Source organism: Mycolicibacter minnesotensis, assembly GCF_010731755.1.
Lineage (GTDB): Bacteria > Actinomycetota > Actinomycetes > Mycobacteriales > Mycobacteriaceae > Mycobacterium > Mycobacterium minnesotense.
In genome coordinates, this window is sequence record NZ_AP022589.1 from 2,228,662 (window position 1) to 2,285,526 (window position 56,865).

A 56,865-nucleotide genomic window follows, 5' to 3' on the forward strand; every position below is an offset into this window, starting at 1 on the left:
GGCCGGGGCGGAAGCGGATCAGCGGCCGGGGACGGTTGGGGCGCTGGCCAGGGTGGCTCCGGGGGCACCGGCGGAGCGGGCGGCTTCCTGTTCAGCAACGGCGGCCGCGGTGGCGCCGGAGGCTTGGGCGGCAACGGCATGGCGGGCTCGGCCGGCACCGCGGGCAGCGCGGGAGGGTCGGGGTCGGATGCCGGTACTGGTGGTGTCGGGGGTACTGGTGGCCGCGGTGGACTCTTGTTCGGTTCCGGCGGTTCCGGCGGCTCCGGCGGCGCGGGTGGCGTTGGCGGCGCTGGCGGCGTCGGCTACACCGCAGCTGCAACCGCATACGGCATCAATGGAGGCAACGGCGGCGATGGTGGCCATGGCGGTACCGGTGGTGTCGGCGGAGGCGCCGGGCAAGCCGGGCTGTTCGGGGGAGCCGGTAGCAGCGGTGTCGGCGGGCAGGGTGGGGCCGGCGGCAACGCCGGCGTAGCTGGTGACGGCACAGCAGGTCGTGCTGGCGATGTAAGCAACCGCGATGGCGGCGACGGTGGCCGCGGCGGCAACGCTGGACTAGCCGGTCAGGGCGGGCTTGGCGCAGGCGGTAGCGCCAACGGAACTACCGGATTAGCGGCCACCGGTGGGGGCAATGGCGGAGCTGGCGGCGCTGGTGCCGCCGCAACCACGGCCGGGCAAACCGGCGGTGCCGGCGGCCGCGGAGGGGACGCCGGTGCGACTGGCATTGGTGGGCGCGGCGGTGACGGCGGCGCTGGATTCGCCGGCAAAGCGGGCAGCGCTGGCGCACCCACCGGGTCTTCGGGCAGCAATGGCGGGGCTGGCGGGGCCGGTGGCGCGGGCGGCTCGGTGTCGGGCAATGGCGGTGCCGGCGGCAATGGTGGCGCCGGCGGTGCCGGCGGTAGTGGGGTCAACGGCGTCAACGGTGCGGTGGGCAGTTTCGCCGGTGGTGGCACTGGTGCCGGTGGTGACGGCACCGCCGGCGGTAGCGGTGGCAATGGCGGCAATGGTGGTGCCGGTGGCGTGGGTGGTACCGCTACCGCTGGCACCGCTGGAGCCAATGGCGCTGGTGGTGTCGGTGGTGCGGGCGGAAACGCAGGGGTGGCGGGTAACGGCGGAAACGGCGCCGATGGCACCGCCGCGCATGTCCACGGTGGTGCCGGTGGGCGTGGTGGTGACAGTGCGGGAGTGGGGTCTGGTGGGCAAGGCGGCTTGGGTGGTGATGGTTCCACCCGGGCTGCCGGGGGCAATGCCGGAACGATAAGCGGCGGTAACGGCGGTAGCGGCGGCAAGGGGTACACCGCCACGATTGCCGGTGCCACGGGCGGTAACGGCGGTAACGGCGGTGGGGCTGGCAGCCACGGCACGGGCGGCGCGGGCGGCGCGGGCGGCAATGGCGGCGCCGGGACGGCCGGGACTGCCGGCACCTCCACCCAGATCAACGGCGGAACCGGCACCGATGGTGGACGCGGTGGCAACGGCGGTAGCGGCGGCAAAGGTGGTGCGCTGAGCGGAAGCGGCGGTGTCGGTGGTGCCGGTGGGTCCGGCGGAACTGGCGGGACCGGCGGAACCGGCTACAACAACAACGGCGGTAGCGGTGGAGTCGGCGGCACCGGCGGTAAAGGCGGCGACGCCGGAAGCGGAGGAACCGGTGGTGCTGCGGTAGCAGCCACGGCCACGGGCGGGGTCGGCGGAGCAGCCGGTAACGGTGGGGTCGGCGGTACCGGCGGCACGGGTGGTCAGAACCCAGTGGGTGATTCGGGCGGCAACTCGGTCAACGGGGTCCTCGAGCGCGCCTTCGGAAACGTCGGTGGTACTGGCGGGACCGGCGGCGCGGCCGGCCACATCGGCGCCGGCGGCCTCAACGGGGCCGGCGGCCATGCGGCCAGCGGAGCACGCGGTGTCGGCGGTGATGGCGGTGTGGGCGGTGCTGGTGCCGCGGGCCTGAACGGCGCCGGAGGTATCGGCGGCACCGGTGGAACAGGTGGCATGGGTACCGATGGCGGGAATGCCGGCGCGGGCGGCCGCGGCGGTAACGGCGGCACGGGTTCTGCCTTCGGCATGAATGTGACCGGAGGCAGCGGCGGTGCCGGTGGCGCAGGCGGTGCTGGTGGCCAGAACGGGCCGGGCTACGGCGGCGGAGGCGGCGGAGGCGGCGGTGCCGCGGAATCCGACTGGGGCAAGGCGACCGGAGGCGCCGGGGGTAGTGGCGGCGCCGGGTCGGGGACTGCCGCTGGCGGCCATGGCGGGGTGGGCGGCCGCGCATCCGTAGCCGCGGCCGACGGCACTGCCACTGGCGGTGCCGGGGGCCGCGGGGGCGATGGGACAGCGTCGGGGACCGGCGGCGCGGGTGGCTCGGGAGCCGAGGCGAGAAGCAGCGGATCCGGGCGCGGAACCGTGATCGGTGGCGCCGGGGGCAATGCCATCGGGACCGGCAACGGCGGAGTAGGGGGTACTGCCTATCAAACCAACACCACCACCAGCAACGTTGGAACGATCGTCACCGGTGGCCGTGGCGGCGACGGAATCGACGGTGGAATTGGCGGTGCCGGCGGTTATGTGTACATGACGTACACCAACAGCACCAACAGCACGTTCACCGGCGGCGACGGCGGCAGCGGTTCTGGCGGCAGCGTCGGCGGTGAGGGCGGCGATGTCTACTACAACGGCTCGAGCAGCAGATATGGCGAGGTCACCAACAGCACTTTCCTCGGTGGTGCGGGCGGTGATGGTGGTCGAATCGGTGCCAATGGCGGAATTGGTGGTAACGGTGGACACGGCGGAAGCGTCAACCCGTTCACCGCTCCAGGTGGAACAAGTGTCGTCGTTGATCGCGCGAGCGCGACCGGTGGCGCGGGCGGCGATGGTGGTGCTGGCGGCAACGGAGCCAGAGGCGGCTGGGGCGGTGCTGGTGGCGGGGCCCCGGTCCTGCGAGGTTCAACGGGTGCGGTCGGGGTCGGCGGTGCGGGCGGTGCCGGTGGTGCTGGGGGCAACGGCGCGGTCGGCGGCAACGGCGGCGACGGTGGGTACGGTGTCGCCGCTGTTCGACAGGCAGGGATCGGTGGTGCCGGCGGCGCTGGTGGCGCCGGCGGTGCGAGTGGACCCGCCGGCGATGGTCGCGGTGGCAACGGTGGTGGCGGCGGCGATGGCGGGATGACCAATGTCGGTGGGACCGGTGGAAACGGCAGCAATGGCAACGCCGGTAAATCCGACGGCACACGTGGAACTGATGGGTTCCGTGGCCCCAGCCGGCCATAGCTGACCCAGCTGGCGCGTCTGCCGCCTCACTTCCGCGACGGTGTTGTGCATTGGCGCGCGCACGGTCGACGCCGGGTTATTCCTTGATGCCGTATTCGTCGAACCAGTGGGCCAACTTGCCGCGCCGGCTGACCGCCCGCAGCCGGCGTTCAGCCGACAGTCGAGTCTCGCTTGTGGTGACGATGAGCAGTTCGTCGCCCACGGTGATGCGCGTGTCGGGCTGCGGGACGAAGGTGTCGCCCTTGCGGATGATCAAGGTGATGACGCTCGGGTCGGGCAGCCGCAGCTCCAGTACCGAGACATTGTGCAGTTTTGACCCCGGCTGCACCGTCATGGTCAGCAGCTCGGCCTCCAAGACGTCGAGCGGTGCCGCCTCCACCTGGATCTCGCGGGTGGTGTCCCGCGGGATGAGCCCCAGCCAGTGCGCGAACAGGCCCAGGCTGGGCCCCTGCACCACGGTGTAGACCACCACCAGGATGAACACGATGTTGAGCAGGCGATAGCTGTCCGGTACACCGTCGACGATCGGGAACGTCGCGAGCACGATGGGGACCGCGCCGCGCAAGCCGGCCCAGGACAGGAAGATCTGTTCACGCCACGGCACCTTGAACCAGATCAACGACGCCACCACCGACAAGGGCCGGCTCAGCAGCAGCAGCACCGCGCCGATGATCAGCGCGGGCACCAACTCCCCCGACAACTGGCTGGGGCTCACCAAGAGCCCGAGCAACACGAACAGCCCGATCTGGGCCAACCAGCCCAGCCCCTCGGCGAACGAGCGGATGGCCGCGCGGTGCGGCAGGCCGGAGTTCGCCAGCACGACGCCGGACAGATAGGCGGCGATGAAACCGCTGGAGTGCGCCGACGCGGCCGCGGCGAACGCCACCATGCCCAGACCGAAGGTCGCCAGCGGATACAGGCCGGATGCCGGCAGCGCGGCACGACGCAGCATCATCGCCCCGAGCAGTCCGGCGATCAATCCGATCGCCGATCCAGCCACCAGCTCGTAGACCACCGCGCCGATGGCGTGGGCCGGGTCGATCACCAGCGGTGTCGTGCTCAACATCAGCACCACGATTGCCGCCGGTGCATCGTTGAAGCCGGATTCGGCTTCCAGCAGGCCGGCCACCCGCCGTGGCAGCGGCAGCACCCGCAGGATCGAGAACACCGCTGCGGCGTCGGTGGGTGATACGACGGCGCCGAGCAGGAAGGCCAGCTGCCAACTGATACCCAACAGCAGGTGCGCGGCCACCGCGATCACCGCCATGCTGACCCCGACACCGACGGTGGCCAGTACGGCCGCCGGCGCCAGCACCGGGCGGATGTTGGCGAAGCGCGTCGTCAGACCACCTTCGACCAGGATCACCGCCAACGCGGTGGTGCCCAAATCGCTGGCCAACTGGACATCAGAGAAGTCCAGGCCCAGGCCGTCATTGCCGATCACCACCCCGACCAGGAGGAACAGCAGCAGGCTGGGCAGCCCGACCCGATCGGCCGCACGGGTGGCGATGATGCTGGCCAGCAGTACCAAGCCGCCGATGAGCAGAGCCAGGTAGAGCTGTTCCAGGCTCATCTGACCCCCGTTCGGGCTGTTGGTAGCGGTGGTACCCGCGCATGTGATTCGCTCAGAGTCGGCGGGTTCGTGTTATCTGTCAGTAAATCAGTAGTGCTGTCACGACCGTGTTACGCCCGCAACGGCCGGGCCAGCCCGGGGACTAGGGGAGCAATCATGCGCATCGGGATCGCTGGCGCCGGCGCGGTGGGGCGATCGGTCGCACGAGAACTGATCGGCGACGGCCACCGAGTGCTGCTGATCGAACGCAACCCGGCGCATTACCAACCCCGCACCGTCCCGGACGCCGAGTGGCTGCTCGCCGACTCCTGCGAGTTGAGCGCGTTGCGCGAATGCGGCATCGAGATCTGTGACGTCGTGATCGCCGCAACCGGCGACGACAAGGCCAACCTGGCCACCGCGCTGCTGGCCAAGGCGGAGTTCGGGGTGGCCCGGGTGGTCGCCCGGGTCAACAACGCCCGCAATGAGCCACTGTTCACCGAGGAGTGGGGTATCGACGTGGCGGTCTCCACCCCGCGGGCGATGGTCGCCGCGGTGGAAGGGGCCATCGACGTCGGGCACCTGGTGCCGTTGATGGGCCTGCGGCGCGGGCACGCCAGCCTGACGAAACTGACCCTGCCCGATGACAATCCGCTGATCGGCCGTCAGGTCTGCGACATCGTGTTGCCCGAGGGAGCCGCGCTCGTCGCTGTGCAGCGCGGTGAACAGGTGATCCTGCCCCGCACCACCGACACGCTGCAGGCCGGTGACGAGATGCTGTTCGTGGCGGCCAGCGGTATGGACGACGAGGTGCGGGCGGTGGTGCACGGCGCACCCAGCGTCAGAAGGTCTTCCTGACACCGTTTTGGCGCGGTGGGCAACCATGAATGCTGCGTACAGCCAACGCGATGACGCCGGGAGCCTGGCCAGTGGCGCAGGAGTCATGGCCACAGTGCTGGCAGCGGCCCGGGCAGCTGCGGCGTCACGCGGGCTGATCAACGACCCCTTCGCGGCACCCCTGGTCCACAAGGTGGGCTTGGAGTTCTGCAAGCGGGTTGCCGACGGCGACCTGGACATCAGTCGGCTCGGAAAAGATGGCGGGTTTCCGCGCTTCGCGGAGTTCTCCGCGGCGCGCACCCGGTACTTCGACACGTTTCTCACCGATGCGGCGCGCGACGGCATCCGGCAGGCGGTCATTCTGGGCTCAGGCCTGGACACCCGCGCCTATCGGCTGTGGTGGCCCCCCGAGACCACCGTCTACGAGGTCGATCACCCGCATGTCGTGGACTTCAAGACCACCACCATGCGGTCCTGGGGCAGCGCGCCCAGCGTGAACCGGCGCGCAGTCGGCGTCGACATGCGCGACGACTGGACCGCTGCCCTGCGGCGGGTGGGCTTCGTCGCGGCCGCACCCACCGTGTGGATCATCGAGGGTTTGCTGGTCTGGTACGTCCCCTGCGATGCCCAGAACCGCCTGCTCGACGGGGTCACTGCCCTCAGCGCGCCGGGCAGCCGCATGGCCGCCGACCATGCGGTGCCCCCCAGCAAACCGCAGGCCGTGCACCACGAATCCCTCGTCGAGCGGTGGCGCCAACGCGGCTTGAGCCTCACCGGTTCCGGTCCGTTCTATTCCGGAGAACACACCGATGTCGTCCGGTATCTGACTGAAAGCGGTTGGACCGCAGCTCAGTCCGGAATCGCCGAACTGTTCGCGGCAGCGCGACTGCCCCGGCTGTCCGAGCGCGAGCTCGACGGTGCGCCGGCGGCCATCCGTTACGTCGCGGCCACCCGGATCTGATCGCCCGGCGTCAGCCCGCCATGAATTCGGCGTAGGCCGAAGCCAGCTCCGGTGGAAGACCCGTGGTGTTGCATTGCCGCTGCGTCTCGCCGATGGGTGCCAGGATTCCGCGCAGCTCGTAGTACTCCTGCGGGTGGGCGGTGAAGTAGCTGCGCACGTCGGTGGACGCTTGCGGCCTGGGCGCGTTGAAGGCCTGATTGACCACGGCATTGGCACCCGGATGCGCGTCCAGATACTGCCGCGCCGAACCTGTCACGGCGTTCACGGTGCCCGATACCGCGGCCGGGCTGCAGTCCGGTGCCGCCGACGCCGACGGGGCGACGACCAGGGCGGCGGTCGCCCCCAGAAGTCCCGCGCCGAAGCCGACTCGGTGAATCACGTTGCGGGCATGTGCTTTCGACATGGAATTTCCTTCCGGGATAGGGAATGCTCTTCCGATTTGCAACCCAACGTACGCCCGACCCAGATGGCCGTCGGGTAGCTCAATCAGGCACAGGGGCCGCGGTGGTGACCGCATCTGAACTGGCCGCGCGAATAAGCGGCGAATGCTCCACAAGTGCGGAGTCAATCCCTAAGGCGGGTCCTTAAAAGCCGTGTTCGGCCCTTAGGCGATCGTGACCTTAATGTTTGCCTGCACGTTCGATCGCCGCCTCAGCGGCCTCCCTGATCGGCCCGTGCCAGACCTCGCCGTGGCCGGGAGCCAGGATCTCGGTCTCCAGGAGCGCCAGCGCGCTGAGGCTCCGGACACTGTCCTGCTGGCTGTAGCTGAACAGCTCCGGCAGCAGCTGCGGTCCGGAGTGTGTCAGGACGGGATGACCGGTGATCAGTGCGTCACCACTGGCCAGAACGCCGTCCACCAGATACGAGCAGTGGCCGCGAGTGTGGCCGGGAGTGGGGATGGCGAGCGGCTGGCCGGGCAGTCCCGCGGCGATCTCCCCGGTAAGCGCTTGCGTCGAGGGGATGCCCTCACGGTTCAGGCCGCCGCTGCGCACCACGTGCGCGGTCCACAGTGCCCAGCTGGGGCGCCACAGCCGCGGGGCCAGCGCCAGCGGCGAGACCTGCTCCAGGTACTCGCGCTTGGCGTGGCCGACCTCGTCGGCGTGGCAGTACACCGGGGTGCCGTGCGCCTTGGCCAGCCAGATCGCCGCACCGAAATGGTCGACGTGGGCGTGGGTGAGCAGCACCGCCCGCACATCGGCCGGGTGGTAGCCCAGCGCCCCCAGCGACGCCAGTACATCGGTGCGGTCACCGGGATAGCCGGCGTCGATCAGCATCACGCCGGTGTCGTCGGTGACCAGTAGCCAGTTGACGGCCTCGCCGCGGGCCAAGTAAACGCGCTCAGTCACTGGAACGAGCTCCACGAGCTTCTCACCCATGCCCGTGAGTTTAGAAAGGTGACGGGAGAGTAGAAAAGGTGGAATGGCGGAACTAAAACTCGGGTACAAGGCATCGGCGGAGCAGTTCGGACCACGGGAGCTGGTGGAGCTCGGCGTCGCGGCCGAAGCGCACGGCATGGACAGCGCCACAGTCAGTGACCACTTCCAGCCCTGGCGCCACGAAGGTGGGCACGCCCCATTCTCGCTGGCCTGGATGACCGCGGTCGGTGAACGTACGAGCAAGATCGCACTTGGTACCTCCGTGCTGACCCCGACGTTCCGGTACAACCCCGCCGTGATCGCGCAGGCCTTCGCGACCATGAGCTGCCTGTACCCGCAGCGCATCTTCCTGGGCGTCGGCACCGGCGAGGCGTTGAACGAGATCGCCACGGGCTTCACCGGCGAGTGGCCCGAGTTCAAGGAGCGGTTCGGGAGGCTGCGTGAGTCGGTGCGGCTGATGCGCGAACTGTGGCGCGGTGACCGGGTCGACTTTGACGGTGACTACTACAAGCTCAAGGGCGCCTCGATCTACGACGTCCCGGAGTCGGGAGTGCCGGTCTACATCGCCGCCGGCGGGCCGGCGGTGGCCAAGTATGCGGGGCGCGTGGGGGACGGCTTCATCTGTACGTCCGGTAAGGGCGAGGAGCTCTACACCGAAAAGCTGATGCCGGCGGTGCTAGAGGGTGCAGCCATCGCGGAGCGAGACGCCGACTCGATCGACAAGATGATCGAGATCAAGATCTCCTACGATCCCGATCCCGAACTGGCGTTGAACAACACCCGATTCTGGGCGCCGCTGTCCTTGAGCGCCGAGCAGAAGCACTCCATCGACGACCCGATCGAGATGGAGAAGGCCGCTGACGCGCTGCCCATCGAGCAGATCGCCAAGCGCTGGATCGTCGCCTCTGATCCGGACGAGGCCGTCGAAAAGGTCGGCGAGTACGTCAACTGGGGTCTCAACCACCTGGTGTTCCACGCTCCGGGCCATGACCAGCGCCGTTTCCTGGAGCTGTTCAAGGCCGACCTGGAGCCGCGGTTGCGCCGGCTGGGCTGAGTGATCTCAGGGGCGGGTCAGGAGTAACCGCAACCGGGGTCGGGCGCGTCCTGCATCAGCGGGGCAGCGATCGGCAGGAGGTACACGGCCTGCATCACCACCGGTGTCGGCCCCAGGTTTCGGCCGATGTGGACGTGCGCGGGCCCACCGGGCTCGGTGATCTGATCCCCGGGCCCGTAGACGCCGTCGAGGCTGCAGTCCGCGCGATTGTGCGTCAGGGTGCCGGCACGCACGACTCCGAACACGGTGCCGTCGTGCCAATGCCAGCCGGTGCTGCCGCCCGGCTCGATGGTGATCTCGCGCAGGAGATAGTCGCGGCCTTCGATCGTGGTCTGCGACAGGGTCACCCCGCTGATCCCGTCGCTCGGCGTGGCGACGGCGAGCGGCGCTGCGGTCGGCGTCAGGACCGCCAGGCACACCGATATCGCCGCAGCGCGACGAAGCCAGCTGGTTATGGTCATCGGACTAGAACGTGCTCATGGGGCGCACGGCGTTGGCCATGTCGACCAAGCGGTAGCGGTGCTCCTGGGTGGGTGCCAGCCGCGCCAGGGCCCGCAGCGCCATCTCCACCCCGAGCCGCAGTCCGTGCTCGGTGAACGGGAATCCGAGGATGTGGTTCGTGCTGGCCTTGTGTTCGGTCAGCCAGTCCATCGCCGCGCCCAGCACCAGTGCCCGGATCTGCAACACCCGTGGTTCGGTCTCCGGCAACGCCTCGACCCGGCGTGCGGCATCGCGGATCTGGGCCTCGGTGATCTCGTTGGAAGAACGTCCAGACAGCAGGGTCACTGCGCTGGTCAGCCGGGCAGTGGTGAAATGCCTTGAGGTGGCAGGCACTTCGTCCAGGGTGCGAACCGCCGCGGTCCGGTCTCCCTCTACCGAGAGTGCGCGGGCCAGGCCGAAGGCCGCCGAGATCACGCTGTCGTCGGTGCGCCACACCGACTCGTAGAAGCCACGTTCGTCGTCCGTGCCGGCCAGCTCCGCGGTGGCGGCCAGTGCCATCTTGGGTGCCAGCTCGCCCGGGAACATGTCGAGTACTTCGGTGAAGTCCTTGCGGGCGGCGTCGTAGTCGCCGTTGAGCAGCTCGGCGACCCCGCGGAACCAGACCAGGCGCCAGCGCCACCCCACCTGCTCGGCCAGTTCGTCGAGCTTGCTGGTGGCCTTGGTGACATTGCCGAGATCGAGCAGTGCGCGCACTTCCATTAACGGCAGCCCGATGGACTCCGACAGGTCGATCCCCTCGGACTCCAGCGCACTGTGCCGCACGGCGCGTAGCGAATCCAGCGTCTGCACCGGTTCGCTGAGCTCCATCGACGACAGCAACGGTGCCGCGACATCACCCGGATCGATCAGCGGAACCTGCAGGGCGGTGACGATCTCGCGTGCGGTGAGGTTCTGGGAATGCACGTGCCCGTCGAGGTAGACGTCGGTATGCGCGACCAGCAAATGCTCACCGAAGGTGGATCGCGAACGGGTGAACACCGTGGACAGGCCGGGCCGCGGCGTGCCGGTGTCACGCGCAACCACTTCTCGCAGCACACCCATCAGCTGCGCGGACATCTCTTCGGCCGAGGTGAACCGACGGCGCGGGTCGGGGTCGATCGCCCTGCGCAGCAGCCTGCGGTAGGAGTCGTACTTCTTCAAGACCGGGTCGTCGTCGGGCAGTCCCTCGACGTAGCGACCGTCGCGGGTGCGCAGTTTGAGGGTGAGCGCGGCTAGGGTCCGGCCCACGGTGTAGATATCGGTGGCCACCGTGGGTCCGGTGCGAACGATGTCGGGGGCCTGAAAGCCCGGGGTGCCGTAGAGGTAGCCGAAGGAGTTGATTCGTGCCACCGCGCCCAGGTCGATCAGCTTCAGCTGTTCCTCGGTCAGCACGATGTTTTCCGGCTTGAGGTCGTTGTAGACCAGGCCCAACGAATGTAAATACCCCAGTGCCGGAAGGATTTCCAGCATGTAGGCGATGGCCTGCGACACCGGCAGCCGGGTGCCACGGTTCTGCTTGAGGGACTGGCCGCCGACGTACTCCATCACGATGTAGCCGACCGGGTCGCCGTGCGAGTCCGGATGCTGGACGAAGTTGAAGATCTTGACGATCGACGGGTGCGTCACCTCGGCGAGGAACTGACGCTCGGCCATCGCGATGGCCTGGGCCTCGGCGTCACCGGAATGCACCAGTCCCTTGAGCACCACCGGGCGCTCGTTGACGTTGTGGTCGACGGCCAGGTACACCCAGCCGAGGCCGCCGTGGGCCACGCAGCCCTTGATCTCGTACTGCCCGGCCACCATGTCGCCGGGTTTCAGTTGCGGCAGGAAGGAATACGGGCTTCCGCAGTGCGGGCACCAACCTTCCGAGTCGCCCTTGGCGTCCCCGGTGGATCGACCCACCGGTCGCCCACAGTTCCAGCAGAAGCGCTTGGACTCGGCGACCTCAGGGTTGTCCATGAGCGCGGCGAGGGGGTCGATCTCGGGAACGCGGGGGATCTCCACCAGGCCGCCGCCCAAGCGCCGCCGCGGAGCGACGGTGCGCACCACCGTTGTCTCGTGGGATTCGGTCGTTCCCGGGGAGTTCGAGCCCTCCCGGGGGCGGAAGATCGCTTGGGTCGACATCGGCCGCCGAACCGAAGACGATTCGGCCAGTACGTCTGCGCGCTGGGTGGCCGGCCCCTCGTCCTCCACCTCGGTCGCGAGCTGGTCCACTGCGTCGTCCTGGCCGGCCATCAGTCCGAATACCTCGGAGTGGGCGGCAGCGGCGCCGGGCCCAGCACGGTCAACCACTTGCGGTACAGGGTGTTCCAGGTGCCATCGCGGCGGATGCGCTCCAGGGTGCCGTTGACGAAACGCACCAGCCCGGTGTTGTTCAGGTTGATCCCGATGCCGTAGGGCTCCTCGTCCATACTCGGCCCGACGATGTGCAGATACGGGTCCTGGGACATGAGACCGGCCAGGATCGAGTCGTCGGTGCTGACCGCATCCACCTGGCGCTGTTGCAGCGCCACCAGGCAGTCGGCCCAGTTCACCACCGAGACGATGATCGGCGCCGGGGAGATGTTGCGAATGCGCCGCAGCGACGTGGTGCCCTGTGCCACACAGACCCGTTTGCCGGATAGGTCCGCGGCCCGGCGGATCGCGGAGTCTCGGGGCACCAACAGGCGCTGATTGGCCACCAGGTACACCGTCGAGAAGTTCACCAGCTCACGCCTGCCGCAGGTGATGCTCATGGTCTTGACGACGATGTCGACTTCGGATTTCTCCAGGGCCGCAATACGTTCGGCCGATGCCAGGATTCGGTATTCGACTTGCGAGGGGGTGCCGAAGATATCGCGGGCCACTTCGCCGGCGATATCGACGTCGAAGCCGGTGATCTCACCGGTGATCGGATCGCGGAAGCTGAACAGGTTGCTACCGATATCCAGGCCGACGATCAACCGGCCGCGGTGGCGGATCTTGGCGACAGCCGCGTCGGCCTCGGCCTTGGTGTGGAAAGGACGCAGGCTGGCGGTGGCGTCGCAGTCGTCGGTACTCGGTTCGGGCGGTCGTGGTGCCTCGGGGGCAAGCTCCTGCATGCCGGCGGGGGTGGGCGGCGGCAGTGTCGGCATGGCTGTCGCTGTCACGAACTCGTTGCGGCCGCATCCGGTCAGCCCGGACAGCACCAGTGCCGCACTCAGCGCGCACACCAGCATCCGGGGCCAACGGTGGATCATCATCTGTACTCGTTCAGTCGGGGCCACAACCCGAGCGCGACCGCGATCGCGGCACTCATGCTGAGCACCGCGCCCCCTACCGGGGCCACCGACAGTACCCGGCGGGCATTGAGCACGTCGCTACGCAGCTGATTGCGGCTGTGCTGCAGTGCTTTGTCCAGGGCCGCGTCCAGCTGATCGAATGCGGGAGTCGAGTCGTCGCCGCTTCCGCCCAAGGCCACCTGGGTGGCAGCGCGGTAGTTGCCTACGCTGATATAGGCATTCATCCGGTCATTGGCTTGCCGCCACCGGCTGAGCAGCTGCCCGGCGTTGGCCAGGTCCGCCTTGTCCACCGCATCGCCGCGCTCCAGATAGCCGTCCAGCTGCTCCTGCATGGTGTCGATGCGCTGGTAGAAAGTCTGCTTGCGGGTCTCCTCGTCACCTCGCCGGATCAACGACAGCGTCTCGTCGGCGCGCGCCTGCTGTGCGGTGATCGCCAGGTTGGTGATCGCTTTGAGCGACTCGGCGCCGGTGTCTTTGGCGTTGCGACTGCCCGCGGTGGAGATCACCAGCACCGTGCCGACCCAGATGATCATCAGCAGAATCGCCAGACCACCGGCCACCAGTCCGAAGTTGATCCTGCGGCGTGTGTTGCGGGTCAGCCAGCGGTGGGCGAACGCTCCGAACAGCACGGTGGTCGCCACCACCAGGATCACCGGAGCCGGCACCCGTGTCGACGCCGTGGTCTGGATGTCCACCGTCGCCGATGTGGCCTGATAGAGGCGCTGGGCGTCGGGGAGGATGGTGTGCTGCATCAGCTCGGAGGCTTCCGAGAGGTAGGACGAACCGACTGGATCGCCGGAGCGATTGTTGGTCCGGGCCGTCTCGATCAGGCCGGTGTAGACGGCCAGCTCCGCGTTGATCCGCCCCAATAACTGCAGTAGCGGTTCGTCGTCCAGACCGCCAGAAGCCCGGGTCACTGCGACCGCGGCGTCGGTGATGGCCTGCTCGTAGCGCTGGCGCACCGCGCGCGGCTCACCTTGGGCGATGAATGCAGTAGCTGCCGCGGCGTCGGCCACCGACAGCCGGGTGTAGAGCTGCCCGGCGGCGTAGGCCAGCGGTTCGGTGTGGTTGAGCACCGTCGTCAGCGTGTTCTGCCGGTTGTTGATCGTGGTGGCGGTGGCGAACGCGCTGATACCGCCCAGCGCAGCGAGGATGAGGCCGATGGCCAGGATTCGGCCCGGTGTGGTGGTGAAGAACCACCAGCGGGATCGGGCCGGTTCGGTCGGCGACCGTGAACCCGCCGGCTCGGTTGACGGATGCGCCAACTCAACGGTCACGTCTCTTCAGACTCCATCTCTGCGGCTGCTCGCGGCACCAACGATACTAAAGGGATTCTAAGAGCCTGGGTGGCGTCTGCGGGCCCACTCGGCGCGGTTGTTTCCGAAAACGACGCCTGAAGTCGCCAGAACCGAGACCTTGCCAGTCCCGATACGCTTCCAAGCGTGCGTGGTGACGGCGATGGGTGGGCGTTCTCCGATACCGGCGCCCGATTCTGGGGCCGGCACGGCGCGGCGGGCCTGCTGCTGCGAGCACCGCGCCCCGACGGGTCGCCCACCGTCCTGCTGCAGCATCGCGCCTGGTGGAGCCACCAGGGTGGCACCTGGGCGTTGCCCGGTGGTGCCCGTGACAGCCACGAGTCCGCCGAAGAGGCCGCCATCCGCGAGGCGCAAGAGGAGGCCGGCCTGCCCGCTGACCGGATCGTCGTGCGTGCCGCCGTCGTGACCGCGTCCGCAAGCGGTACCAGCTGGACCTACACCACGGTGGTGGCCGACGCCGACGAACTGCTCCCGGTGGTGCCCAACGGCGAGAGCACCGAACTGCGGTGGGTGGATGAATACGACGTCGCCGGGCTGCCGTTGCACCCGGGTTTCGCCGCCAGCTGGGACTTATTGCGCGGGCTGGAACTGCCCGGCTGAGGCCGGCGCCGCTACGCCCCGATCAGCCCGGCGCGCAGCGCCGCGGCCGCTGCCCGCGGATCCTCGGCGGCAGTGATCGCGCGTACCACCACCACCCGGCGTGCGCCGGCCCCCACCACCTGCGGCAATCGCTCGATGTCGATGCCGCCGATGGCGAACCACACCTTGGGGTCGGGTTGGTCGGCGGCGAACCGCACCAGCTCCAGGCCCGGTGCGGTCCGACCCGGCTTGGTCGGGGTGGGCCAGCACGGCCCGGTGCAGAAGTAGTCGACCGGCTCGGCCAGGGCAGCGCTGACCTGATCGCGATCGTGGGTCGAGCGGCCGATCAGCACGTCGGGCCCGATGACATCACGTGCCGCCGGCAGCGGCAGGTCGTCCTGCCCCAGGTGCAGCACGTCGGCGCCGGCGGCGCGGGCGATGTCGGCGCGGTCGTTGACCGCCAGCAGTGCCCCGTGCCGTCGCGCGGCGTCGGCCAGGATCTCCAGTGCCGCCAATTCACCGCGGGCCTCCAGCGGACCGAACCGCTGCTCGCCCGGCGAACCCTTGTCGCGCAGCTGGATGATGTCGACGCCTCCGGCCAGCGCAGCCTCGGCGAACTCGGACAGGTCACCGCGTTCGCGGCGGGCATCGGTGCACAGGTAGAGCCGGGCATCAGCGAGTCGGGCGAGACGGTCAGAGCGTTTGTGCACACCGCGACGCTAGCGGCTAGCTTGGTGTGTTGACACGCGAGCAGGTGGAAGGGAGCAGCGCATGCCCGGACCCTCGCTCGGTTCGCTGGCCGTGATCGGCGGCGGCGTGATCGGGCTGTCGGTGGCTCGGCAGGCCGCTCGGGCCGGGTGGACGGTGCGAGTCCACCGCACCACCCAGTACGGCGCCTCCTGGGTGGCCGGAGGAATGCTGGCCCCGCACAGTGAGGGATGGCCCGGCGAAGAGCGGCAGTTGCGACTGGGACTGCGTTCGCTGGAGTTGTGGCACGACTTCCTCGTTCGCCTGCCGGCCCAGGTTGTCACCGCGCGCGAATCGCTGGTGGTGGCCGCTGACCGGGCTGACGTCGCCGATCTGCGTACCGTCGCCGACTGGCTGTCCGCGCAGGGCCACCCGGTGATCTGGGAGTCCGCCGCTCGCGACATCGAACCCCTGCTGGCCGGCAATGTGCGGCACGGATTCCGGGCTCCCACCGAGCTGGCGGTCGACAACCGCGCGGTGGTCACCGCCCTGGTGGACTCCTGCGAGGAACTCGGCGTGACGTGGGCCCCGCCGGTGCGTGATCTCGCCGAGGTGGCCGCCGCCGACGCCGTGGTGATCGCCAACGGCATCGACGCCCCCGCACTCTGGCCCGGCCTGCCGATCCGGCCGGTCAAGGGGGAGGTGCTGCGGCTGCGCTGGCGCAAGGGCTGCCTGCCCCCACCGCAGCGGGTGATCCGAGCCCGCGTCCATGGCCGCGCGGTCTACCTGGTGCCGCGTCCCGACGGCGTGGTGGTGGGGGCGACCCAGTACGAGCACGGCCGCGACACCGCGCCGGCGGTCTCGGGGGTGCGCGACCTGCTCGACGACGCCTGCACGCTGGTTCCGGCACTGGGGGAGTATGAGCTGGCCGAATGTGCCGCGGGGCTGCGGCCGATGACGCCCGACAACCTGCCGCTGGTGCACCGTCTCGACGAACGTACCTTTGTCGCTGCCGGCCACGGTCGCAATGGGTTCCTACTGGCGCCGTGGACCGCCGAACGGGTTGTTTCCGAACTACTTCCGGTTGGAGTCCAGCAATGATCATCAATGTCAACCAGAAGCAGGTGGACGTGGCGGAAGCGACTACGGTCGCGACGCTGCTGGCATCGCTGGGTTATCCCGATCGCGGTATCGCAGTGGCGGTGGATCAAGCGCTACTGCCGAAATCGCTGTGGGAAACCCCGCTGTCCGAGGGAGCCTGTCTCGATGTCGTGACGGCGGTGCAAGGTGGTTGAGGACGCGAAGCTGACCATAGCGGGGCGGGAGTTCAGTTCCCGGCTCATCATGGGAACCGGTGGGGCGCAAAGCCTGACCGCGCTGGAAGAGGCGCTGGTGGCATCCGGTACCGAGCTCACCACAGTGGCCATGCGCCGGGTCGACGCCGAAGGTGGCACCGGCATGCTGGATCTGCTGAGCCGGTTGGGAATCACCCCGCTGCCCAACACGGCTGGTTGCCGCAGTGCCGCCGAAGCGGTACTGACCGCCCAGCTCGCGCGCGAGGCGCTCGGTACCGAATGGGTCAAGCTGGAGGTGATCGGCGACGAACGCACCCTGCTGCCCGATGGAATCGAATTAGTGCGTGCCGCTGAACGATTGGTCGATGACGGCTTTGTGGTGCTGCCCTACACCAACGACGACCCGGTGCTGGCCCGGCAGCTTGAGGACGTCGGATGCGCGGCCGTGATGCCGCTGGGTTCGCCGATCGGCACCGGCCTGGGCATCGCCAACCCGCACAGTATCGAGATGATCGTCGCCGCCGCCGGGGTTCCGGTGGTGCTCGACGCCGGGATCGGTACGGCCAGCGACGCCGCGTTGGCGATGGAATTGGGTTGCGACGCAGTGCTGCTGGCCACCGCGGTTACCCGCGCTGCCGACCCGCCGGCGATGGCGGCAGCTATGGCGGCCGCTGTCACTGCGGGGTATCTTGCGCGCCGCGCCGGGCGTATCCCCAAGCGGTTCTGGGCGCAAGCATCCAGCCCCGCCTTGTGATTTTCGGAGGTCGCCGATAGTGAATCGCTATGTCGCACTGGGAAGTTCCATGGCGGCCGGCCCCGGAATTCGGCCGCTGGCTGCGGGCGCTCCCCGGGTGGCGGGCCGCTCGGCGCGTAACTACCCGCGCCTGGTCGCCCACGCGCTGGGGCTCGATCTGGTCGACGTCACGTTCTCCGGTGCCACCACCGCCCATCTGCTGAGCGAGCGTCAACTCGGCGTGCCCCCACAGATCGAGACGCTCGACGGCTCGGAAACCCTGGTCACCATCACCATCGGTGGCAACGACGTCGGTTACGTGCCGTTGTTGATGGGCGCGACTCTGCCCGGGCTGTTCCGGCGGCTCCCGGCGGTCGCCGAGCTGCTCGATCCGGGCCTGCGCGAGCAGGCGCTGAGCGAAGTCGAACCTGCGCTGCAGGCGGTCGGCGCCGCGGTGCGGAGCCGATCACCGCGCGCTCGGGTGATATTCGTCGACTACCTGACCCTGCTGCCGCCGGCCGGCGAACGGGCCGGGCGATTGCCGGAGGACGTGGTGCACCTGGCTCGCCACGTCGCCGACGGGTTACAGCGGTGCACCGCGGCGGCGGCCGCCACCACCGGCTGTGAACTGGTCCGTGCCGGTGTGGCCAGTCGCGAGCACCACCCGTGGTCGGCGCAACCCTGGACGGTGGGCCCGGGGCTGCCGTTGCCCTGGCGGCCGTGGCCCTTTCATCCCAACGCCGCTGGTATGGCCGCGGTCGCCGGGTTGGTCGCCATGAGCTGCGGCGGCCGGGCCTGACCTCGTATCCGCTGCACACCTACTAACGTGGTCGCGGTGGAATACAAGTCGAAGTTGATCCCCGTCCTCGGCGTCGCGCTGGTCGGTGCGCTGTTCAGCGCCGGCTGCAGCCGCACCACGGAAAACGCCGAGCACGGAGTGGATCCGGCCGCGGTCGTGGAGTTCGCCAACAGCCTGCGCGACAAGGTCACCGTCGACGCCATGATGACCCACCTGCAGAAGTTGCAGGAGATTGCCGACGCCAACAACGGCACACGTGCTATCGGAACTCCGGGTTACGACGCCAGCGTCGAGTATGTTGCCGGCGCCTTGCGTGAGCACGGCTTCGACGTCGAGACCCCCGAGTTCATCGCCCGGGTGTTCAAGTCCGAGCCGGGATCGGTGCACCTCGGCGACAAGACTGTTGAGGCTCGGGCCCTGATGTACAGCCTCGGTACGGCGCCCGAGGGCATCACCGGTCCCCTGGTGGCCGCTCCCGCCGACGACAGCCCGGGCTGTAGCGCCGAAGACTATGACGGGCTGACGGTCAAGGACGCGGTGGTGCTGGTCGATCGCGGCACTTGTCCGTTCAAGGAGAAGATGGCCGTCGCCGTCGGGCTGGGTGCGGTGGCGCTGGTGGTCGCCGACAGTGTCGACGAGCCGAAGATGGGCGGCACCCTGGGCGAGCAGACCGACGTCACGGTTCCGGTGGTGAGCGTGACCAAGGCTGACGGTGCGATGCTGCGCGAGGGGCACGGGCCGCTCACGCTCAAGCTCGACGCCCACACCGATGACATCCCGTCCCGCAACATCATCGCCCAGACCAAGACCGGGGCGGCCGACAACGTGGTCATGATCGGCGCCCACTTGGACAGTGTCCCGGAGGGACCGGGCATCAACGACAACGGCTCCGGTGTCGCCGCAGTGCTGGAGACCGCCCTGCAGTTGGGGGAATCGCCGCAGGTGAACAACGCGGTGCGGTTCGGCTTCTGGGGTGCCGAGGAGCTTGGACTGATCGGTTCGCGCAAGTACGTCGAGTCCCTCGATGTCGAGCAACTCAAGAACATCGCCATGTATATGAACTTCGACATGCTCGGTTCGCCGAATCCGGGCTACTTCACCTATGACGGCGACCAATCCCTGCCGGCGGACAAGCGGGGCCAGCCGGTGGTGCCGGAGGGTTCGGCCGGTATCGAGCGGACCATGGTCGCCTACCTCAAGTCCGCCGGTAAAGAGGCACGTGACACCTCGTTCGACGGGCGGTCTGACTATGACGGCTTCACCCAGGCCGGCATCCCTTCTGGCGGGTTGTTCTCCGGCGCGGAGGTGAAGAAGTCGGACGAGGAGGCCAAGCTGTGGGGCGGTACCGCTGATGAGCCGTTCGACCCGAACTATCACCAAAAGGGCGACACCGTGGCAAACATCGATCGTGACGAGCTGGCGATCAACGGCGGCGGGGTGCCCTACTCCGTCGGGTTCTACGCCCAGGACCTCAGCGGCCGCAATGGAGTTCCGGTGCGAGACGACCGCACCCGTCACGTGCTCACCCAACCGTGATCCATCCGGCGGGAGCCCTGCTGGTCGCCGTCGGCGTGCTGGCCGGCTGCTCGCCGGAGCCTGCGGCACCTCCGCTGTCGAATCGGCTGGCCGGCCAGGTCACTGTCGCGGCGATGGTGACGCATCTGCAGCGGCTGCAGGAGATCGCCGACGCACACCAACGGAATCGGGCCGATGGGACGGCGGGGTTCGACGCCAGCGCCGACTACGTGGCCAACACCCTGCGAGACAGGGGCTTCGAGGTGCAGACTCCGGAGCTCACCCGGCTAGACACCCGCTCGCAGGGCAAGCCCACCCTGACCGTCGGTGGGGTGGGATACGGGGTGGATCAGGCGTCACTGCTGGTACGCACACCGGCCCGTGGCGTCACCGGCCCGGTTGTCCGGCCCACCCGGTCATCAGGCTGCGCGGCGGCTGACTATCCACCCACCGTGCCCCGCGGGGGCATCGCGGTGGTCAGCGATGCTGGTTGTTCGGTCGTGGTCAAGCAGAACGTCGCCGCCGAGCGCGGCGCAGCGGCTGTGGTGGTGGTGAGCCTGCCGAGCCGTAGTGGTGCCCCGGCGGGGCTGTTTCCGCCCGAGTACTACGACCAACTCACGATGCCGGTGGCGGTGGTCGGGCGCGACGGCGACAACGCGCTTCGCCGCACCACCGGGACGGTCCGGCTGGTGCTTGACGCCAACACCGTCAAAGTCACTTCCCGCAATGTCGTGGCGCAGACCAGAACCGGCTCCGAGCATGACGTGGTGATGGTCGGAGCGCACCTGGACAGCGCGCCGGGCGGGCCGGGAATCAACGACAACGGTTCCGGAGTGGCCGCGGTATTGGAGACCGCGCTGCAGTTGGGCCCCGAACCGGCGGTGACCAACGCGGTGCGGTTCGCGTTCTGGGGCGCTGAGGAACAACAGCTGGGCGGTTCCAGTGACTACGTCTTCGGGCTCGACCGCGACCAGCTCAACGACATCGCCCTGTACCTCAACTTCGATATGCTTGCCTCCCCGAATTCCGGGTTCTTCACCTACGACGGGGACCAGTCCGCACTGCCCAGCCGCGACATCGCCCCCGATGATGTCCCGGTGGGCTCGGCAGGCATCGAGCGCACGCTGGCCGGCTACCTCAATCTGGTGGGGGTGCGGCCCGCCGACATGCCGCTGAGCAGTAACACCGACTACAGCCCCTTCGTGGTGGCCGGGGTGCCCATCGGGGGCATCACCACCGGCGCGTCGCAGCTCAAGACCACCGCCCAGGCCCGGTTGTGGGGTGGCAAAGCCGGCGCGGCGTTCGACCCGAACTACCGTGGTCCCGGCGACACGGTCGAACACATCAGTCAGCATGCGCTGGCATTGACCGGAGCCGCGGTCGCGTTCACCGTGGCAAACTATGCACAGTCCATCGGCGGGCCCAACGGAGTGCCCGAACGCGACAGGCGTCACCGGGTGGCGCTGGGACCTTAGACGTTGACCGGCGAGGGGTTTGTATGCCCAGGCCGGTGTAGCCGGTTCACCCGGCTGTGTTAATAATGCTGTGCACGTGACAGAGCTGGCCTGAGTTGATCGGGGGGGGGTGGTGACCACGCTTGGTGCCACGAACGACCCAGGCGGACGCGCTGGTGCCCGCATAAAGAGGCGACCTAAGGACCGCAAGGCGCAGATCACCCGTGCCGCAGCGGAGACGTTCAGTTCTCAGGGCTACCACGCGACCAGCATGGAGGCTATTGCCTCCAAGGTCGGAATCTCTGCGCCGGCGCTGTACCGGCACTATCCCAGCAAGTACGAGATGTTCAAGGTCGTCGTCGGTTCGCTGGGCCAGCAATTGGTCGACTCCAGTTCGTTCGTCGACGAGCTGTCCGATGCCGACGTGCAACAGGACGCCTCGGCGGTGCTGGATCGGATCGTCGACGGTCTCATCACGTCGTCGATTCTCAACCGCGAGGCCAGCGGGTTGTTCCGTTGGCAGGCGCGTTACCTTGAGCCTGAGGACCACGCCCGGCTCATGATGCACATGGAGACGGTCGGTGCGCGCTTGAAGCGGCCGATCAGCGTCCTGCGTCCGGAACTGAACTCCTTGGAGCAGTGGACACTGACAGTGGCGCTGGTCAGCGTCGCCGGCAGCATCATCGGCCACCGCCTGCAGCTCCCCGACGATGAGATCAAGCCGTTGCTCATGACCGCGGCGCGCTCCGTGGCCTCGGCGCAACTTCCAGGTGCTGATGACATCGGCGTCACCCGGCCGACGGTGTGGCGGATATTCACCCCCGATGCCGGTCCCTATGAGGCACTGCTGAACGCAGCGGTCCTGCTGTTCGGCAAGCAGGGCTATGCCGAGACCGGCGTCACCGAGATCGCTGACGCCGTGGGCGTTCCGGCATCCGGGGTCTACCGCTACTTCTCCAGCAAGAGCGACATCCTGACGACGGGTCTGCAGCGCGCCGTGGACCGGATAGCCGGGGAGATGGCGGCGATCGCCGGTGTCTTCGCCGAGCCCGACGAGGCGCTGCGCCGGTTGATCGAGGCCTATGTGGCCACGGTGTTCGCCAACCCCGAGCTGGCGTCGGTCTATGACACGGAGCGGGTGAATCTGGCGCCCGCGGAGCGTGAACTGCTCCGCGACTCGGAGCGGGCCTTCATCGAGACCTGGGCTCGACCGCTGATAGACATTCGTCCGGGTCTGGATGCGATGCACGCGAAGTTCCTGGTGCACGCACTGGCCGCACTCGTGGACGACCTGGGTCGGCTGGCCCGCGGTGGAGAGATACCGGGTCAGGGTTTTCTTGCCGGAGGCCCGGGTTACGCGCAGGCCTGCCTGCGCAGGCTGATGGAGTCCATCGTGTTCGCCGGTATCGAGGAGAACTGAGAGACCTCGCCTGGGGCGAGCCTGGCCGAACCGCAAGGTTTTTGAGGCGTTCCCAGCTTCGCCTCTCCTGCGTCGAGCCTCGCTGAACCGCGGGGTTTTTGAGGCGTTCCCAGCTTCGCCTCTCCTGCGTCGAGCCTCGCTGAACCGCCTGGCTCAGGCGATTTCGTAGTCCTCCAGCGGGAAATGCGAGCCGTCTCGCACCGCATTGCGCACCGTGGTGGGCCGCAGCAGGGTCGCTTCGCCACTGGGGTTGTAGTAGTAGGACCGTGACGTCGTGCAGTCCCCGGCGTAGAACACCGTGTTGTCCAGCCGCTTGGTCATGGCGTCCAGGAACCTGGTGTTGGCGGCCTCGGTGACCTCGAACGTCGTCGCGTTGCGGCGCTGCAACTCGCCGAACAGCCGGCCCATGTGCCGCATCTGGTATTCCATGGTGTTAAAGAACGACAGGCCGGAGAACCCGTAGGGGCTGGCCAGGCTCAGGAAGTTCGGGAAATACGGAACCGACAGGCCCTGGTAGGCCTGGAAACGGGTCTCCCGCCACCACTTACCGAGGTTGCGTCCGTCCCTGCCGACGATCTCGATCGCCGGGAAGTTGGCCTCCCAGAGGTCATACCCGGTGGCCAGCACCAGGGTGTCGATGACAGTCTTGCGGCCGTCGACGGTGACGATGCCATCCGGCTCGATCCGCTCGATGCCGGTGGTCTCCAGGTGTACATGCGGCTTGGTGAAGCTGCGGTAGTAGTCGTTGGACCAGCTGGGCCGCTTGCAGCCGATGTCATAGTTCGGGGTCAGTTTGGCCCGGAGTTCTTTGTCCCGGACCTGGGCGAACCGGTGCATCTTGCACGCGTCCATCCCGGCGATCGACAGCCGCCGGAAAGCGGGATAGTTCAACACCGCCGTCACCGTCATGAACTCAAGCAGGTAGTCGCTGATGAAACGCATCCCCCGCTGGGCGAACGGAACCCGCGCGAACAGTTTCTGCAGCCACGCCGGGATACGGAAATCGATCTTGGGTGCCACCCAGATCGCGGTGCGCTGAAACACGGTCAGGTCGGCGACGGTCTTGGCCAGCTGCGGAATCAGCTGCACAGCGGTCGCGCCGGTGCCGATCTGGCCGACCCGGCGGCCGGTGAAGTCGTAGTCGTGGTCCCAGGCGGCGGTGTGCACGACCTTGCCGGCAAAACTGTCGATCCCGGCGATGTCGGGGTTGCGTGGCTGGGACAAGAAGCCGGTGGCGGTGATCAGGAATCGGGCGCTCAGCGTCTGGCCGTCGGACAGGCTCACCTGCCAGCGCTGGGCCTCTTCATCCCAGCGCGCGCTGTCCACGGTGGTGTTGAAGCGCATGTGGCGGCGCACGTCATACTTATCGGCGACGTGCTCGGCGTACTGTTTGATCTCCTCGCCGGGAGCGAACATCCGCGACCAGCGGGGATTCGGCTCGAACCAGTACGCGTAGGTGGTCGACGGGATGTCGACGGCCAGGCCGGGATAGTGATTGACGTGCCACGTTCCGCCGAGATTGTCTTCCCGCTCCAGCAGCACGATGTCGTCGTAGCCGAGCTTCTTCAGCTCGATGGCCGCGCCCATGCCGCCGAAGCCAGCACCCACGATGACGACGTCGAACTGCTCCATACCCATGAAAATTAAGGTACCTGACCCACCAGTAACCAGCGAAGCAACCGTGCGGCCACGGCGATCGGAGACAATGGGAGGTCCACACCGCTCACGACTTCGGGAGGAGAGTCATGACCAGCCGTGATGCCGAAGCCAGCGATGCCGATCTCGCCGAGCAGGCGGTCCCGGTGGTGCGGGCCGACGAGGAGGCTCCGGGCGCCGAGATCACTCCCGGCGACAACGCCGACATCGCCGATGTGATCGAACAACACCAGGGGTTGCCCTCGGATGAGGACGACTACGACCGCTGAGGCCGTACCCCCGGGGCTGCCGAGACGCTAGGGTGAGACGCTTCGGCCAGCTGTTGTCCAACCACGGAGAGACACCTACTTGAGCAAGATTCGCCATGCCGCGACAAACCGTCCGGTCGGCCTGCTCGGCGTAGGCGCCGCTCGCCCGCCGCGTGTGGTCACCAACGATGAGATCTGCCAGCACATCGACTCCTCCGACGAGTGGATCTTTTCGCGCACCGGGATCAAGACCCGACGATTCGCCGGGGAGGCCGACACCGTGACGGGCCTGGCCATCGAGGCAGGCCGCAACGCGCTGGCGCATGCCGGGATCGACGGCGCCGCAGTGGATGCGGTGATCGTGGCTACCAGTACCAACTTCCGCCAGACCCCCTCGTGTGCGCCCACCGTCGCGGTCGGTCTCGGCGCGCCAGGGGTGCCGGCGTTCGATGTGGCCACCGGGTGCGCGGGATTCGGCTATGCCCTGTCAGTGGCGGCCGATCTGCTCCGCGGCCGCACCGTCAACACCGCGTTGGTGATCGGTTCTGAGGTGCTCTCCCCGACGATCGACATGACCGATCGCTCGAATTGCTTCATCTTCGGTGACGGAGCCGGGGCGGTCGTGGTCGGGGAGACGCCGGCGCACGGTATCGGCGCGACGGTCTGGGGCACCGACGGCCAGTACTGTGACGCGATCCGTCAGGACATCGACTGGATCAGCTACACCGAGCTGCCGGACGGCCAGCGCCCTTTCCTCCGGATGGACGGAAGCACGGTATTCCGTTGGGCAGCATACGAAATGAGCGGCGTCGGGAAACGTGCCATCGCGGCGGCGGGTCTGGAAGCCCACGACATCGATGTCTTCATTCCCCACCAGGCCAATGCCCGGATCAACGCCCTGATCGCCAAGAGCCTTGAGTTGCGCCCCGACGTCGTCATCGCCAACGACATCGAGCACAGCGGCAACACCTCCGCAGCCTCCATCCCGCTGGCGATGGAGCAACTGCTGACGGCCGGCACCGCCAAGTCCGGTGATCTGGCCCTGCTACTGGGCTACGGGTCGGGATTGAGCTACGCGGCCAGCGTCGTCGTGCTGCCCTGACCTGGCGGGTTCAGCCCAGCAGGCGCAGCGCCGCATCCACCGCCAGCGTGGGCACGTCCAGGGTCTTCGACGCCAGATCGTGGCGGGCACCGGGAATCTCGACGACCTCATGCGGGGCGGGAATCAGTGCGGCGGCGGCGCGAATCTCGGCGCCGGTGCCGAAGCTGTCCGAGCCTCCGTGGGTGAACACCGTCGGCACCCCGATCGTTGGCAGATGCTCGGTTCGGGTGCGCTCGGGTTTCCCCGGGGGATGCAGCGGATAGGAGAACAACGTCAGCAGGTCGACGGCAACACCTCCGGCGGCCACCACCATCGAGGTCTGTCGGCCGCCGTAGGAATGCCCTCCGACGATCAGCGGGCCGTCGGCCAGGCCGCGGACATACCCGATCGCCTCGGTGATGCCGTCGCGGTCGCCGGTGCCCGACCCCGACGGCGGGCCCTTGGGGCGGCGTCGCCGGAACGGCAGGTTGTAGCGGATCGCCAGGTAGCCGCGGCGTGACCACTCCTGACACAGCCGTTGCAGCATCGGCGAGTCCCGATCACCTCCGGCGCCGTGGGCCAGCAGCACCACCCCCGCCGGTGTGCTCTCAGGCAGGTGGGCGATTCCGGCTATCTCCAACAGGTCTTGGCTGATCACGAGCGGTTCGCTCCCAGCCGGAACAGTGGTGAGACCGGGCCGTGTCCGTGGCCCAGGGGGTAGGCGGCCCGCAGGCACTCGGTGACCCAGCGCTTGGCGAAACCCACTGCGTCCGGAACGGAGAAACCCTGGGCCAGTGCCGCCGCCGTCGCCGCCGCGAGCGTGTCACCGGCGCCGTGGTCGTCGGCGGTGGACACCCTCGGCCCTGGGAACTCCAGAAAATCGTCGCCGTCGAACAGCAGGTCTGGACTGTGTTGGGTGGACGGGAGGTGCCCGCCTTTAACCAACACCCACTGAGGTCCCAACGCGTGCAGTGCACGGGCGGCAGCCCGCTGTGATGCGGCGTCAACGACGTCGATCCCGACCAGCAACCGCACCTCGTGCAGGTTCGGCGTCACCAGGGTCGCGAGCGGGAACAGGCTGTCGCGCAGCGCATCCAGCGCCGACGACGCCAGCAGGGCATCACCATGCATGGAAGCCGACACCGGGTCGACCACCAACGGAACGGTCAGCCCGAGTTCCCGCCAGGTGGCGGCCACAGCGGTGATGATCTCAGCCGACGCCAGCATCCCGGTCTTGGCGGCCTGGATTCCGATGTCAGACACCACCGCCACGATCTGGGCGGCGACGGTGCTGGCAGGAACCTCGTGAAAGCTCTTCACTCCCAGTGTGTTCTGCACGGTCACTGCAGTCACCGCGACGCACGCGTGCACCCCGAGCATTGCGCTGGTGCGCATGTCCGCCTGAATGCCGGCGCCGCCGCCGGAATCCGATCCGGCAACGGTGAGTATCCGCACCGGAGTGGTCGCCGGCGGGGATAGCGGCAGGAACTCCACTAGGTGGTGATGGGCAGGTACACCCGGTTGCCGTGATCGGCGAACTCGGCCGACTTCTCATCCATGCCTTTGGCGATGGCGGCGTCTATGTCGTCCTGGGTCTGCAACCCGTGCTCACTGGCGTAGTCGCGCACGTCGTGGCTGATCCGCATCGAGCAGAACTTCGGTCCGCACATCGAGCAGAAGTGCGCGGACTTGGCCGGCTCGGCCGGCAGCGTCTCGTCGTGGTATTCACGCGCCGTGTCCGGATCCAGGGACAACGCGAACTGGTCGTACCACCGAAACTCGAAGCGGGCCTTGGACAGTGCGTTATCGCGGTCCTGAGCGCCCGGATGTCCCTTGGCCAGGTCGGCGGAGTGCGCGGCGATCCGATAGGCGATCACGCCGTCCTTGACGTCCTTGCGATCCGGCAGTCCCAGGTGCTCCTTGGGGGTCACGTAGCACAGCATCGCGGTCCCGGCCTGGGCGATGATGGCCGCGCCGATCGCCGAGGTGATGTGGTCGTAGGCCGGTGCGATGTCGGTTGCCAGCGGCCCCAGGGTGTAGAACGGCGCCTCGTCGCACCATTCCTCCTCCAGCCGGACGTTCTCGACGATCTTGTGCATCGGGACGTGCCCCGGGCCTTCGATCATCACCTGTGCGCCACGCGATTTGGCGATCTTGGTCAGCTCACCCAGGGTGCGCAGTTCGGCGAACTGCGCCTCGTCGTTGGCGTCGGCGATCGAACCGGGCCGCAGACCGTCGCCGAGGGAGAACGTGACGTCGTAGCTGGCCAGAATGTCGGCCAGTTCCTCGAAGTGGGTGTAGAGGAACGATTCCTGATGCCGCGACAGGCACCACGCCGCCATGATCGAACCGCCGCGAGACACGATGCCGGTGACCCGCTTGGCAGTCAGTGGCACATAGCGCAACAGCACCCCGGCGTGCACGGTCATGTAGTCCACGCCCTGCTCGCACTGCTCGATCACGGTGTCTCGGTACAGCTCCCAGGTCAGTTTGGTCGGGTCGCCGTTGACCTTCTCCAGCGCCTGGTAGATCGGCACCGTACCGATCGGCACCGGGGAGTTGCGCAGAATCCACTCCCGGGTCTCGTGAATGTCCTTGCCGGTGGACAGGTCCATCACGTTGTCGGCGCCCCAGCGGGTGGCCCACACCAGCTTGTCCACCTCTTCGGCGATCGAGCTGGTGACGGCGGAGTTGCCGATATTGGCGTTGATCTTCACCTTGAACGCCTTGCCGATGATCATCGGCTCCAGCTCGGGATGGTTGTGGTTGGCCGGGATCACCGCCCGCCCACGCGCGACCTCGTCGCGGACCAGTTCGGCAGGAACCCCCTCGCGGGCGGCGATGAAGGCCATCTCGGCGGTGATCTCACCGGCCTGGGCGCGCTGCAACTGGGTGCCCCGATCCCGCACCACACCTGGGCGCGGCGGCAAGCCGCGATGCAGGTCGATGTCGGCATTGGTCTCGGTGTACGGGCCGGAGGTGTCGTAGACGTCGAAGTGCTCACCGGTGGTCAGGTTGATCCGCCGGAATGGCACCTTCATCACGACGCCACCGGGCGCCTCGATTTCGCGGTAGACCTTCTCGCTGTAGGGGATGGGCCCGGTGGTCACCTGCGGCTCGGTCACGACATCAGTCATGTTTCTTCCTCTCCCTTGCCGGCATTACCCGATCAGGTTCGTACGGTCGACGGCATCGGCCGTCCTCTCAGCGCACTGCCTGCGCTCCCGCGGTTTCTATGAGTTCAGCACTGTCGATTGGTGCACTGCCACGCTATCGCAGCGCGGCACCCGAAGTAAGGCGCTGCAGGCTCCGAACGCAATTAGGTGCCTAATCATTTGCTTAGCTAATATATGTGGCCGGAGCAGAGGGAGCTGATAGAGGCATGACGTCGCAGATCGAGCAGGGCAGTCTCGACGTCGCGGACCCGGATCCGGGTGCGGTCGCCACCGCGCGCCGCCGGCTTCGCTACGACCGTGACCACCCGCGCTACAAATGGGTCGCACTGTCCAACACCACCCTGGGCGTGGTGCTGGCCACCATCAACGGCTCGATCGTGCTGATCTCGATGCCGGCGATCTTCCGGGGTATCGGTCTGAACCCGCTGGAGCCGGCGAACGTCAGCTACCTGCTGTGGATGTTGATGGGCTATCTCCTGGTGTCGGCCGTGCTGGTGGTGTTCTTCGGCCGGCTCGGGGACATGTTCGGCAGGGTGCGGATCTACAACGTCGGATTCGTGGTGTTCACCGTGGCCGCGATCGCGTTGTCGGTCGACCCGTTCGACATGGGCCGCGGCGCGCAGTGGCTGATCGCGTGGCGGGTGGTCCAGGGTGTGGGCGGTGCGATGTTGATGGCGTCGTCGTCGGCGATCCTCACCGACGCATTCCCGGCCAATCAGCGTGGCATGGCCCTGGGTGTCAACCAGGTGGCCGCCGTCGCGGGGTCCTTCGTCGGTCTGCTCATCGGTGGCGTGCTGTCGGAATGGGACTGGCGAGCGGTGTTCTGGGTCGGGGTGCCGATCGGAGTGCTGGGCAGCGTCTGGTCACTGCGCTCGCTACACGAGCTTGGCCAGCGGGCACCGGCGAAGCTGGACTGGGCGGGCACCGCCACCCTGGGCCTGGGCCTGACCGTGTTGCTGACCGCCATCACCTACACCATTCAGCCGCATGGGGATTCGCCGACCAGCTGGACCAGTCCGGCCGTGCTGGGTTCGCTGGCGCTCGGCGTGGTGCTGCTGGTCCTGTTCTGCTTCATCGAGTTGCGGGTCGCGGCGCCGTTGCTCGACGTACGGCTGTTCATGATTCCCGCGTTCGGGATCGCCAATGCCGCCGGCCTGTTGTCGGCGATCGGTCGTGGCGGAATGCAGTTCATGCTGATCATCTGGCTGCAGGGCATCTGGCTGCCGCTGCACGGCTACAGCTATGAATCGACGCCATTGTGGGCGGGCATCTACCTGCTGCCTATGACTGCCGGATTCTTGTTGGCCGGTCCACTGGCCGGCTCGTTGTCGGATCGCCATGGTGCCCGACCGTTCACCGTGGGCGGCATGCTGCTGATGGCGGCGACGTTCGTGGGGTTGGTGCTGCTTCCGGTCAATTTCGACTACTGGGTTTTTGCGGCGCTGGTGTTCCTCAACGGGCTGGGGGGCGGCATCTTCACCGCACCCAACAGTGCCGTGGTCATGTCCAGCGTGCCTGCCGATCAGCGGGGGGCGGCCTCGGGCGTGCGGGCCACGTTCTTCAATGCCGGTACGTCCCTGTCGATCGGCATCTTCTTCTCGCTGATGGTGATCGGCCTGGCCAACACACTGCCGGCGGCTTTGGAAACGGGGCTGCAGGCGCAGGGTGTGCCCGCCGACGTCGCCGACCAGGTGGCCAACACCCCGCCGGTGGGCAGCCTGTTCGCGGCGTTTCTGGGCTACAACCCGGTCGGTGAACTGCTGGCTCCGTCGGGTGTGCTGGCCCAGCCGGGTGTCGACGTGAACACCTTGACCGGGCACAGCTTCTTCCCGCAGCTGATCTCGGGTCCGTTCCATGCCGGCCTGGCCGTGGTGTTCGCCGCGGCGGCGGTGATGATGCTGCTCGGCGCGCTCGCATCGTGGCGCACGCCCGGCCGGTATGCCGCCGAGCCGGTGAACTCGCGGGACTGATTTCGGGTGCTGTTGGGGCCAAAGTGCTGGTAGGGGTGCGTGGATGTTGCGTTTCGGCAACGGTGCCCGACCCGCGCGGCGATGGAGTTGACCGAGTCTGACGCGTGAGGCACTATGGGTCATGCAAGCACCTCGTTAGGTGAGGCGTCTGCACGGACATAGGCCACTGACCCCGAACGTCGAAAGACGCCCCGGGTCAGGACAGCTCCTCCCGGCTTAAGGGTTGAGCCCAAGTGGCTTCCCGAAAGGGACACGCCGTGCAGTGTCGAAACTCTGACGAGAGGGGTGCGGTCTCCCGGGTATCGGGGCTGCCCTCCTACGCATGCGGTGAACCTGGCACGCCAGCGCGTGCCCGCGACCGAGAGGAGGTGTGGGACGAATGAGTTCCGGTGATAGTCCGAGTCGATATCTGACGTCTGTTCCGTCCCCATCCGAACGGTCGCATACCGCCTCCAGCTGAGCCACGACCTGGCTCTCTGTTGAGCGCGTAGCACCGTTACGCGACTAGGAGGCCATCATGGTTGCAATCGCTTACACCGACATCTCGGCTCCGGCCCCCCGTGCGACGAGCACGGTGAAGACGCTGGACCGTCGTCCTGCCGCGCCCGCCGCGCCCACCTCGGACCCGGTGGTCGACATGACCACGCGGCTGCTCAGTGGACCGCTGCACCAGATGTACGCACTCCTGTGGCGCGTCGGAGTGCTGACCGTCAGCGACTGAGCTTCAGTCAGAGGACGTCTACTCCGCGTCTTCTAAGGCCTCGCCGAGCTGTTCCAGAACCTCACTGCGGTGGTTGCTGGCCAAAATGTGGCCGGCAGCCACCGCCACGGCCACCGGCCAGTCGATGATCTCGAAAGCGGCCAGCAGTGCCAGCCCGCCGTAATAGGCCAGTTGCTCGGGTCGAGGCACCGTCACCTTGCCGAACAGCGGCAATTCCACGGCAAACCCCTCCGCGGCGCGAATGTGGGCGACGGCCTCCTGCTGGGATGCGTTGCGCCGCGGCTTGTCCGCCATCATGAACCTCCTGGTGGCGACTGATCGCCGGATGATCGGGCCGCGACCGTTACGCGGCGAGAGTCAGTGTCCTCATTGTGCACAAGCCGCAGCCGCGGCGCGGCCCGACCGTTGGAGGACGGCGGACCGTGCGGTTGCCGCGGTCCGGGAACAATGAACTCCTTGGGCTTCGCGGCGTTCTCCTGCAGCCCCGACCACAGCCGGGGTACCACGGCAGCGCCGACGGTGGCCACCGTCGCCGTGCCCAGCGCCTGGGCCCAGCCCAGCGGACCGATCGGGGTGCAACCCAGCAGCTGGCTCACACCGGGAATGGTGATCAAGGTCCCCATCACCCCGAGCGAGCCGAAGGCAGTTGCCACCACCACCGGATCGCGGGAGTCCAACAGGGTCTGCCCCAGCTGCGTGGCGACCAGTGACACCAACGCCACCGTGGAGGCCCGCTGCGGCAGGCCGGTGACCGAGGCCAGGCCCCATGCGCCCACCGCGGCCGACGCCGTCGTCACGCCGCGCACGGCGACCGTGCGCCACAGCGCGCGCTCGTCGGGACCGTGCCCGCCCGCGGCGGCCTGCTCGTTGAGGGAGCTGACCGCCAGTGCGGTGGCCGGCAACGCATCCGTCAGCATGTTGACCAGCAGCAGCTGGCGGGCGTTCAGCGGAGAGCGGCCGGTCAGCGCGCTGCCGATGATCGCGAATGCCACCTCGCCGGCGTTGCCACCCAGCAGCACCGCCACGGCGGCCTGCACCCGTTGCCACAACTCGCGGCCCTCGTCCAGCGCGTCGAGCAGCGTGTCGATTCGCTCGTCGAGCAGCACGACGTCGGCGGCGCTGCTGGCCGCCTCGCTGCCGTGTGCGACCACCGCGATCCCGACGGTGGCTGCGCGGATCGCCGCGGCGTCGTTGGCGCCGTCCCCGACCATCGCCGTGACCTGGCCGGTGCGTTCCAGGGTCTGGACGATCTGCACCTTGTTCTCGGGGGACATCCGAGCGAACACCACCCGATCGGCCACCGCGAGTTCCTGGTCCTTGCGGGACAACGCATCCCATTGTGCGCCGCTGATCACCTGATCGCTGTCGACCTCCAGGCCCAGCTCCCGTGCGATAGCCGTCGCGGTCAGCGGATGGTCGCCGGTGATGAGGCGCACCGGAATCCGACGGCGCTTGAGGTCGGCGAGCAGTTCGGTGGCCTCGTCGCGCGGGGTGTCGGACAGTCCGAGCAGGCCCACGAAGGTCAGACCTTCGCGGCAGACCTCGGCGATCTGGTCGGGTTCGGGATCTGCACCTAACGCCTTGCGCTGCGCGGGAGTCAGTTCCCTGCGGGCCACCGCGATCACCCGCAATCCGTCGCCGGCCAGCGCGGCCACCGACTGTTTGACGGCCGGACCGGCCCCGGTGCACGCCAACACCATTTCCGGGGCGCCCTTGAGCGTCAGCTCGGTGCCGCGCACCGACGCCGAGTACGGGCGCCCGGAGCGGAACGGCAGGTGCGCCGCGGGACCTGCAGGCGCGGATGCCCCCGCGGACTCAGCGCCTTCCACGATGGCGTTGTCTGTGGCGTGTACCTGGCGGGTGCCGTTGGGCACCGGTGCTGCGCTTGCCGCGAAGTGCAGCACGTCGTGCTCGGTGAAGCCCGCCGCCGGGTGTACCTGCGAGACCCGCAACCGGTTCTTGCTCAGTGTTCCGGTTTTGTCGAAACAGACGACGTCGACGCGGCCCAGCGCTTCCACCGAACGCGGCACCCGAACGAGCACCCCGGATTTGGTCAACCGTCGTGCCGACGCCTGTTGCGCCAGGGTGGCCACTAGGGGCAGGCCCTCGGGTATGGCCGCGACGCTGACCGCGATCCCGCTGGCCACTGCCTGCCGCAGCCCGATCCGGCGGGCCATGCCCAGCCCCGTTACCAGCGCACCGCCGGCCAGGCTGATCCGCCATGCCTTGCCGGTGAGCAGGCTCAGTTGATGCTGCAAGCCGACCGCGGAGTGCTCACCGGCCACCAGCTCGGCGGCCCGGCGTCCGTGGGTGTCGCCGCCGATCGCGGTCACCAATGCCACCGCGGTCCCGGTAACCACCGTGGTCCCGGCATAGACCATGCATTCGCGGTCGGCCAGATCGGCACCGGGAGTGGCCTCGACCTGCTTGACCACCGTCAGCGATTCGCCGGTCAGCGACGACTCGTCGACCTCGAGATCGATCGCGTCGATCAGCCGGCCATCGGCGGGAACCACCTCATGGGCATGCACCTCGATCACATCACCCGGCAGCAGTTCCTCGGCCGGGATCTCGCAGTGGCTGCCGTCCGGCAGCACCTTGCGCGCCGGGGCGACCTGCTCATTGAGCAGGACACTGAGCCGACGCTCGGCGACCAACCGCTGTGCGGCGGCCAGCATCGCGTTGCCGCCCAACACCGAGCCGACCAACATGGCGTCGACGGGGGAGCCCAGCACTGCGCTGGCTGCAGCCCCCAGCGCCAGCACCGGGGTGATCGGGTCGGACAGCTCGCTGCGCACGGCTTGGGCGAACTGCCGCAACAGCCGCGGCGGTGCGGTTCGCTGTGCCCCGCGGCGGGCAAGATCGACGGCCGCCAATGCGGCTGCGGCGGCGGGAGCGTGGTGCGGCGGGGTGGTCGACTCGTCCAACTCCGGTGGCGGCAGGACAGCCCGCACCTGGTCGACCGACATGGCGTGCCATTCGTGCACCGCCGCCGGTCGGGGTACCGCGGTGTCCACGGCGCGGCGGGCCAACCAGTAGCCCGACAGCGCTCCCGCTGCTGCTCCGGTGGTCACCGGACCCGGTCCGCTGCCGCGCACACCGGGCAGCATCAGCAGTGAACCCAAGGCGGTGGCGCCGGTGGCGAGCTCGACCCCGCGACGGCTGGCGGAGCGAGCGGCCGGCAGCGCGTGCAGGATGCGCCACACCGCGCCCAGGTCGGTCAGCAGCAGGTCGGCATACCAAGGTGGGACGCCGTCGTCAGGCAGCATGCCCAGCGCCACGTCGGCCGCCGCGAGCGCCTGCACGGCCGTGGCAGACAGCACCGCGACGTCATGGCCCTCGCCCTGGTAGGTGGACACCGCGGCAGCCAGGGCCTCGTCTGTGGAGGCCCCGTTCAGGGGCCTGATCTCGTCGAAGACCGGCCGCAGCTCACCGAGTGCCTCGGCCTCGACAGAGACCACTTCGACATCGGCGCGGCGGGCTTCGGTCACCACTGCGGCGGCCAGGGGAAGCAGTGCGGGCTGGAACGAGGCCTGTACGCCGGCTCGGGCGCCGACCCGATGCCATCCGGCGGTGAGTCCGGCCTCGGTCAACTTGGCTTGAGCCTGCGTCCACGCCGCACGCAGTTCGTCGTCGTCGGCGCCGCGTACCTGCATCACCCGCAGGGTGTCGCCACACAGCACGCGGGGATCGATGATCACGGTGTCAACGCGGTCGAGCTCACGCAGACTGCCCGGACGCAGCACCACGGTGCCGTGGTGATCGGCCAAACCCCGGCCCAGGGTGGCGGCGAATGCCTCGCGTGCCGTACGGGTCGCCTTGGGCGCGGTCACCGCGGCCGCCGTTCCGGCGAGATCGGGATTGCGGGTCACAGCACCGATCACCCCGGCGCCGACGACCTGTGCCCAGGCGCTCCGTGTCACGTGTCGTTCTACGGGACCGGCCGGTCGTGGCGACGGGCGTTGGGGTGCGGCCACCGGGGGGTGGCCGGCGTGGTCGGCGAGCTCCGGTTCGAGGCGGCGCCAGGCCCTTGCCTCGGCGCGTTCCTCCCCGGTGCGCATCGCCTCGACCGACAGGTCCACCGCCAGCGACGTCGGCGCCTGGTTGAGGGTGTGCACGCCCGCGCTGGCCAGCGCCAACAGGGCATCGGTCGCCTGCTTACCGAGGTTGTCCTCCAACAGCCGGCGCAGTCGGGGTTGGTAGTCGATGACGACCACGCCGGCTTCCAGGCCCAAGGGCAGGCCCGGCACCCGCAGCAGCCGCCCCACGGTTGCCACGCCGAGCCCGGCGATATTGGCGCCCAGTGTCGCCACACGCAGTGCCTGAGTCATTCCGTCACCGGGCAGGCTCACCGGCGGGCGTCCGCCGGCTGATTCCGCCCCGTACTGGCTCTCGGCGTCGGCGACCACCTGGCACAGTGCGCGCATCGACACGGTGTCACCGCCGGTGGTGTCCAGCCCGACCACCAGACGGGACAACGGGTGGTTCAACCGGACCGAGGTCACCCCGGGCAATGCACGGGCCGCGCCCTGCACTGCGGTCGCCAGTTCGGCTCCGGCGGGACCGTCGAGACCACGGACCTCGACCCAGGCCCGTCCCTCGCCGCGGAAGCATCGCCGGGACAGCACCGGAGCGCCGTCGCCGTTCGGCAACACCGCGCCGGCCACGTCGGCAGCGGTCTGCACCGAGGCCTCGACCAGTGCGGAGGTGAGTTGAATACCGAAATTTGCTGCGCGCAGCGGGAGAGAGCGCCGGAAGGCGTGGCCTAGATTCACTCGCACCCGACTAGTGGCGGGTGCGCGTGCGGGTGCTGCTGCCGGCGCCGGTACGCGTTTGCCGTGCCGCCGTCTTCTTCGGTTGCGGGCTGCGGCGCGCCGACGTCGAAGATCCCGTCGACTTCGCCGGCTTTGCGGCCTTGAGCGGCGGCACTGCCTGCACCGGCTTGGCCGGCCGTGCGGCCGGGGCGGGGGCCTTGGCCTGCGCCTTGCTGTCCTTAGACCGGTCCGACAGCTGCTTGAGCACCAGTGCCGTGCCGCCCACCGCCACCAAAACCGGCCACTCGACCAGCCCCGCAACGCCGAGGGCGCCCAGGGTCAGCGCAGCCGCCGGCGTCGAGTGGCTGCCGGTGCGCAGCCCGCGCTGAACGCCGCTAGCTGCTCCCTTCACGCCGCCGATTGCCCCGTTGACTGCGGCTCCGCCGATGGCTCCGGCCGCTTCAGTGGTCATCGTGACCGCGCGGCTTGCCGCTCCGGCCACTTTTCGTACCGTCCCTGCGACGGCGTTCATGGGAATTCCCTGCCCTTCAAATGAGCAAATTGGATAATCCGCCCATCTTATGCGCGATTCCGCCAGCGGTCCGAAATCCACACCGAATTCATAGAACTGAGACATTCATAGAACTGAGACGCGCCAATCAGTCCCGCCGGATCTCGACGAGCACCGGCGCGTGGTCACTCGGGGACTTGCCTTTGCGTTCGTCACGGACGATCTCGGCGTGCGCTACCCGAGACGCCAATGCAGGGGAGCCCAGGATGAAATCGATGCGCATGCCCTGCTTCTTCGGAAACCGCAGCTGGGTGTAATCCCAGTATGTGTAGACCCCGGGCCCGGGAGTGAAAGGTCGCACCACATCGAGGAACTTCGCGTCGGCCATCGCCTGAAACGCCAAGCGCTCGGGTTGCGAGACGTGTGTCGCCCCCTCGAAGAACTCCATACTCCAGACGTCGTCGTCGTGTGGCGCGATGTTCCAGTCGCCCACCAGTGCGATCGGTGCCGTGGGGTCGTTCTGCAACCAGCCCTCGGCGGTATTACGCAGCGCGGCCAACCAATTGAGCTTGTAGGTGTAGTGCGGGTCGTCGAGGGCGCGGCCGTTCGGCACGTACAGGCTCCAGACCCGCACCCCGCCGCAGGTAGCCCCCAGCGCCCGCGCCTCCACGGCGGGATCGGCGTCGGCCTTGGCCCAGCCGGGCTGGCCGGGAAACCCGACTTCGACATCGTCCAGCCCGACCCGCGATGCGATCGCCACCCCATTCCACTGGTTCAGGCCGACATGGGCGACCTCGTAGCCCAATTCGTGAAACGGCAGTGTGGGGAATTGGGCGTCGGTGCACTTGGTCTCCTGTATGGCCAGGACATCGACGTCGGCGCGGGCCAGCCAATCGGTCACCCGATCCACTCGGGTCCTGATGGAGTTGACGTTCCAGGTGGCCAGTCGCAGCGCAGTCACGCAGCCACCCTACTTAGCCGCTCAGTGACCGAGCGTCGATGTAGCCGGTGCGGTGTTGGCCGGCGAATCCGGCTGCTTCGAAGAACCCGAATGCCGCCGGGTCGGTGGTGGGGACGATGGCGTAGCCGCGGGTTGCGCCGCGGTCGGCGCCCCAGGCCGCCAACGCGGCGCAGATCCGTCGGCCGTGCCCGCGCCGGCGGTGGCCTTCGGCCACCTGAACTGCCGTCAGCCCGAGCCAGCGAGTTCCCTCTGGCCCCTCGGTGACGCTGCCCCTCCCGATGGCCACACCGGGAATCGAGGCAAAGACCACGTGGCCGTCGATCACTGCGGTCAGCACCTCCTGAGGAGCTGTCGCGCCGTGGTCACGGGCGAAGGTCAGCCAGGCGGCGTCGGGTTCGGCGTCCATCACCATGTCGTCAGACGCCGTCCCGGCGGTGACGTCGCACACCAAGGTTCGGGTCTCATACTGGAGCGCAACGCCCGCCGGCATCCGTAGCAGGCGCTCCGGCACCGCCAGGTACGGCGGCAGACCGCGCTGCGCGTACCAGTCGCGGATAGCCGGAATGGAGCTCGGATGGGCGAACATGTCCAGTGGCACAGCCGAATTGGCGGCGAGGTCGGCGCCAGGTCCGGCCCGCAGCAGCCAGCCGTCGAGCCATTGGTTTTCGCTGCCCGGCCAGGCGAGCGCGGCGGCGTGTTCGACGGAACGGATCGCTGAGTTCTTCACCGGCCGATCGGTCAGTCGTCGCACGTACAACACATCGGCGTGCCGACAGTCGTGGACCACCCCGTCGGCCGAGCGCACCCGAACCAGCGGCCCGGTGGCCACCAGATGCCCGATCACGTCGCCCATCGGTGGCTGGGAGCCGGGAGCGCGCAAGTAGCGCAGACTCACCCGGACGCCGATCTCAGGCAGTTCGGGGGGCTCGGACACGCGGGCTCGTCAGTGACCGAACGGATCGGGCACATCGCCCGGGATCCACGACAGGCCGGGCACGCCCCAACCGTTGGACTTGACCGCCCGTTTCCCGGCGCGGGCGTTGCGGCCCACCAACATGTCCAGATAGAGCAGGCCATCGAGGTGGCCGGTCTCGTGTTGCAGCATGCGGGCAAACAGTCCGGTGCCTTCCAATGTCACTGGGCTGCCATCGGCGTCCAACCCCGTGACCCGCGCCCACTCCGCCCGGCCGGTCGGAAACGACTCGCCGGGCACCGACAGGCAGCCTTCGTCGTCGTCATCGGGATCGGGCATGGTCTCGGGCCGCTCGGAGGTCTCCAGCACCGGATTGACCACGACTCCGCGACGTCGCGTGGTGGAGCGGCGGTCGTCGGCACAGTCATAGACGAAGACCCGCAGACCTACCCCGACCTGGTTGGCGGCCAAGCCGACGCCGTTCGCGGCGTCCATGGTCTCGTACATCGTGGTGATCAGCTCGCCGAGGTCAGCGGGCAGGGATCCATCCTCGGCGACGGGCACCGGGCTGGTCGGGGTGTGCAGGACGGGATCGCCCACAATGCGGATGGGAAGGACGGCCATGACCGCAAATCTTAGGTGCCCGCCGCTGGTCGACTGCAGCGGCCACGGCGACGCGCGGGGCCGGCTCCCGATTCAACACCGCCTGGCGTGATTCAATATTCGCGCAGAACACGTCGCCGAAAACAAGCGAACGTTTGCAGCGAGTGAACTTTCCGGAAGGGTCCAGGAAACGATATGGACGGCGCCATGGCGCAGACGAATCGCTCAGGGGACGATTCGGAACTCACCGACGGCCTGAGCCGTCGCGAACACGACATCCTGTCCTTCGAGCGGGACTGGTGGAAGTACGCCGGCGCCAAGGAAGAGGCCATCAAGGAGCGCTTCGCGCTGTCAGCGACCCGCTACTACCAGGTGCTCAACGCGCTTGTCGACCGTCCCGAGGCCCTGGCTGCCGATCCGATGCTGGTCAAAAGGCTGCGCAGGCTGCGGTCCAGTCGTCAGAAGGCTCGCGCCGCTCGTCGGCTCGGTTTCGACATCACCTGACCGCCTCAACACCGTGATTGTCTGGCGTTTATTGGTTATGGCCCGCTCCTCGATACAGTGGGCGCAATGAACGACCACGTTCCCGACTCCACCCGACTTCCGCTCCGGGCCATGGTGATGGTGCTGCTGTTTTTGGGCACCGTCTTTTTGCTGGTCGGTTTCCAAGCCCTCGGTTCGTCGGGCAACGACGACGACGCCGACCGCGCACCGACTGCCCAGCCGGTGACCACCGTCTCGGCGTCGGCCACCCCGGAACGCCCGGCACGCAGAACCGACGTGCGGGTCTTCAACATCTCCGAACAGGCCGGACTGGCCGGGCACACCGCAGATCGGCTGCGTGAAGCCGGCTGGAACGTGACCGAGGTTGGAAACCTCGAAATGCCCGAGGTCACCCAGACCACCGTCTACTTCAGCGACGCCGAGGGCGAGCAGGATGCGGCCCGTTCGGTGGCCGACGTGCTGGGAGCCGTCGTGGAGCCACGCATCCCTGACGTGGCCGAGCAACCACCGGGCGTCATCGTGGTGGTCGCGGGTTAAGCTCCTCGCATGGTCACAGGTCACCGCAGAGCTCTTACCGCCGTCGTCTTCGCCACCCCGATTGCGTTGCTCGCGGCATGTAGTCCCCCCAACCAGGTGCCGTCGGACGTTCCCGGCACCACGCCCGCAATCTGGACCGGTTCGGCGGCGCCGTCGGCCGGGGAGTCCGAGTCGGGTGGCCCGGGTGGCTCGGACAATCTGGTTGCGCACCTGACGACCCCCGACGGCGGCCAGGTGGCCACCGCGACATTCGAGTTCAGCAAGGCCGGTGGCAAGGAGTTCGCCACCGTCACGGTCCGGACCACCAGCCCGGGTGTGCTGTCTCCCGGTTTCCACGGTCTGCACATCCACGGCGTCGGCAAGTGCGAGGCGGACTCGGTGGCCCCCAGCGGTGGGGCCCCGGGGCCCTTCCTGTCGGCCGGCGGCCACTTCCAGGCTCCCGGCCACAGCGAGCACCCGCAGAGTGGCGATCTGACCTCTCTGCAGGTGCGTTCGGACGGCAGTGGTCTGCTGGTGACAACCACTGACGCGTTCACCAAGGCTGAGCTGCTCGCCGGCGACGGGACCTCGATCGTCGTCCACGCCGACGACGACAACTTCGCCAACATCCCGGCGGACCGCTACACCCAGGTCAACGGCACGCCCGGCCCGGACCAGACCACGCTGACCACCGGAGACGCCGGAAAGCGGATTGCGTGTGGTGTTATCGGCGCCGGATAGCCCGCCGAACAGCTGGGCTTCCTCGCGGTCCGAAGCCCGCATCGAGTTCGCTCGCAGTGCCCGGCCCACCCTCGGGGTGGAATGGGAGTTGGCCCTCGTCGATGCCCAGACACGTGACCTGAGCAACGAAGCCAGTGCGGTCCTGTCCGAGCTCGGCGAGAACCCGCGTGTGCACAAGGAATTGCTGCGCAACACCGTTGAGCTGGTCACGGGCATCTGCGACACCACCGGTGAGGCGATCGACGATCTGCGCCAGACGCTGACGACGACCCGCCCGATAGTGCACGCCCAGGGCATGGAACTGTTCGGCGCCGGCACCCACCCGTTCGCCCAGTGGTCGGCGCAGAAGCTGACCGATGCCCCCCGCTATGCCGAGTTGATCAAACGTACTCAGTGGTGGGGTCGCCAGATGCTGATCTGGGGGGTGCACGTCCACGTCGGGGTCTCCTCGTCCTACAAGGTGATGCCGATCATTTCGTCGCTGCTGCAGCACTATCCGCATCTGCTGGCGTTGTCGGCGTCCTCGCCCTGGTGGGACGGTCATGACACCGGCTACGCCAGCAACCGCGCGATGATGTTCCAGCAGTTGCCCACCGCGGGTCTGCCGTTCCAGTTTCAGACCTGGGCGGAGTTCGAGGGCTTCGTCTACGACCAGAAGAAGACCGGGATCATCGATCACACCAACGAGATACGTTGGGACATAAGGCCTTCACCCCATCTGGGCACGATCGAGGTGCGGGTCTGTGACGGGGTGTCCAACTTGCGCGAACTCGGCGCCCTGGTGGCCCTGACGCACTGCCTGATCGTCGACCTTGATCGACGGCTGGAGGCCGACGAGAGCCTGCCCACCATGCCGCCCTGGCATGTGCAGGAGAACAAATGGCGTGCGGCGCGCTACGGCCTGGACGCCGAGGTCATCCTGGATGCCGACAGCAACGAGCGGTTGGTCACCGATGACCTCGACGACTTGCTCAATCGGCTGGAACCGGTTGCGGCGCGTCTGCACTGCGCCGACGAGTTGGCGGCGGTCGCCGACATCTATCGGACGGGCGCGTCGTACCAGCGCCAGCGCCGGGTCGCCGAGGAACACGACGGCGACCTGCGTGCCGTGGTCGATGCATTGGTGGCCGAGCTCGACATCTCATGAGGGAACTGCCGATGTTTCCGCTGCAATGGGTGGTGCTGCCCGGCGAAGACCTGACGCTGCGGATCTTCGAGCAGCGCTACACAGTTTTGGTCGCGGATCTGCTGAGCAGTGACGACCCCCGCTTCGGGGTGGTGCTGATCGCCCGCGGCCGCGAGGTGGGCGGCGGTGAGCAGCGCCACGACATCGGCGCGACGGCCACCGTCACCGAGTGCGGCGACATCGGGGACGGCCGCTACGTGCTGCGCTGCCGGGTCGGGGAGCGCATCCGGGTGCGTCAATGGCTGGCCGACGACCCCTACCCGCGAGCCGACGCCGAGCCGTGGCCCGATGATCCTTCGGATCAGGTGAGCGATGCGCAGTTCGGTGCTCTTGAAGAGCGCATAGTCGCGTTGCACAAGCGCATCGCCCAGGCCCAGCGGCGGTGGCTGGCACCGGGGCGAGCGAATCTGCTGGGTGGTCGGCGGCTGCGCTCCCAGGACCCCGTGCAGCGGCTGTACTCGCTGGCCTGCCGCGTCCCGATGGGGGAGGCCGACCGCTACGCGGTGCTGGCGGCGCCGTCACTGTCGGCGAGGTTGGCGGCGCTGCACGAGGCGATCGAGAACGTCACGGCCCGAGTCGAATTCGGCACTCCTCGTTGACTCTGCGTCCACGGCGACAAAGTTCGAGTAGCCACCGCCCTAGGCGCAGAGTGAACGCACGGCCAGTCGACATTCAGCAAGGCGCGGGTCCGATGGCCGCCGTACGCTGACGCTATGGCTGACATCGAATTCACCTCGGTCGCGCCGATCATCCCGGTGCGCGATCTCGATGCCGCTCTGGATCGATACCGCCGGCTTGGGTTCACCGCCCAGGCCTACACCGGGCCGGCCCGATACGGATTCGTCGTCCGCGGCGCGGTATCGCTGCACCTGACCGAGTGGGCGGAACATGATCCATTGCGTTCGGCCGCCAGTGTGTACCTCTACGTCGACGATGCCGATGAGCTCTACGCGCAATGGTCGACTGCCGGGGTTCCGGGCCGCTTTGTTGGGCCGGCCGACACCGACTACCAGCTCCGGGAATTCGCGTTCGTTGACCCCGACGGCACTTTGCATCGGGTCGGATCACCGTTGCAAGCCACCGTCGTGCGTGCCAGCCGGGTGATCGGGGCGTCCGCGGCACGGATATTCGAGTTCATCGCCGATCCCGCCCGACAACCCCGTTGGGACGGCAACGCGAATCTGGCCGACGCCGCTCCCGGTCAACGCGTGCATGCCGTCGGAGACATCTTCGTCATGACGCTGACGATGGGAACTGTCCGGGAGAACCACGTCGTCGAGTTCGAGGAAGGACGGCGTATCGCCTGGCGTCCGGCGGAGGCCGGTCTGCAACCGGCCGGCCATCTGTGGCGGTGGGAACTCGAACCGTTGGGGCCGGCACGTACTCGGGTCACTCATACCTACGACTGGTCGTCGTTGACCGACCCGAATCGTCTGGCGCGGGCCCGGGCCACCACCGTCGATTCGCTGGAAGCGTCCCTGTCACGGCTGGCGACTTTGGTCGAGGACTCCTGACGTCAGCGGTTGTCGGCGAACGCGCGCAGTGCGTCGACCTGAGCGGGATCCAATGAGGGACGGACATTTTCGCGGGCCGCGGCAACATCAGCCATGGTGACATCGGCGGCGTCGATACTGCGCCGCATCGCCGTCAGGGCCGCTTCACGCAGCAGCGCCACGCAGTCCGCGGCGCTGTAGCCTTCCAAATCGTCGGCCAGCGCGTCCAGGTCCACGTCGTCGTGCAACGGAACCGATTTCCCCGCCACCCGCAGGATCTGGCGCCGAGCGTCGGCGTCGGGGGGCTCGACGAACACCAGCTTCTCCAGCCTGCCCGGCCGGGTCAGAGCCGGGTCGATCAGGTCGGGACGGTTGGTCGCACCCACCACCACCACGTCACGCAGCGGGTTGGCGCCGTCGAGTTCGGTGAGCAGCGCGGCCACCACGCGATCGGTCACCCCGGAGTCGAAGCTCTGGCCGCGCCGCGGCGCCAGGGCGTCGATCTCGTCGAGGAACACCAGCGACGGCGCCGAATCGCGGGCACGCTGGAACAGGTCTCGGACCGCGCGCTCGCTGCTGCCCACCCACTTGTCCATCAACTCCGCGCCCTTGACGGCGTGCACGCTGACCCGGCCGGATCCCGCCAGGGCGCGCACGATGAACGTTTTTCCGCAGCCGGGCGGGCCGTAGAGCAACACGCCGCGCGGCGGGTCGATCCCAAGGCGGGTGAAGGTGTCCGGGTGCTGCAGCGGCCACAGGACGGCTTCGGTGAGTGCCTGCTTGGTGGCCACCATGTCGCCCACGTCGTCGAGGGTGACCGAGCCGACGGAGATCTCTGCGGCCGCCGACCGTGACAACGGACGTATCACGGTGAGCGCCCCGACCAGGTCTTCCTGGATCAGCTGGGGTTCTTCGTCCGTGTCACTGGCCCGCGATGCGGCCCGCAGGGCCGCCTCACGGACCAGTGCGGCCAGGTCTGCGGCTACGAAACCCGGTGTGCGTTCCGCGATCTCACCCAAGTTCAGCTCAGCGGTGGGAATCGAGATGAGCAGGGTCGCCAGGAGTGCCGCTCGGGTGGCGCCGTCGGGCAGGCTCAGTCGGATCTCTCGATCGCACAGTTCCGGCGCCCGTAGCCGGGAATCGACATGATCTGGTAGCGCCGACGTAGCGACGAACGCCACCCCTTCGGTGGCGACCAGGTTGCGCAGCTCGGCGAGGATCAGCGTTGCCACCGGCTCCGACGGTTCGGGTAATAGGGTGTCGACGTCGGCGATCAGCAGCACGCCGCCGCCGTCGCCGACCTGCGCCGCGGCCGAGCGCACCGCCGCCAACCGCTCGTCGGCGGCCAGCGCCCCGATCTCCGGGCCGTCCAGCTCGATCAACCGCCGTCCCTCGCACACCGCGCGAACCAGCGTGGTCTTGCCCACCCCGGCAGGGCCCGACACCAGCACGCCGAGATTTGTTCCGGCGCGCAGCGCTTTGAGCAGTTGGGGCTCGTCGAGCGCGAGCTTGAGCCACTCGGCGAGTTTGGCGGCCTGGGCCTCGCAGCCCTTGAGTTCGTCAATGGCGATCCGGGCCGGGGCGACCGGTTTGGCCACCGTGGCCACCGGGACCGTCGAGCCGTCGGCGAAGGTGACCAGCGAGTTGGGCTGCACGCTGACCGGTCCGCTCGGGTCCACGCCGGTGACGGTCAGCAACTCCGAGGTCCAGCTGATCCCCACCGCCGAGGCGAGGGCCTTGGTGGCTGACGACGTCGAGGTGCCGGGTCCCAGGTCGCGCGGCAGCAGCGAGACGGCGTCGCCGACGCTGAGCACCTTGCCCAGCAGGGCCTGGCGCAGCGTGGTCGGTGACAGCGTCTGGGAAGCCAGGGCCGAGCCGCTCAGCGTCACCGACCGGGCACCGTAGACCGTTACCGCGGCCACCACCACTTCGGTTCCGTCCCGCAGGCCGGCGTTGGACAGCGTCACGTCGTCGAGCAGCGCCACCCCGGTCGGGGCGTCCGCTCCGGTGAGCCCCGCCACCGCCGACGTGGTGCGGGCGCCCGTGAGAGCAACCGCATCCCATTCCCGGATACCTAGGGCCGCAACAACTTCGGGATGAATCCGGACCACGCCGCGGCGTGCGTCGACGGCAGAGGTGTTGAGCCGGGCGACCAGGGTCAGGTGCCGGGAGGCGTCGACCCGGGGGTCTTCTCCGTACTGTTCGGAGGAACTCACCCGGTCAAATTACGCGGATTTCCTCGTGCGTGGCAATCGACGTGCCCGGACGTGTCGTACCCCTCTGCAACCCTGATGACATGTCCTCGATCGCAGCTTCAGCTAGTGCTGAGGTGCTTCCGGCTGCACGGCTTGAGGTGCTCTTCGCGGAGCTGGCCGAGTTATGTGGTCAGCGCAACGCGATCGATGGACGCATCGTGGACATCGCCGCCGAGATCGAGCGTGAGGAGCTGTGGGGCGCGACCGGAGCGCGGTCTGTCGAAGCGCTGCTGGCCTGGAAGACGGGTGCGTCAGCGAGCAACGCCCACACCATCGCGACGGTGGCCCACCGGCTCGAAGAGTTTCCCCGCTGCACTCAGGGCATGCGAGAAGGTCGCCTGTCGCTGGATCAGGTGGGCGTCATCGCCGCGCGCGCAGCCGACGGCTCCGATGAGCACTACGCGCAGCTGGCCGGCGTAGCCACCGTCGACCAGCTGCGCACCGCGATCAAGCTCGAACCGCGTCCCGAGCCCGACCGCAGGCCAGAACCGGCGCGATCGCTCACCAAAGTCACCGACGAGCAGGGCAGCTGCTGGCGAATCAAACTCGATCACCTGGACGCGGCCGAATTCGATGCGGCACTGCAGTCTCATCTGGATGCCCTGATGGCCCAGTGGAAACAGGACCATGACCAGGACGGCCGCGCAACGGATCAGGCGCCCCCGTTGCCGACGACCGCTGATGCGTTCATGCGTCTGGTCGAGGCCGGATGGGACACCGAGACCGCTCGCCGGCCCCATGGCCAACACACCACCGTGGTGGTGCACCTCGACATCAAAGATCGGGCGGCGGCGCTGCACCTGGGGCCAATACTGTCGAAAGAAGAGCGCCAATATCTGCTGTGCGACGCCGGCTTTGAGGTGTGGTTCGAACGCAACGGTGAGGTCATCGGCGCCGGCCGCGCCATCCGCGCAATCAGCCGTCGGCTCCGCCGAGCCCTTGAGCACCGCGACCGCTGCTGTGTGGTCCCCGGTTGCGGCGCCACCCGAGGGTTACATGCGCATCACATCCGACATTGGGAAGACGGTGGCGAGACCGAGTTGGCAAACCTCGTGCTGGTCTGTCCTCACCACCATCGGTTGCACCACCGCGGTCTCATCACCATCACCGGCCCCGCCAACCGTCTCACCATCACCGATGCAGAAGGCCAACAACTTCACCCCGCGCCGCTGGGTCGCCGACCGCACAATCCCCCGCCCACGGTGGCACCGTCCCCCGGACCGACCGGCGAACGCGCCCAATGGTGGTGGTACCAACCCTTCCAACCACAAGCACCACCGACCATGCCTAACTAACAAGTTCCGGTGCGGATCGGCCGCGAAGGAATGCGGGCTCGGGTCTGGGCGCTCACCGATCAAGGGTTTGAATAGAGCCCATGCGGTCACACATGCTGACGTCGGTGCTCTGCGCGGTCCTGCTGCTGGCCCCTCCGGCCAGGGCCGACGGCGCATCCTCGTTGTCCGACCTGGTGGACGCCGCTGCCCAGCGGCTTCAAGTCGCCGACGACGTGGCCGCCATCAAATGGCAGACCGGAGCGGCCATCGAGGACCCGGCGCGTGTGGAGCAGCAATTGGCGAAGTTGGCCACCAAGGCCGCAGGCGAACGCCTGGACCCCGAGTACGTGCGCCGGATCTTCGCCGATCAGATCGCCGCCACCGAGGCTGCCGAGTACTACCGGTTCGCGCAGTGGAAGCTGAACCCCGCGGCCGCGCCCTCCACCGCGCCCGAATTGGCCGCCTCGCGGGCGCGCATCGATGGCTTCAACCAGGTCATGCTGGCCCAGATCGGGCAGCGCTGGGAGCTGCTGCACTCACCGGAGTGCGCCGGCGAACTCGCGCAGACCACCCGGACTGTCAGCGACACACGGCAACTCGACGAGTTCTATCGGCGGGCTTTGTCCTCGGCGACACAGGATTACTGCGCCCGGTAGGGGTGACTCAACGACCGGGCTTGCGCAGTCGCAGGCGGGCCATCGACTGGCCATTGGGCCGGCGGATGCCCCGCCGTACGCCCGGGCGACGGCCCGGCTGGGCCCGGCGAATCGCCCGCCGTGCGGCCCTGCGCTCCTTGGGTGCGTCCTCCCAGGCCTCCGGGTGTGCAGCTACCCAGCGCTGACTGCGGACCGAGAACGGGATGGTGCACAGGTACAGCCCGATCAGCACCAGCACCAGCACGTAGGGGAACAGGAAGGCCGCCGCGGCCACCAGCGCCAGCACCGCGAGCAGGACCGCAGCCAGGTGCGGCGGCACCGACACGGCGTGCATCTTGCGCATCGGGATACGGCTGACCAGCAGCATCGAGGTGCCCACCACCCAGATGCAGGTGAACCACTGCGACGTCCACCAGCCGTCACCGAACTGCAGCTTGGCGGCCAGCAGGCCCATCAGGGTGATCGCGCCGGCCGGGGCGGGCATTCCGACGAAGAACTCCCGGGTATAGGCCGGCAGGGTGGCATCGTCGAGCAGGGTGTTGAACCGGGCCAGCCGCAGCACCACACACACCGCGTACAGCAGGACCACGATCCAGCCGGCCGGCTGTGTCGACAGCAGCGTCACATAGATGACCACCGCGGGCGCCACGCCGAAATCGACGGCGTCGGCCAGGGAGTCGATCTCGGCACCCATGCGAGACTCGGCGTCCAGGATGCGCGCCACCCGGCCGTCCAGGCCGTCGAGGATGGCGGCGGCGGCGATCAGTGCCATCGCAAGGTGCGGCTGTCCGTCCAATGCGTACTTGATCGAGGTCAGGCCGGCGCAGATCGCCAGCACCGTCATGGAACTGGGCAGGATGTGCAGACCCACCGGGCCCCGGTTGCGCGCCGCGGGGGCGTGAGGCGTCATGACAGGATGGCCAGCACGGTCTCGCCGGCGACCATGCGCTGGCCCACGCTCACCAGTGGCTGCGTGCCCACCGGCAGATACACGTCGAGTCGTGAGCCGAACCGGATCAAGCCGTAGGTGTCACCGATCGCCAGGTGATCGCCGGGTCGGGTGTCGCAGATGATGCGCCGGGCCACCAGACCGGCCACCTGAACCGCGATCACCTCGGCGCCCTCGGCGGTGCGGATCCGCACGCTGTTGCGCTCGTTGTCCTCGCTGGCCTCGGTGCGATCCGCCGATCCGAACCGGCCGGCCCGGTGCAACACCTCGACCACTTCGCCGCCGATCGGCGCGCGCTGCACGTGCGCGTCGAAGACCGACATAAAGATGCTGACCCGCGGCAATGGTGTGTCGGGAAGATCCAACTCCGGCGGCGGGGCTGCCGTGTCGACCAGGCAGACCTGCCCATCGGCGGGGGCCACCACCGCACCGGGGCGGGTGGGCGGCACCCGATGCGGATGCCGGAAGAATCCGGCGCTGGCGCCGGCGGCCAGCAGCCCGGCCCCGCGCACCCAACGACGCTTGCGGCCCAGCAGTGCCACGCCCAGCGCGCTACCGACGAACGGCAGCCCCGCGCTGTGCATCGGCGGCACTGTCGAGCGCACCAGCTCGATCAGGTGTCGGATTCCGCCGGGATCATCTGCTGCGCGGGGGCGTCTGGCCATTGGGCCATCTTAGAAGCTGGCGTGTTCACGTGGTGAGGTCCCAGACCTCCACCGGAGTGCCCACCGGCAGTTCGGTCACCTCGGCGGCGATGTCGAGCAGGCAGTTCGCGCAAGCCAGGTAACGCAGATGGTGCGAGGCCGGCGGTCCGTAGTTGGTGACGGTCCCCGTCTCGGGGTCGAGCAGGCCACGGCGGAACTGGCGCTTGCCGGCCGGGGAGACCAGCTTCTCGCGCAGAGTTGCGGTGCGGCGCGGCCGATCCGGGTTGGGCAGGTGCATTGCGCGGCGCAGCGCGGGTCGCACGAACACCTCGAAGGACACCTGCGCACTCACCGGATTGCCCGGCAGTGTGACGATGGCGCAATCGGACCCGGGTGCACCGATCTTCCCGATGCCCTGCGGCATCCCCGGCTGCATCGCCACTTTGACGAAGTGCACGCCCTGGCCGCCGTCGCGGCCGAAGACGTCCTTGACCACCTCGTAGGCGCCCGCGCTCACTCCGCCGCTGGTGATCACCAGGTCCACCGCCCCGTCGCGCACCCCGTAGCGGTCGAGCACCCCGATGAACTCAGCGGTGTCGTCGGCGACCGTCACCGCGGCCACCACCTCGGCGCCGGCCTCGCGTGCCGCTTCCGACAGCATCACACCGTTGGACTCATAGATTTGCCCGGGCGCCAGCGGCGTGCCCGCGGTGACCAGTTCGGAACCGGTGGAGATCACCAGAACCCGCTGCCGGGGCTGCACCGTCAGCTCGGCCAGACCCAGCGCCGAGGCGAGGCCGGCCGCCGGTGCGGTCACGACCTGCCCGGTCCACAGCACCGTGGTGCCCGCGGCGACGTCGCCCCCGGCGCGGCGGATATGGCGGCCCGGCGTGGTGGGGGCATTGATGCGCACCACCTCGGCCCCGCCGTCGGTGTCCTCGACCGGAATCACGGCATCGGCGCCATCCGGAAAGGGGGCGCCCGTCATGATGCGGTGCGCGGTACCCGGCTTCAGCGTGGGGATATCAGTGCGTCCGGCGGGAATGTCCTCGGGCACAGGCAGTGTCACCGGATGGTCCGGCGCGGCGCCGGACACGTCGTCGGCCACCACGGCGTAGCCGTCCATCGCCGAATTGTCGAAGACCGGCAGCGAGATCGGCGCGACCACGTCCGCCGACAGGACCAGACCCGTGGCATCGGACAACGCCAAGGTGGCTGGCGGCCGCGCTCGAATCAGGTCGGTGACGGCCCGCTGATGCTCTTCGACGGATCGCATGCGCACAGTCTGACCTAGACGGGGAAGGTGATCGCGGTGAGTTCCTCAGATACCGCCCACAGTCGCCGTTGCAGCTCGGCGTCGTGCGCCTGTCTGCTCGCCTCCACCAGCTTGGGTTGTCCGCGCTGCTCGCCGATTCCGCTGGGCCCGTAGTACTGGCCCCCGAGCACCTCGGGGTCGGTGGCCGCACGCAGGATCGGCAGGGCACCCATCGCGGCGCTTTGCACCATCAACGGCGACAGCAGCCGGTCGGCGGGACGCAGAAACGGCGGCAGGTGGCGGGTCAACTCGGTGTGCGCCGTGCCTGGATGGGCGGCCACGGCGATGGTCGACGAGTCGTGGGCCGCCAGCCGGCGTTGCAGCTCGTAGGTGAACATCAGGTTGGCCAGTTTCGACTGCCCGTAGGCGGCAATCCGGTTGTAGCCGTTCTCCCACTGCAGGTCGTCGAAATGGATCGCCGCCATGATCCGGTGCGCCATGCTGCTGACTGTCACCACCCGTGCGCCCGCTACCTGCATCAGCCGCGGCAGCAGCAGGCCGGTCAGGGCGAAATGCCCCAGATGGTTGGTGCCGAACTGCAGCTCGAATCCGTCGACGGTGGTCTGCTTGGGCGTGTACATGACGCCCGCGTTGTTGATCAGCAGATCGATGCGGGGGTAGGCGGTGCCGAGCTTCTCGGCAGCTTCGCGGACCGAAGCCAGCGAACTCAGGTCGAGTTCCTGCACCACGACGGTCGCGTGCGGGTACTCGGCGGTGATCCGGTCGGCCGCGGCGGCGCCCTTGTCGAGGTCGCGGACCGCCAACACCACCGCCGCGCCGTGCCGGGCCAACCCGGCAGCGGTGTGATAGCCGATTCCGGTGTTGGAGCCGGTGATTACCGCGGTGCGTCCGGTCTGGTCGGGGACGTTCTCTGCGGTCCAGGTGTCCCGATTGCCCATGTGACAAACGATACTCAGGTGACGCGGCGTTGGCTGTGTTCGCTTTCCGCCCGTTGCCGATGCGGCCCGGCGCCCGCCCTGACATCCTCTCCTACATGGCCCAGCACCAAGACCAGCCCAGCGAGTTCATGTTGATCGAACCCGCCAACCGTCCCAGTTCCCGCGCGCCGCTGGTCTGGGCCATGGTCGGCGCGATGCCATGGCTGATGCTGGCGGTGCTGCAGTTGATCTGGGCCATGGCTGACGAACAGGTAGCCGAGGCGACCGTGCGCTACCCACAGTGGCTGCATACCGCGGCCCTGGTGGTCACCGCGCTGGGCCTGCTGGTGTCGGTCGTGATCGCCCCGCTGTGGCGCTACCGAGTGCACCGGTGGGACCTGAGCGACCGGGCGGTCTACACCCGCACCGGCTGGTTGGTGCAGGAACGCCGGATCGCGCCGCTGTCGCGGGTGCAGACAGTCGATACCTACCGGGGGCCGTTGGACCGGCTGCTGGGCCTGGCCAATGTGCGGGTGACGACCGCGTCGTCAGCGGGCGCGGTGCACATCGTTGCCCTCGATGCCTCGGTCGCCGACTGGGTGGTCGAGCAGCTGACCGACATCGCCTCGCTCGGAGCCGGAGACGCCACGTGAGCACCGTCTCCGATGAATCCACCTGGCAGCGCTTGAGCCCGCGGATGCTGTTGGTACATCCGCTGCACGAGTTGCTGCGCGAGCTGCCTTTGCTGATCGCGGTGGTGGTGTTCGGCTCGGCGACCGACAATCAACTCTGGGTGCTGCCGCTGGTCGGGGTGATCGCCGTGGTGGGTGTGACGCGCTGGTTCACCACGGGCTACCGGATCGAGTCCGACCCCGAAGCCGGCCTTGTCCAGCTGCGTTCAGGCTTGGTGCGTCGCAAGGTGCTTTCGGTGCCGCGGAATCGAATTCGCTCAGTGGAGACCGACGCGCGGCCGTTGCACCGACTCCTGGGTCTGACCGTGCTCCGCGTCAGCACCGGCCAGCATGCGGCCGGAGACGGGGCATTCGAACTGAACGCGGTCGAGAGCGCACAGGTGCCCCAGCTGCGGGCGATGCTGTTGGCCCACACGGGGCAGGCCGACTCCGACGCAGGATCGGCGCCCGCGCCCACGACGGTACTGGCGCGGTGGCATCCGTCGTGGCTGCGGTACAGCCCCCTGAGCTTGTCCGGGCTGGTGATGGTTGGCGCCGCGGTGGGGGCACTGTTTCAGAGCGGAGTCTGGGCGGCGCTGCAGGATTCACCGGTGAGCAGGAACTGGATCATCACCGCAGAACAGTTCGGCCTTCAGCAGAGTGCGGTACTGATCGCCGCCGTGCTCTGGGTGGTCTCGATGGTGCTGGCGGTGCTGCGGTCCCTGCTGACGTACGGGAACCTGGTGCTGGCGCGCAGATCTGGCGTGGCGGGGGATGTGCTGGCGCTGAGCTACGGGCTGCTTCGGGTCCGCCACTACAACTACGACATGCGCCGCTTGCGTGGCGGAACGTTGCGTCGGCCGTTGCTGGTTCGGCTTTTCGGCGGCGCCCGGCTGGATGCGGCGATGACCGGAATCACCGGCGAAGGAGAGTCTTCGATCCTGCTGCCGCCCTGCCCGCGGGCAACCGCGGAGGAGGTGTTGACCGGGTTGGTCGACAATCCTGTGGCGGTCACCGGGCCGCTGCGCAAGCACGGACCGGCGGCAGTGCGCCGGCGCTGGACCCGGGCGATGATGGGACCGGTGGCTCTGGGTGTGGGGCTTGCTGTCGCGGCGGCCTCAGGCGGCGTTCCCCCGTGGTGCTGGGCGCTGTGGGTGGCTCTCATGCTGGGCGCGGCGGCGCTGGCCGCAGACCGGGCCCGGGTCCTCGGTCATCGCGTCGATGAGCACTGGCTGTCGGCGCGCACCGGCAGTTGGGAACAGCGCCGCTATTGCATCGCCACCGCGGGAATCGTTGGGTGGACTGTCCGTCAGAGCTGGTTTCAGCGCCGGGCGGGGCTGGCCACCCTGATCGCGGCCACCGCCGCGGGCGTCAAGGCCTACCGGGTGGTCGACGTGCCCCAGGAGTGGGCGTGGTCGGTGATCGCGCAGGCATCGCCGTGGCTGGCCGACAGCGCGTGGGCGCACCAGGACTGAACGCTCTAGGGCGTGGCCTACAGCTGCCGGATGGCCACGATCCGCGCCCGCAGCTGATCCGAGGTCGCTGCCGCCACCGGCGGGCCGCCGCAGATCCGGCGCAACTCGTTGTGAATCCAGCCGTGTGGTTTGCCGAGTCGGTGATGCGCCGCCGACACCAACGCATTGAGCTCGTGGCGTAGCGCGCGCAATTGACCGTGCGTGGTCGTCGGCGCTGGAGCCCCACCGGCGGCGGCCACTTTCGACCTGCGGTCCAGCTGCTCCTCCTGGCGCTGCCGGAGCAGGTCACGCATCTGGTTGGCGTCGAGCAGCCCGGGGATGCCGAGGTAATCGGCCTCCTCCTCGCTGCCGGCCGGAGTGGCGGTGCCAAACGAGGCACCGTCGAAGATCACTTGGTCCAGCTCGGCATCGGCGCCCAGTGATTCGAACTTGTTGTCCAGCTCGGAGGGCTCGTCGCGCCGGCGCTGAGCTTCGGCGAACTCGTCCATCTCGGACTCTCGATGGGGTTTGCCCAGGACGTGGTTGCGCTGCTGTTCCATCTCGCTGGCCAGGCCCAGCAGCGAAGGCACCGATGGCAGGAAGATGCTGGCAGTCTCGCCGGGCCGTCGCGACCGCACGAAACGTCCGATTGCCTGAGCGAAGAACAGCGGGGTGGATGCACTGGTGGCATAGACACCGACCGCCAGCCGGGGTACGTCGACGCCCTCGGAGACCATCCGCACCGCCACCAACCAACTGCTGGTAGCCGCGGCGAACTGAGCGATCTTGTCCGAGGCGCTGGGATCATCGGAGAGCACCACGGTGGGTTCCTCGCCGGTGTGCCTTTTCAGCAGCACGGCGTAGGCACGGGCTGCCTTCTGATCGGTGGCGATGATCATGCCGCCGGCGTCGGCCATTCCGCCGTCGCGCAGCTGCCGCAGTCGGGTGTCCGCCGCGGTGATCACCGCCGGCATCCATTGCCCGGCGGGGTCCAGCGCGGTACGCCATGCGCGAGCGGTGTGCTCGGCGGTCAGCGGCTCGCCGAGCCGGGCCGAGTGCTCCTCCCCGGCGCTGTCGCGCCAGCGGGCCTCGCCCGAGTAGGCCATGAACACCACCGGGCGAACCACGCCGTCGGTCAGCGCGTCGGTGTAGCCGTAGCTGTCGTCAGCCACGGAGCGCAAATGGCCGGCCCCGTCGGGCTCATAGTTGACGAACGGGATGGGACTGTCGTCGCTGCGGAACGGGGTGCCGGTCAATGCCAGCCGCCGGGTGGCGTCGTCGAAAGCCTCCCGGATGCCGTCGCCCCAGCTTTTGGCGTCTCCGCCGTGGTGAATCTCATCGAAGATCACCAGTGTCTTGGCGGCCTCGGTGCGGACCCGGTGCCGGGTGGGGTGGCTGGCGACTTGGGCGTAGGTGACCACGACCCCGTGGTATTCCGAGCTGGTCTGCGAGTCGGAGTTGGAGAACCGCGGATCCAGTGCGATCCCGTGTGCTGCGGCGGCGCTGGCCCACTGCACTTTGAGATGTTCGGTAGGCACCACGATGGTGATGCGCTCAACCGTACGATCAGCCAACAGCTCGGCGACGATGCGCAGCGCGAACGTCGTCTTGCCGGCGCCGGGGGTGGCCACCATCAGGAAATCTCGCGGCTTGGCGGTCAGATAGCGCACCAGAGCCCGGCGTTGCCAGCCCCGCAAAGCCCGGGTGCTGGGCGCTGCTTCAGCCCGCACCCGGTCTCCTATCTGATCGAGATCGAGTCTAGGGCAAGCCGATAGCATCGCTGGTGTGTCCACCCCGCGGGAGCCGGAATCCGTGCGCGTCGAGCGACTCCGCGACGCGCAGGCCCAGGCGGGCGCCCTGTTCGACGAGATCGAACGCCGCGGCATGGTCCGTCCCGGAGTCGGTGAGCGCCAGCTCTCCGACGAGATCCGCGATCTGGCCGCCGACATGTTCGGGGTGTCCCGACACTGGCACCGCCGGGTGGTGCGGGCCGGGGAGAACAGCCTGCTGCCGTTTCACGCCGACCCGCCCGACCGGGTGATGGCCGACGACGACATCGCCTACCTGGATCTGGGGCCGATCTTCGAGGAGTGGGAAGCCGACTTCGGTCGCACCTTCGTACTCGGGGACGACACCGACAAGCTGGCGCTACGCGACACTCTGCCCCGGGTGTGGCATGCCGGGCGGGCCTACTTCGAGGCGCACGCCGACATCACCGGGGCGCAGCTGTTCGACCATGTCGTCGACCTGGCCCGGGCTGAGGGCTTCGAGTTCGGTGCCCCGATTGCCGGGCATCTGCTCGGTGAGTTTCCGCACAAGAAGATCTCCGGCGACGACGCCCGGTTCTACGTCGCGCCCGGATCCGACGAGCCGATGCGGCGCACCGACCCCACCGGCAGGGTCTGCCACTGGATCCTGGAGGTCCACCTGGTGAACCGGGCCCGCGGATTCGGCGGCTTCTACGAACAGCTGCTCGACATCGCGTGAGCCCGAATCAGCCCACCGGGTAGACCACCCCGGTCAGCTCCTCGGAGACGGTCCACAGCCGTTTTTGGACTTCGGCGTCGTGGGATTTGCGGCTCGACTGCACTACGACGGGGTAGCCGCGCGTCTGGGCGAATCCGTCGGGCCCGAAGTACTGTCCGCCGAGCACCTGCGGGTCGGTGGCGGCGCGCAGCGTCGGCAGTGCACCCATGGCGGCGTCCTGGAACAGGGGCGCGACCACGGGGTAGGCGGTGGCGGCCCATCCCGGCAGGTGGCGCATCAGCTCGGTGTTGGAGCCGCCGGGGTGCGCGGCGGTGGCAATGGTGGTCGCATGTGGTGCCAGCAGCCGCTGCAGTTCGTAGGTGAACAGCAGGTTGGCGAGTTTGGCTTGCCCATAGGCCTGCACCCGGTTGTAGCGCCGCTCCCACTGCAGGTCGTCGAAATGAATGTCGGCGCGGATGCGATGGCCGATGCTGCTGACCGTCACCACACGCGAGTCGGGGACCGGCAGCAGTCGATCCAGCAGTAGCCCGGTGAAGGCGAAGTGGCCCAGGTGGTTGGTGCCGAACTGCAGTTCAAAGCCGTCCTGCGTCGTCGATTTGGGTGTGTACATCACCCCGGCGTTGTTGATCAACAGATCGATGCGGTGATGATCGGCCCGCAACTGCTCGGCTGCGGCGC

52 protein-coding genes, 1 pseudogene and 1 riboswitch (2 of these 54 cut by a window edge) are annotated in these 56,865 nt (G+C 68.3%); of the genes and pseudogenes, 28 read left to right on the forward strand and 25 right to left on the reverse strand.

Annotated features, from left to right (window positions below; translation table 11 throughout):
- On the forward strand, nt 1-3,252 hold the 3' portion of the coding sequence (locus tag G6N09_RS20295) for a PE family protein (RefSeq protein ID WP_163752584.1). It extends 825 nt beyond the left edge of the window; the window shows 3,252 of its 4,077 coding nt (coding positions 826-4,077); the start codon falls outside the window, past its left edge; the stop codon is at nt 3,250-3,252.
- Between the two features lie 76 nt (nt 3,253-3,328).
- On the opposite strand, the gene G6N09_RS10340 is transcribed toward G6N09_RS20295, so the two are convergent.
- Nucleotides 3,329-4,825: a potassium/proton antiporter gene (locus G6N09_RS10340; RefSeq protein WP_083022589.1), complete on the reverse strand. Its 1,497-nt coding sequence runs from the start codon at nt 4,823-4,825 to the stop codon at nt 3,329-3,331.
- A gap of 156 nt (nt 4,826-4,981) precedes the next feature.
- Here G6N09_RS10340 and G6N09_RS10345 point away from each other — a divergent pair, with 156 nt between their 5' ends.
- Together G6N09_RS10345 and G6N09_RS10350 are read left to right on the forward strand one after the other, a co-directional pair.
- Nucleotides 4,982-5,662: a potassium channel family protein gene (locus G6N09_RS10345; protein ID WP_083022590.1), complete on the forward strand. Its 681-nt coding sequence runs from the start codon at nt 4,982-4,984 to the stop codon at nt 5,660-5,662.
- A 25-nt stretch (nt 5,663-5,687) separates the two neighbouring features.
- Nucleotides 5,688-6,602 carry an SAM-dependent methyltransferase gene (locus G6N09_RS10350; RefSeq protein WP_083022591.1) on the forward strand — a complete coding sequence of 305 codons (915 nt, stop codon included), beginning with the start codon at nt 5,688-5,690 and terminating at the stop codon, nt 6,600-6,602.
- Nucleotides 6,603-6,612: 10 nt separating this feature from the next.
- Here G6N09_RS10350 and G6N09_RS10355 read toward each other — a convergent pair whose 3' ends face one another.
- Nucleotides 6,613-7,005: a heme-binding protein gene (locus G6N09_RS10355; protein WP_083022592.1), complete on the reverse strand. Its 393-nt coding sequence runs from the start codon at nt 7,003-7,005 to the stop codon at nt 6,613-6,615.
- Nucleotides 7,006-7,222: 217 nt separating this feature from the next.
- Nucleotides 7,223-7,978 carry an MBL fold metallo-hydrolase gene (locus tag G6N09_RS10360; protein WP_083022593.1) on the reverse strand — a complete coding sequence of 252 codons (756 nt, stop codon included), beginning with the start codon at nt 7,976-7,978 and terminating at the stop codon, nt 7,223-7,225.
- A gap of 43 nt (nt 7,979-8,021) precedes the next feature.
- On the opposite strand from G6N09_RS10360, the gene fgd reads away from it, so the two are divergent.
- Nucleotides 8,022-9,032, forward strand: a complete 1,011-nt coding sequence (fgd, locus tag G6N09_RS10365) for a glucose-6-phosphate dehydrogenase (coenzyme-F420) (RefSeq protein ID WP_083022594.1) — start codon at nt 8,022-8,024, stop codon at nt 9,030-9,032.
- A gap of 17 nt (nt 9,033-9,049) precedes the next feature.
- On the opposite strand, the gene G6N09_RS10370 is transcribed toward fgd, so the two are convergent.
- Genes G6N09_RS10370 through glnX form a run of 4 tightly spaced genes read right to left on the reverse strand, consistent with a single transcriptional unit; the run spans nt 9,050 to nt 14,049 of the window.
- On the reverse strand, nt 9,050-9,493 hold the full coding sequence (locus G6N09_RS10370; protein WP_083022595.1) for a cupin domain-containing protein: 444 nt from the start codon (nt 9,491-9,493) through the stop codon (nt 9,050-9,052).
- 4 nt (nt 9,494-9,497) lie between these two features.
- Nucleotides 9,498-11,747 (reverse strand): serine/threonine-protein kinase PknG, encoded by a 2,250-nt coding sequence (locus tag G6N09_RS10375; RefSeq protein WP_083022795.1) that lies wholly within the window; start codon nt 11,745-11,747, stop codon nt 9,498-9,500.
- Entirely contained in the window at nt 11,747-12,733 is a 987-nt protein-coding gene (locus G6N09_RS10380; protein ID WP_109558780.1) for a glutamate ABC transporter substrate-binding protein, read from the reverse strand. The genes G6N09_RS10375 and G6N09_RS10380 overlap by 1 nt, the downstream gene beginning before the upstream one ends.
- Complete coding sequence (gene glnX, locus G6N09_RS10385; RefSeq protein ID WP_083022596.1) at nt 12,730-14,049, reverse strand: protein kinase G-activating protein GlnX; 1,320 nt, start codon at nt 14,047-14,049, stop codon at nt 12,730-12,732. The genes G6N09_RS10380 and glnX overlap by 4 nt, the downstream gene beginning before the upstream one ends.
- A 165-nt stretch (nt 14,050-14,214) precedes the next feature.
- On the opposite strand from glnX, the gene G6N09_RS10390 reads away from it, so the two are divergent.
- On the forward strand, nt 14,215-14,688 hold the full coding sequence (locus G6N09_RS10390) for an NUDIX hydrolase (protein ID WP_083022597.1): 474 nt from the start codon (nt 14,215-14,217) through the stop codon (nt 14,686-14,688).
- A gap of 11 nt (nt 14,689-14,699) precedes the next feature.
- On the opposite strand, the gene thiE is transcribed toward G6N09_RS10390, so the two are convergent.
- Nucleotides 14,700-15,377: a thiamine phosphate synthase gene (thiE, locus tag G6N09_RS10395; protein WP_083022598.1), complete on the reverse strand. Its 678-nt coding sequence runs from the start codon at nt 15,375-15,377 to the stop codon at nt 14,700-14,702.
- Between the two features lie 61 nt (nt 15,378-15,438).
- Between thiE and thiO the strand changes: the two genes are divergently transcribed.
- From thiO to G6N09_RS10430, 7 genes are all read left to right on the forward strand, one after another.
- Nucleotides 15,439-16,455: a glycine oxidase ThiO gene (gene thiO / locus G6N09_RS10400; protein ID WP_083022599.1), complete on the forward strand. Its 1,017-nt coding sequence runs from the start codon at nt 15,439-15,441 to the stop codon at nt 16,453-16,455.
- Nucleotides 16,452-16,649, forward strand: a complete 198-nt coding sequence (gene thiS / locus G6N09_RS10405) for a sulfur carrier protein ThiS (protein WP_083022600.1) — start codon at nt 16,452-16,454, stop codon at nt 16,647-16,649. The genes thiO and thiS overlap by 4 nt, the downstream gene beginning before the upstream one ends.
- A gap of 49 nt (nt 16,650-16,698) precedes the next feature.
- Nucleotides 16,699-17,403, forward strand: a complete 705-nt coding sequence (thiG, locus tag G6N09_RS10410) for a thiazole synthase (protein WP_234806900.1) — start codon at nt 16,699-16,701, stop codon at nt 17,401-17,403.
- 19 nt (nt 17,404-17,422) lie between these two features.
- Complete coding sequence (locus tag G6N09_RS10415) at nt 17,423-18,181, forward strand: SGNH/GDSL hydrolase family protein (protein ID WP_083022602.1); 759 nt, start codon at nt 17,423-17,425, stop codon at nt 18,179-18,181.
- 90 nt (nt 18,182-18,271) lie between these two features.
- Nucleotides 18,272-19,717, forward strand: a complete 1,446-nt coding sequence (locus G6N09_RS10420; protein ID WP_407662690.1) for a M28 family metallopeptidase — start codon at nt 18,272-18,274, stop codon at nt 19,715-19,717.
- Nucleotides 19,714-21,171, forward strand: a complete 1,458-nt coding sequence (locus G6N09_RS10425; RefSeq protein ID WP_083022604.1) for a M28 family peptidase — start codon at nt 19,714-19,716, stop codon at nt 21,169-21,171. Before G6N09_RS10420 ends, G6N09_RS10425 begins: the two co-directional genes overlap by 4 nt.
- A gap of 250 nt (nt 21,172-21,421) precedes the next feature.
- Complete coding sequence (locus G6N09_RS10430) at nt 21,422-22,570, forward strand: TetR/AcrR family transcriptional regulator (protein ID WP_179959825.1); 1,149 nt, start codon at nt 21,422-21,424, stop codon at nt 22,568-22,570.
- Nucleotides 22,571-22,723: 153 nt separating this feature from the next.
- Here G6N09_RS10430 and G6N09_RS10435 read toward each other — a convergent pair whose 3' ends face one another.
- Nucleotides 22,724-24,208, reverse strand: a complete 1,485-nt coding sequence (locus tag G6N09_RS10435; RefSeq protein ID WP_083022607.1) for a flavin-containing monooxygenase — start codon at nt 24,206-24,208, stop codon at nt 22,724-22,726.
- 107 nt (nt 24,209-24,315) lie between these two features.
- Here G6N09_RS10435 and G6N09_RS10440 point away from each other — a divergent pair, with 107 nt between their 5' ends.
- Both G6N09_RS10440 and G6N09_RS10445 read left to right on the forward strand, forming a co-directional pair.
- Complete coding sequence (locus tag G6N09_RS10440; RefSeq protein ID WP_083022608.1) at nt 24,316-24,495, forward strand: hypothetical protein; 180 nt, start codon at nt 24,316-24,318, stop codon at nt 24,493-24,495.
- Nucleotides 24,496-24,574: 79 nt separating this feature from the next.
- Complete coding sequence (locus tag G6N09_RS10445) at nt 24,575-25,576, forward strand: beta-ketoacyl-ACP synthase III (protein WP_083022609.1); 1,002 nt, start codon at nt 24,575-24,577, stop codon at nt 25,574-25,576.
- Nucleotides 25,577-25,586: 10 nt separating this feature from the next.
- Here the strand turns inward: G6N09_RS10445 and G6N09_RS10450 are convergent, their stop codons facing one another.
- The 3 genes from G6N09_RS10450 to thiC are packed head-to-tail and all read right to left on the reverse strand — an operon-like array spanning nt 25,587 to nt 28,692.
- Entirely contained in the window at nt 25,587-26,210 is a 624-nt protein-coding gene (locus G6N09_RS10450; RefSeq protein ID WP_083022797.1) for an alpha/beta hydrolase family protein, read from the reverse strand.
- Nucleotides 26,210-27,049: a bifunctional hydroxymethylpyrimidine kinase/phosphomethylpyrimidine kinase gene (gene thiD / locus G6N09_RS10455; RefSeq protein WP_083022610.1), complete on the reverse strand. Its 840-nt coding sequence runs from the start codon at nt 27,047-27,049 to the stop codon at nt 26,210-26,212. The genes G6N09_RS10450 and thiD overlap by 1 nt, the downstream gene beginning before the upstream one ends.
- A complete protein-coding gene (gene thiC / locus G6N09_RS10460) occupies nt 27,049-28,692 on the reverse strand; it encodes a phosphomethylpyrimidine synthase ThiC (protein ID WP_083022611.1) in 1,644 nt (547 codons plus the stop codon). Before thiC ends, thiD begins: the two co-directional genes overlap by 1 nt.
- 245 nt (nt 28,693-28,937) lie before the next feature.
- Here thiC and G6N09_RS10465 point away from each other — a divergent pair, with 245 nt between their 5' ends.
- A complete protein-coding gene (locus G6N09_RS10465; RefSeq protein ID WP_083022612.1) occupies nt 28,938-30,701 on the forward strand; it encodes an MFS transporter in 1,764 nt (587 codons plus the stop codon).
- A gap of 124 nt (nt 30,702-30,825) precedes the next feature.
- Nucleotides 30,826-30,993, forward strand: a riboswitch (M-box (ykoK) riboswitch).
- A gap of 225 nt (nt 30,994-31,218) precedes the next feature.
- Nucleotides 31,219-31,422 carry an Rv1535 family protein gene (locus G6N09_RS10470; RefSeq protein ID WP_083022613.1) on the forward strand — a complete coding sequence of 68 codons (204 nt, stop codon included), beginning with the start codon at nt 31,219-31,221 and terminating at the stop codon, nt 31,420-31,422.
- Between the two features lie 18 nt (nt 31,423-31,440).
- On the opposite strand, the gene G6N09_RS10475 is transcribed toward G6N09_RS10470, so the two are convergent.
- The 6 genes from G6N09_RS10475 to G6N09_RS10500 all read right to left on the reverse strand — a co-directional run bounded on the left by G6N09_RS10475 (nt 31,441) and on the right by G6N09_RS10500 (nt 39,185).
- The gene (locus tag G6N09_RS10475) at nt 31,441-31,719 is read right to left on the reverse strand and encodes a hypothetical protein (RefSeq protein WP_083022614.1); all 279 of its coding nucleotides are present in this window, start codon (nt 31,717-31,719) and stop codon (nt 31,441-31,443) included.
- A complete protein-coding gene (locus tag G6N09_RS10480; RefSeq protein WP_083022615.1) occupies nt 31,716-36,197 on the reverse strand; it encodes a cation-translocating P-type ATPase in 4,482 nt (1,493 codons plus the stop codon). The genes G6N09_RS10475 and G6N09_RS10480 overlap by 4 nt, the downstream gene beginning before the upstream one ends.
- 10 nt (nt 36,198-36,207) lie before the next feature.
- Nucleotides 36,208-36,708 (reverse strand): hypothetical protein, encoded by a 501-nt coding sequence (locus G6N09_RS10485; RefSeq protein ID WP_083022616.1) that lies wholly within the window; start codon nt 36,706-36,708, stop codon nt 36,208-36,210.
- Between the two features lie 127 nt (nt 36,709-36,835).
- A complete protein-coding gene (locus G6N09_RS10490) occupies nt 36,836-37,639 on the reverse strand; it encodes an exodeoxyribonuclease III (protein WP_179959908.1) in 804 nt (267 codons plus the stop codon).
- A gap of 22 nt (nt 37,640-37,661) precedes the next feature.
- Nucleotides 37,662-38,582, reverse strand: coding sequence for an N-acetylglutamate synthase, CG3035 family (locus G6N09_RS10495; protein WP_234806888.1), 921 nt, complete (start codon nt 38,580-38,582; stop codon nt 37,662-37,664).
- Between the two features lie 9 nt (nt 38,583-38,591).
- Nucleotides 38,592-39,185 (reverse strand): peptide deformylase, encoded by a 594-nt coding sequence (locus G6N09_RS10500; protein WP_083022618.1) that lies wholly within the window; start codon nt 39,183-39,185, stop codon nt 38,592-38,594.
- Between the two features lie 174 nt (nt 39,186-39,359).
- Between G6N09_RS10500 and G6N09_RS10505 the strand changes: the two genes are divergently transcribed.
- The 7 genes and pseudogenes from G6N09_RS10505 to G6N09_RS19680 all read left to right on the forward strand — a co-directional run bounded on the left by G6N09_RS10505 (nt 39,360) and on the right by G6N09_RS19680 (nt 43,625).
- A complete protein-coding gene (locus G6N09_RS10505; protein WP_083022619.1) occupies nt 39,360-39,668 on the forward strand; it encodes a nucleoid-associated protein NapA in 309 nt (102 codons plus the stop codon).
- 66 nt (nt 39,669-39,734) lie between these two features.
- The gene (locus tag G6N09_RS10510; protein ID WP_109558782.1) at nt 39,735-40,205 is read left to right on the forward strand and encodes a LytR C-terminal domain-containing protein; all 471 of its coding nucleotides are present in this window, start codon (nt 39,735-39,737) and stop codon (nt 40,203-40,205) included.
- A 9-nt stretch (nt 40,206-40,214) separates the two neighbouring features.
- The gene (gene sodC / locus G6N09_RS10515) at nt 40,215-40,925 is read left to right on the forward strand and encodes a superoxide dismutase[Cu-Zn] (RefSeq protein WP_083022621.1); all 711 of its coding nucleotides are present in this window, start codon (nt 40,215-40,217) and stop codon (nt 40,923-40,925) included.
- Nucleotides 40,903-42,072, forward strand: a complete 1,170-nt coding sequence (locus tag G6N09_RS10520; protein ID WP_083022622.1) for a glutamate--cysteine ligase — start codon at nt 40,903-40,905, stop codon at nt 42,070-42,072. The genes sodC and G6N09_RS10520 overlap by 23 nt, the downstream gene beginning before the upstream one ends.
- Nucleotides 42,069-42,710 (forward strand): LON peptidase substrate-binding domain-containing protein, encoded by a 642-nt coding sequence (locus G6N09_RS10525; protein ID WP_083022623.1) that lies wholly within the window; start codon nt 42,069-42,071, stop codon nt 42,708-42,710. Before G6N09_RS10520 ends, G6N09_RS10525 begins: the two co-directional genes overlap by 4 nt.
- Before the next feature lie 123 nt (nt 42,711-42,833).
- A pseudogene (locus G6N09_RS20390) lies at nt 42,834-43,181 on the forward strand (bleomycin resistance protein); the annotation flags it as partial.
- Complete coding sequence (locus G6N09_RS19680) at nt 43,182-43,625, forward strand: SRPBCC family protein (RefSeq protein WP_197745927.1); 444 nt, start codon at nt 43,182-43,184, stop codon at nt 43,623-43,625.
- A gap of 2 nt (nt 43,626-43,627) precedes the next feature.
- On the opposite strand, the gene G6N09_RS10535 is transcribed toward G6N09_RS19680, so the two are convergent.
- Nucleotides 43,628-45,820, reverse strand: coding sequence for an AAA family ATPase (locus tag G6N09_RS10535; protein WP_083022625.1), 2,193 nt, complete (start codon nt 45,818-45,820; stop codon nt 43,628-43,630).
- A gap of 80 nt (nt 45,821-45,900) precedes the next feature.
- On the opposite strand from G6N09_RS10535, the gene G6N09_RS10540 reads away from it, so the two are divergent.
- Together G6N09_RS10540 and G6N09_RS10545 are read left to right on the forward strand one after the other, a co-directional pair.
- Nucleotides 45,901-47,154, forward strand: a complete 1,254-nt coding sequence (locus G6N09_RS10540) for an HNH endonuclease signature motif containing protein (protein WP_083022626.1) — start codon at nt 45,901-45,903, stop codon at nt 47,152-47,154.
- A gap of 80 nt (nt 47,155-47,234) precedes the next feature.
- Complete coding sequence (locus tag G6N09_RS10545; protein ID WP_083022627.1) at nt 47,235-47,789, forward strand: chorismate mutase; 555 nt, start codon at nt 47,235-47,237, stop codon at nt 47,787-47,789.
- 7 nt (nt 47,790-47,796) lie between these two features.
- Here G6N09_RS10545 and pssA read toward each other — a convergent pair whose 3' ends face one another.
- From pssA to G6N09_RS10565, 4 genes are read right to left on the reverse strand one after another with little or no spacing between them, the layout of a single operon-like run.
- Entirely contained in the window at nt 47,797-48,699 is a 903-nt protein-coding gene (pssA, locus tag G6N09_RS10550; RefSeq protein WP_083022628.1) for a CDP-diacylglycerol--serine O-phosphatidyltransferase, read from the reverse strand.
- Entirely contained in the window at nt 48,696-49,403 is a 708-nt protein-coding gene (locus G6N09_RS10555; RefSeq protein WP_083022629.1) for a phosphatidylserine decarboxylase, read from the reverse strand. Before G6N09_RS10555 ends, pssA begins: the two co-directional genes overlap by 4 nt.
- A gap of 25 nt (nt 49,404-49,428) precedes the next feature.
- Nucleotides 49,429-50,658, reverse strand: coding sequence for a molybdopterin molybdotransferase MoeA (moeA, locus tag G6N09_RS10560; RefSeq protein ID WP_083022630.1), 1,230 nt, complete (start codon nt 50,656-50,658; stop codon nt 49,429-49,431).
- 14 nt (nt 50,659-50,672) lie between these two features.
- The gene (locus G6N09_RS10565) at nt 50,673-51,596 is read right to left on the reverse strand and encodes an SDR family NAD(P)-dependent oxidoreductase (RefSeq protein ID WP_083022631.1); all 924 of its coding nucleotides are present in this window, start codon (nt 51,594-51,596) and stop codon (nt 50,673-50,675) included.
- A gap of 95 nt (nt 51,597-51,691) precedes the next feature.
- Between G6N09_RS10565 and G6N09_RS10570 the strand changes: the two genes are divergently transcribed.
- Together G6N09_RS10570 and G6N09_RS10575 are read left to right on the forward strand one after the other, a co-directional pair.
- On the forward strand, nt 51,692-52,228 hold the full coding sequence (locus G6N09_RS10570; RefSeq protein ID WP_234806889.1) for a PH domain-containing protein: 537 nt from the start codon (nt 51,692-51,694) through the stop codon (nt 52,226-52,228).
- 44 nt (nt 52,229-52,272) lie between these two features.
- Nucleotides 52,273-53,721 carry a PH domain-containing protein gene (locus G6N09_RS10575; protein ID WP_083022800.1) on the forward strand — a complete coding sequence of 483 codons (1,449 nt, stop codon included), beginning with the start codon at nt 52,273-52,275 and terminating at the stop codon, nt 53,719-53,721.
- Nucleotides 53,722-53,738: 17 nt separating this feature from the next.
- On the opposite strand, the gene G6N09_RS10580 is transcribed toward G6N09_RS10575, so the two are convergent.
- Nucleotides 53,739-55,430, reverse strand: a complete 1,692-nt coding sequence (locus tag G6N09_RS10580) for a DEAD/DEAH box helicase (RefSeq protein WP_083022632.1) — start codon at nt 55,428-55,430, stop codon at nt 53,739-53,741.
- A 55-nt stretch (nt 55,431-55,485) separates the two neighbouring features.
- Here G6N09_RS10580 and G6N09_RS10585 point away from each other — a divergent pair, with 55 nt between their 5' ends.
- Nucleotides 55,486-56,187 (forward strand): M24 family metallopeptidase, encoded by a 702-nt coding sequence (locus G6N09_RS10585; RefSeq protein WP_083022633.1) that lies wholly within the window; start codon nt 55,486-55,488, stop codon nt 56,185-56,187.
- A gap of 7 nt (nt 56,188-56,194) precedes the next feature.
- Here the strand turns inward: G6N09_RS10585 and G6N09_RS10590 are convergent, their stop codons facing one another.
- Nucleotides 56,195-56,865: the 3' portion of an SDR family NAD(P)-dependent oxidoreductase gene (locus tag G6N09_RS10590; protein ID WP_083022634.1), read on the reverse strand. It continues 241 nt past the right edge of the window; only the last 671 of its 912 coding nucleotides appear in the window; its start codon lies beyond the right edge, outside the window — the gene reads right to left on this strand; the stop codon is at nt 56,195-56,197.

Coding starts and splice junctions, on each gene's coding strand:
- G6N09_RS10575 (WP_083022800.1), top strand. CDS start 52,273: ATGCTGTTGGTACATCCGCTGCACGAGTTGCTGCGCGAGCTGCCTTTG.
- G6N09_RS10360 (WP_083022593.1), bottom strand. CDS start 7,978: ATGGGTGAGAAGCTCGTGGAGCTCGTTCCAGTGACTGAGCGCGTTTAC.
- G6N09_RS10500 (WP_083022618.1), bottom strand. CDS start 39,185: ATGGCCGTCCTTCCCATCCGCATTGTGGGCGATCCCGTCCTGCACACC.
- G6N09_RS10370 (WP_083022595.1), bottom strand. CDS start 9,493: ATGACCATAACCAGCTGGCTTCGTCGCGCTGCGGCGATATCGGTGTGC.
- G6N09_RS10505 (WP_083022619.1), top strand. CDS start 39,360: ATGGACGGCGCCATGGCGCAGACGAATCGCTCAGGGGACGATTCGGAA.
- fgd (WP_083022594.1), top strand. CDS start 8,022: ATGGCGGAACTAAAACTCGGGTACAAGGCATCGGCGGAGCAGTTCGGA.
- G6N09_RS10435 (WP_083022607.1), bottom strand. CDS start 24,208: ATGGGTATGGAGCAGTTCGACGTCGTCATCGTGGGTGCTGGCTTCGGC.
- thiC (WP_083022611.1), bottom strand. CDS start 28,692: ATGACTGATGTCGTGACCGAGCCGCAGGTGACCACCGGGCCCATCCCC.
- G6N09_RS10345 (WP_083022590.1), top strand. CDS start 4,982: ATGCGCATCGGGATCGCTGGCGCCGGCGCGGTGGGGCGATCGGTCGCA.
- G6N09_RS10465 (WP_083022612.1), top strand. CDS start 28,938: ATGACGTCGCAGATCGAGCAGGGCAGTCTCGACGTCGCGGACCCGGAT.
- thiG (WP_234806900.1), top strand. CDS start 16,699: ATGGGAACCGGTGGGGCGCAAAGCCTGACCGCGCTGGAAGAGGCGCTG.
- G6N09_RS10380 (WP_109558780.1), bottom strand. CDS start 12,733: ATGATGATCCACCGTTGGCCCCGGATGCTGGTGTGCGCGCTGAGTGCG.
- sodC (WP_083022621.1), top strand. CDS start 40,215: ATGGTCACAGGTCACCGCAGAGCTCTTACCGCCGTCGTCTTCGCCACC.
- G6N09_RS10510 (WP_109558782.1), top strand. CDS start 39,735: ATGAACGACCACGTTCCCGACTCCACCCGACTTCCGCTCCGGGCCATG.
- G6N09_RS10525 (WP_083022623.1), top strand. CDS start 42,069: ATGAGGGAACTGCCGATGTTTCCGCTGCAATGGGTGGTGCTGCCCGGC.
- G6N09_RS10340 (WP_083022589.1), bottom strand. CDS start 4,825: ATGAGCCTGGAACAGCTCTACCTGGCTCTGCTCATCGGCGGCTTGGTA.
- moeA (WP_083022630.1), bottom strand. CDS start 50,658: ATGCGATCCGTCGAAGAGCATCAGCGGGCCGTCACCGACCTGATTCGA.
- G6N09_RS10570 (WP_234806889.1), top strand. CDS start 51,692: ATGGCCCAGCACCAAGACCAGCCCAGCGAGTTCATGTTGATCGAACCC.
- G6N09_RS10485 (WP_083022616.1), bottom strand. CDS start 36,708: ATGAACGCCGTCGCAGGGACGGTACGAAAAGTGGCCGGAGCGGCAAGC.
- G6N09_RS10565 (WP_083022631.1), bottom strand. CDS start 51,596: ATGGGCAATCGGGACACCTGGACCGCAGAGAACGTCCCCGACCAGACC.
- G6N09_RS10430 (WP_179959825.1), top strand. CDS start 21,422: ATGGAGGCTATTGCCTCCAAGGTCGGAATCTCTGCGCCGGCGCTGTAC.
- G6N09_RS10540 (WP_083022626.1), top strand. CDS start 45,901: ATGTCCTCGATCGCAGCTTCAGCTAGTGCTGAGGTGCTTCCGGCTGCA.
- G6N09_RS10475 (WP_083022614.1), bottom strand. CDS start 31,719: ATGATGGCGGACAAGCCGCGGCGCAACGCATCCCAGCAGGAGGCCGTC.
- G6N09_RS10555 (WP_083022629.1), bottom strand. CDS start 49,403: ATGGCCAGACGCCCCCGCGCAGCAGATGATCCCGGCGGAATCCGACAC.
- G6N09_RS10440 (WP_083022608.1), top strand. CDS start 24,316: ATGACCAGCCGTGATGCCGAAGCCAGCGATGCCGATCTCGCCGAGCAG.
- thiS (WP_083022600.1), top strand. CDS start 16,452: ATGATCATCAATGTCAACCAGAAGCAGGTGGACGTGGCGGAAGCGACT.
- G6N09_RS10545 (WP_083022627.1), top strand. CDS start 47,235: ATGCGGTCACACATGCTGACGTCGGTGCTCTGCGCGGTCCTGCTGCTG.
- G6N09_RS10355 (WP_083022592.1), bottom strand. CDS start 7,005: ATGTCGAAAGCACATGCCCGCAACGTGATTCACCGAGTCGGCTTCGGC.
- G6N09_RS10350 (WP_083022591.1), top strand. CDS start 5,688: ATGAATGCTGCGTACAGCCAACGCGATGACGCCGGGAGCCTGGCCAGT.
- G6N09_RS10375 (WP_083022795.1), bottom strand. CDS start 11,747: ATGGCCGGCCAGGACGACGCAGTGGACCAGCTCGCGACCGAGGTGGAG.
- thiO (WP_083022599.1), top strand. CDS start 15,439: ATGCCCGGACCCTCGCTCGGTTCGCTGGCCGTGATCGGCGGCGGCGTG.
- G6N09_RS10470 (WP_083022613.1), top strand. CDS start 31,219: ATGGTTGCAATCGCTTACACCGACATCTCGGCTCCGGCCCCCCGTGCG.
- pssA (WP_083022628.1), bottom strand. CDS start 48,699: ATGACGCCTCACGCCCCCGCGGCGCGCAACCGGGGCCCGGTGGGTCTG.